The sequence below is a fragment of the Flavobacterium mesophilum genome, assembly GCF_039581405.1.
In the GTDB taxonomy this organism is placed as follows: domain Bacteria; phylum Bacteroidota; class Bacteroidia; order Flavobacteriales; family Flavobacteriaceae; genus Flavobacterium.
Genome location: NZ_JBCPXZ010000007.1, coordinates 230,685 through 288,355 on the forward strand (window position 1 = coordinate 230,685; position 57,671 = coordinate 288,355).

Annotated in this window: 55 protein-coding genes and 1 tRNA gene (2 of these 56 cut by a window edge); 16 read left to right on the forward strand and 40 right to left on the reverse strand. The window is 33.7% G+C overall.

Going from position 1 to position 57,671, the window contains the following annotated elements:
- On the reverse strand, positions 1-1,326 hold the 5' portion of the coding sequence (locus AAYQ19_RS20135; protein ID WP_343538812.1) for a M1 family metallopeptidase. The gene continues 735 nt to the left of window position 1, outside the view; the window shows 1,326 of its 2,061 coding nt (coding positions 1-1,326); its start codon is at positions 1,324-1,326; its stop codon lies off the left edge, out of view.
- Between the two features lie 95 nt (positions 1,327-1,421).
- Here AAYQ19_RS20135 and AAYQ19_RS20140 point away from each other — a divergent pair, with 95 nt between their 5' ends.
- On the forward strand, positions 1,422-2,165 hold the full coding sequence (locus AAYQ19_RS20140; protein WP_343538814.1) for a Dph6-related ATP pyrophosphatase: 744 nt from the start codon (positions 1,422-1,424) through the stop codon (positions 2,163-2,165).
- 11 nt (positions 2,166-2,176) lie between these two features.
- On the opposite strand, the gene AAYQ19_RS20145 is transcribed toward AAYQ19_RS20140, so the two are convergent.
- The 3 genes from AAYQ19_RS20145 to AAYQ19_RS20155 all read right to left on the reverse strand — a co-directional run bounded on the left by AAYQ19_RS20145 (position 2,177) and on the right by AAYQ19_RS20155 (position 3,756).
- Positions 2,177-2,698, reverse strand: coding sequence for a tetratricopeptide repeat protein (locus AAYQ19_RS20145; RefSeq protein WP_343538816.1), 522 nt, complete (start codon positions 2,696-2,698; stop codon positions 2,177-2,179).
- A 27-nt stretch (positions 2,699-2,725) separates the two neighbouring features.
- Entirely contained in the window at positions 2,726-3,268 is a 543-nt protein-coding gene (locus AAYQ19_RS20150; protein ID WP_343538818.1) for a DUF1697 domain-containing protein, read from the reverse strand.
- Between the two features lie 77 nt (positions 3,269-3,345).
- Positions 3,346-3,756: a hypothetical protein gene (locus AAYQ19_RS20155; protein WP_343538820.1), complete on the reverse strand. Its 411-nt coding sequence runs from the start codon at positions 3,754-3,756 to the stop codon at positions 3,346-3,348.
- Between the two features lie 233 nt (positions 3,757-3,989).
- On the opposite strand from AAYQ19_RS20155, the gene recG reads away from it, so the two are divergent.
- A complete protein-coding gene (gene recG / locus AAYQ19_RS20160) occupies positions 3,990-6,098 on the forward strand; it encodes an ATP-dependent DNA helicase RecG (RefSeq protein ID WP_343538822.1) in 2,109 nt (702 codons plus the stop codon).
- 126 nt (positions 6,099-6,224) lie between these two features.
- Here recG and AAYQ19_RS20165 read toward each other — a convergent pair whose 3' ends face one another.
- The 3 genes from AAYQ19_RS20165 to AAYQ19_RS20175 form a co-directional block, all read right to left on the reverse strand.
- Positions 6,225-6,818, reverse strand: coding sequence for a PAS domain-containing protein (locus AAYQ19_RS20165; RefSeq protein ID WP_343538824.1), 594 nt, complete (start codon positions 6,816-6,818; stop codon positions 6,225-6,227).
- 87 nt (positions 6,819-6,905) lie between these two features.
- A complete protein-coding gene (locus AAYQ19_RS20170) occupies positions 6,906-7,772 on the reverse strand; it encodes a hypothetical protein (RefSeq protein WP_343538826.1) in 867 nt (288 codons plus the stop codon).
- A gap of 24 nt (positions 7,773-7,796) precedes the next feature.
- The gene (locus tag AAYQ19_RS20175; RefSeq protein WP_343538827.1) at positions 7,797-8,393 is read right to left on the reverse strand and encodes a DUF6436 domain-containing protein; all 597 of its coding nucleotides are present in this window, start codon (positions 8,391-8,393) and stop codon (positions 7,797-7,799) included.
- A 529-nt stretch (positions 8,394-8,922) separates the two neighbouring features.
- On the opposite strand from AAYQ19_RS20175, the gene AAYQ19_RS20180 reads away from it, so the two are divergent.
- From AAYQ19_RS20180 to pheT, 6 genes are all read left to right on the forward strand, one after another.
- Positions 8,923-9,981 carry an efflux RND transporter periplasmic adaptor subunit gene (locus tag AAYQ19_RS20180; protein ID WP_343538828.1) on the forward strand — a complete coding sequence of 353 codons (1,059 nt, stop codon included), beginning with the start codon at positions 8,923-8,925 and terminating at the stop codon, positions 9,979-9,981.
- Positions 9,982-10,105: 124 nt separating this feature from the next.
- Complete coding sequence (locus AAYQ19_RS20185) at positions 10,106-13,204, forward strand: efflux RND transporter permease subunit (protein WP_343538830.1); 3,099 nt, start codon at positions 10,106-10,108, stop codon at positions 13,202-13,204.
- 67 nt (positions 13,205-13,271) lie between these two features.
- Positions 13,272-14,582, forward strand: a complete 1,311-nt coding sequence (locus AAYQ19_RS20190; RefSeq protein WP_343538832.1) for a TolC family protein — start codon at positions 13,272-13,274, stop codon at positions 14,580-14,582.
- Between the two features lie 30 nt (positions 14,583-14,612).
- Complete coding sequence (locus tag AAYQ19_RS20195) at positions 14,613-15,476, forward strand: bestrophin family protein (RefSeq protein ID WP_343538834.1); 864 nt, start codon at positions 14,613-14,615, stop codon at positions 15,474-15,476.
- 185 nt (positions 15,477-15,661) lie between these two features.
- Positions 15,662-16,654 carry a hypothetical protein gene (locus AAYQ19_RS20200; protein WP_343538835.1) on the forward strand — a complete coding sequence of 331 codons (993 nt, stop codon included), beginning with the start codon at positions 15,662-15,664 and terminating at the stop codon, positions 16,652-16,654.
- A gap of 176 nt (positions 16,655-16,830) precedes the next feature.
- Positions 16,831-19,251, forward strand: coding sequence for a phenylalanine--tRNA ligase subunit beta (gene pheT, locus AAYQ19_RS20205; RefSeq protein ID WP_343538836.1), 2,421 nt, complete (start codon positions 16,831-16,833; stop codon positions 19,249-19,251).
- A gap of 56 nt (positions 19,252-19,307) precedes the next feature.
- Here pheT and AAYQ19_RS20210 read toward each other — a convergent pair whose 3' ends face one another.
- Genes AAYQ19_RS20210 through AAYQ19_RS20240 form a run of 7 tightly spaced genes read right to left on the reverse strand, consistent with a single transcriptional unit; the run spans position 19,308 to position 25,347 of the window.
- Positions 19,308-20,549 (reverse strand): peptidoglycan-binding domain-containing protein, encoded by a 1,242-nt coding sequence (locus tag AAYQ19_RS20210; RefSeq protein WP_343538838.1) that lies wholly within the window; start codon positions 20,547-20,549, stop codon positions 19,308-19,310.
- Between the two features lie 6 nt (positions 20,550-20,555).
- The gene (locus AAYQ19_RS20215) at positions 20,556-22,229 is read right to left on the reverse strand and encodes a S8 family serine peptidase (RefSeq protein WP_343538840.1); all 1,674 of its coding nucleotides are present in this window, start codon (positions 22,227-22,229) and stop codon (positions 20,556-20,558) included.
- A gap of 11 nt (positions 22,230-22,240) precedes the next feature.
- Positions 22,241-22,702, reverse strand: a complete 462-nt coding sequence (locus tag AAYQ19_RS20220; RefSeq protein ID WP_343538842.1) for a hypothetical protein — start codon at positions 22,700-22,702, stop codon at positions 22,241-22,243.
- A 5-nt stretch (positions 22,703-22,707) separates the two neighbouring features.
- Complete coding sequence (locus AAYQ19_RS20225) at positions 22,708-23,280, reverse strand: hypothetical protein (RefSeq protein ID WP_343538844.1); 573 nt, start codon at positions 23,278-23,280, stop codon at positions 22,708-22,710.
- Between the two features lie 60 nt (positions 23,281-23,340).
- Positions 23,341-24,042 carry a hypothetical protein gene (locus tag AAYQ19_RS20230; protein WP_343538846.1) on the reverse strand — a complete coding sequence of 234 codons (702 nt, stop codon included), beginning with the start codon at positions 24,040-24,042 and terminating at the stop codon, positions 23,341-23,343.
- Between the two features lie 18 nt (positions 24,043-24,060).
- Positions 24,061-24,465, reverse strand: coding sequence for a hypothetical protein (locus AAYQ19_RS20235; protein WP_343538848.1), 405 nt, complete (start codon positions 24,463-24,465; stop codon positions 24,061-24,063).
- 18 nt (positions 24,466-24,483) lie between these two features.
- Positions 24,484-25,347: a hypothetical protein gene (locus AAYQ19_RS20240; RefSeq protein ID WP_343538850.1), complete on the reverse strand. Its 864-nt coding sequence runs from the start codon at positions 25,345-25,347 to the stop codon at positions 24,484-24,486.
- Between the two features lie 283 nt (positions 25,348-25,630).
- Here AAYQ19_RS20240 and AAYQ19_RS20245 point away from each other — a divergent pair, with 283 nt between their 5' ends.
- From AAYQ19_RS20245 to AAYQ19_RS20255, 3 genes are all read left to right on the forward strand, one after another.
- Entirely contained in the window at positions 25,631-26,068 is a 438-nt protein-coding gene (locus AAYQ19_RS20245; protein ID WP_343538852.1) for a hypothetical protein, read from the forward strand.
- Positions 26,069-26,819: 751 nt separating this feature from the next.
- Positions 26,820-27,485: a sensor histidine kinase gene (locus AAYQ19_RS20250; RefSeq protein ID WP_343538854.1), complete on the forward strand. Its 666-nt coding sequence runs from the start codon at positions 26,820-26,822 to the stop codon at positions 27,483-27,485.
- Positions 27,469-28,119: a response regulator transcription factor gene (locus AAYQ19_RS20255; RefSeq protein WP_343538856.1), complete on the forward strand. Its 651-nt coding sequence runs from the start codon at positions 27,469-27,471 to the stop codon at positions 28,117-28,119. The genes AAYQ19_RS20250 and AAYQ19_RS20255 overlap by 17 nt, the downstream gene beginning before the upstream one ends.
- A 1-nt stretch (position 28,120) precedes the next feature.
- Here AAYQ19_RS20255 and AAYQ19_RS20260 read toward each other — a convergent pair whose 3' ends face one another.
- Complete coding sequence (locus AAYQ19_RS20260; protein ID WP_343538858.1) at positions 28,121-28,633, reverse strand: adenine phosphoribosyltransferase; 513 nt, start codon at positions 28,631-28,633, stop codon at positions 28,121-28,123.
- Positions 28,634-28,746: 113 nt separating this feature from the next.
- On the opposite strand from AAYQ19_RS20260, the gene AAYQ19_RS20265 reads away from it, so the two are divergent.
- Positions 28,747-28,820 (forward strand) — tRNA-Arg (locus AAYQ19_RS20265).
- Here the strand turns inward: AAYQ19_RS20265 and AAYQ19_RS20270 are convergent.
- From AAYQ19_RS20270 to AAYQ19_RS20370, 21 genes are all read right to left on the reverse strand, one after another.
- Positions 28,786-30,336 (reverse strand): recombinase family protein, encoded by a 1,551-nt coding sequence (locus tag AAYQ19_RS20270; protein WP_343538860.1) that lies wholly within the window; start codon positions 30,334-30,336, stop codon positions 28,786-28,788. The two genes, AAYQ19_RS20265 and AAYQ19_RS20270, sit on opposite strands and share 35 nt — an antisense overlap.
- Positions 30,333-30,497: a hypothetical protein gene (locus tag AAYQ19_RS20275; RefSeq protein WP_167443804.1), complete on the reverse strand. Its 165-nt coding sequence runs from the start codon at positions 30,495-30,497 to the stop codon at positions 30,333-30,335. The genes AAYQ19_RS20270 and AAYQ19_RS20275 overlap by 4 nt, the downstream gene beginning before the upstream one ends.
- A gap of 59 nt (positions 30,498-30,556) precedes the next feature.
- Positions 30,557-30,841: a hypothetical protein gene (locus AAYQ19_RS20280; RefSeq protein WP_115887091.1), complete on the reverse strand. Its 285-nt coding sequence runs from the start codon at positions 30,839-30,841 to the stop codon at positions 30,557-30,559.
- A 10-nt stretch (positions 30,842-30,851) separates the two neighbouring features.
- Positions 30,852-31,895, reverse strand: a complete 1,044-nt coding sequence (locus tag AAYQ19_RS20285; RefSeq protein WP_343538868.1) for a hypothetical protein — start codon at positions 31,893-31,895, stop codon at positions 30,852-30,854.
- 28 nt (positions 31,896-31,923) lie between these two features.
- A complete protein-coding gene (locus AAYQ19_RS20290) occupies positions 31,924-32,727 on the reverse strand; it encodes a hypothetical protein (RefSeq protein ID WP_343538869.1) in 804 nt (267 codons plus the stop codon).
- A 28-nt stretch (positions 32,728-32,755) separates the two neighbouring features.
- Entirely contained in the window at positions 32,756-33,604 is an 849-nt protein-coding gene (gene traN, locus AAYQ19_RS20295; protein ID WP_343538870.1) for a conjugative transposon protein TraN, read from the reverse strand.
- Positions 33,605-33,619: 15 nt separating this feature from the next.
- Entirely contained in the window at positions 33,620-34,894 is a 1,275-nt protein-coding gene (traM, locus tag AAYQ19_RS20300; protein ID WP_343538871.1) for a conjugative transposon protein TraM, read from the reverse strand.
- 4 nt (positions 34,895-34,898) lie between these two features.
- Complete coding sequence (locus AAYQ19_RS20305) at positions 34,899-35,165, reverse strand: hypothetical protein (protein WP_343538872.1); 267 nt, start codon at positions 35,163-35,165, stop codon at positions 34,899-34,901.
- 6 nt (positions 35,166-35,171) lie between these two features.
- On the reverse strand, positions 35,172-35,780 hold the full coding sequence (gene traK / locus AAYQ19_RS20310) for a conjugative transposon protein TraK (RefSeq protein ID WP_289877145.1): 609 nt from the start codon (positions 35,778-35,780) through the stop codon (positions 35,172-35,174).
- A 31-nt stretch (positions 35,781-35,811) separates the two neighbouring features.
- Positions 35,812-37,011 carry a conjugative transposon protein TraJ gene (gene traJ / locus AAYQ19_RS20315; protein ID WP_445709703.1) on the reverse strand — a complete coding sequence of 400 codons (1,200 nt, stop codon included), beginning with the start codon at positions 37,009-37,011 and terminating at the stop codon, positions 35,812-35,814.
- 4 nt (positions 37,012-37,015) lie between these two features.
- On the reverse strand, positions 37,016-37,651 hold the full coding sequence (locus tag AAYQ19_RS20320) for a TerB family tellurite resistance protein (RefSeq protein WP_445709704.1): 636 nt from the start codon (positions 37,649-37,651) through the stop codon (positions 37,016-37,018).
- Between the two features lie 4 nt (positions 37,652-37,655).
- Positions 37,656-38,276, reverse strand: coding sequence for a hypothetical protein (locus AAYQ19_RS20325; RefSeq protein WP_343538874.1), 621 nt, complete (start codon positions 38,274-38,276; stop codon positions 37,656-37,658).
- A gap of 14 nt (positions 38,277-38,290) precedes the next feature.
- Positions 38,291-38,974 (reverse strand): conjugal transfer protein TraI, encoded by a 684-nt coding sequence (locus tag AAYQ19_RS20330; RefSeq protein WP_343538876.1) that lies wholly within the window; start codon positions 38,972-38,974, stop codon positions 38,291-38,293.
- Positions 38,975-38,986: 12 nt separating this feature from the next.
- Positions 38,987-41,455 carry a TraG family conjugative transposon ATPase gene (locus tag AAYQ19_RS20335; RefSeq protein ID WP_343538878.1) on the reverse strand — a complete coding sequence of 823 codons (2,469 nt, stop codon included), beginning with the start codon at positions 41,453-41,455 and terminating at the stop codon, positions 38,987-38,989.
- Positions 41,456-41,488: 33 nt separating this feature from the next.
- A complete protein-coding gene (locus AAYQ19_RS20340; protein WP_343538879.1) occupies positions 41,489-41,803 on the reverse strand; it encodes a DUF4133 domain-containing protein in 315 nt (104 codons plus the stop codon).
- A 12-nt stretch (positions 41,804-41,815) separates the two neighbouring features.
- On the reverse strand, positions 41,816-42,154 hold the full coding sequence (locus tag AAYQ19_RS20345; protein ID WP_343538880.1) for a DUF4134 domain-containing protein: 339 nt from the start codon (positions 42,152-42,154) through the stop codon (positions 41,816-41,818).
- Between the two features lie 130 nt (positions 42,155-42,284).
- The gene (locus AAYQ19_RS20350; protein ID WP_343538881.1) at positions 42,285-42,758 is read right to left on the reverse strand and encodes a hypothetical protein; all 474 of its coding nucleotides are present in this window, start codon (positions 42,756-42,758) and stop codon (positions 42,285-42,287) included.
- Between the two features lie 236 nt (positions 42,759-42,994).
- On the reverse strand, positions 42,995-43,189 hold the full coding sequence (locus AAYQ19_RS20355; RefSeq protein WP_343538883.1) for a YqaE/Pmp3 family membrane protein: 195 nt from the start codon (positions 43,187-43,189) through the stop codon (positions 42,995-42,997).
- A 100-nt stretch (positions 43,190-43,289) separates the two neighbouring features.
- Positions 43,290-44,495, reverse strand: a complete 1,206-nt coding sequence (locus tag AAYQ19_RS20360; protein WP_343538884.1) for a hypothetical protein — start codon at positions 44,493-44,495, stop codon at positions 43,290-43,292.
- A gap of 35 nt (positions 44,496-44,530) precedes the next feature.
- Positions 44,531-45,418, reverse strand: a complete 888-nt coding sequence (locus tag AAYQ19_RS20365) for a helix-turn-helix domain-containing protein (protein WP_343538885.1) — start codon at positions 45,416-45,418, stop codon at positions 44,531-44,533.
- A 302-nt stretch (positions 45,419-45,720) separates the two neighbouring features.
- A complete protein-coding gene (locus AAYQ19_RS20370) occupies positions 45,721-46,413 on the reverse strand; it encodes a hypothetical protein (protein WP_343538887.1) in 693 nt (230 codons plus the stop codon).
- A 335-nt stretch (positions 46,414-46,748) separates the two neighbouring features.
- On the opposite strand from AAYQ19_RS20370, the gene AAYQ19_RS20375 reads away from it, so the two are divergent.
- Complete coding sequence (locus AAYQ19_RS20375; protein WP_343538888.1) at positions 46,749-48,431, forward strand: AraC family transcriptional regulator; 1,683 nt, start codon at positions 46,749-46,751, stop codon at positions 48,429-48,431.
- Between the two features lie 76 nt (positions 48,432-48,507).
- Complete coding sequence (locus AAYQ19_RS20380) at positions 48,508-48,684, forward strand: BF3379 family histone-like protein (protein WP_131424719.1); 177 nt, start codon at positions 48,508-48,510, stop codon at positions 48,682-48,684.
- A 67-nt stretch (positions 48,685-48,751) separates the two neighbouring features.
- Here AAYQ19_RS20380 and AAYQ19_RS20385 read toward each other — a convergent pair whose 3' ends face one another.
- Genes AAYQ19_RS20385 through AAYQ19_RS20400 form a run of 4 tightly spaced genes read right to left on the reverse strand, consistent with a single transcriptional unit; the run spans position 48,752 to position 52,380 of the window.
- Positions 48,752-49,801 (reverse strand): ComEC/Rec2 family competence protein, encoded by a 1,050-nt coding sequence (locus tag AAYQ19_RS20385; protein WP_343538891.1) that lies wholly within the window; start codon positions 49,799-49,801, stop codon positions 48,752-48,754.
- Between the two features lie 46 nt (positions 49,802-49,847).
- Positions 49,848-50,357 (reverse strand): SLATT domain-containing protein, encoded by a 510-nt coding sequence (locus tag AAYQ19_RS20390; protein WP_343538892.1) that lies wholly within the window; start codon positions 50,355-50,357, stop codon positions 49,848-49,850.
- On the reverse strand, positions 50,354-51,256 hold the full coding sequence (locus AAYQ19_RS20395) for a hypothetical protein (protein WP_343538893.1): 903 nt from the start codon (positions 51,254-51,256) through the stop codon (positions 50,354-50,356). Before AAYQ19_RS20395 ends, AAYQ19_RS20390 begins: the two co-directional genes overlap by 4 nt.
- 47 nt (positions 51,257-51,303) lie before the next feature.
- On the reverse strand, positions 51,304-52,380 hold the full coding sequence (locus AAYQ19_RS20400; RefSeq protein WP_343538894.1) for an AbiTii domain-containing protein: 1,077 nt from the start codon (positions 52,378-52,380) through the stop codon (positions 51,304-51,306).
- A 988-nt stretch (positions 52,381-53,368) separates the two neighbouring features.
- On the opposite strand from AAYQ19_RS20400, the gene AAYQ19_RS20405 reads away from it, so the two are divergent.
- Positions 53,369-56,389 (forward strand): SusC/RagA family TonB-linked outer membrane protein, encoded by a 3,021-nt coding sequence (locus AAYQ19_RS20405; RefSeq protein ID WP_343538895.1) that lies wholly within the window; start codon positions 53,369-53,371, stop codon positions 56,387-56,389.
- A 16-nt stretch (positions 56,390-56,405) separates the two neighbouring features.
- Positions 56,406-57,671: the 5' portion of a RagB/SusD family nutrient uptake outer membrane protein gene (locus tag AAYQ19_RS20410; protein WP_343538896.1), read on the forward strand. It continues 162 nt past the right edge of the window; the window shows 1,266 of its 1,428 coding nt (coding positions 1-1,266); its start codon is at positions 56,406-56,408; its stop codon lies off the right edge, out of view.

Sequence of the window (57,671 nt, forward strand, 5' to 3'; positions counted from 1 at the left end):
TTTACTCAATAAAGCATTTGCCGTTGGCGTATCAAAAACAGTTGATTCCAGCCATGTTTTTTGGAACTTCTCCAAATCAAAATTGGACACTTTTCTAATTTCGTCGAAGAAATTTTCTGTATTTACAGTTTGGTATGCATATTTTTTCAAATAACTTTTTATGGCTTTTTTAAATGCTTTATCTCCAATAGATTCATGCAAAACAAAAAGTGCCCACGCTCCTTTTTCATAAAAAGTAAGTGAACTCGCTTTTGGGCTTAAAACCGGAATTGTATCAGTTCTCGAAGCAAATTTTATTTGTTGAGCAGTATCATAAAGCTTAGAATAAAAATAATCATTGCCAAAAAAGTCACGTTCAGCCAAAGCGGCATAATAAGTAGCAAAACCTTCTTGGAGCCAATGATGCTTGCTGCTTTCGGCAGTAATCAAATTCCCAAACCAATGATGAGCCAATTCGTGCGCATCAACATTAGTGTAATTTCGATCAATAAAACCAATTGAATCAACCACATAACGCGTTGCAAAAAGTGTTGAAGTGGTGTTTTCCATTCCGGCATACAGAAAATCTCGCACCGGAATTTCTCTGTAAATTTCCCAAGGATATTTTACGCCAATTTCTTTCTCCAAAAAATCAAAAATACGTTTTGAATAGCGATACGTCGGTTCAAAACGCGATGCGTCTTTACCTTCCAAATAATATTCAAGCGGTATATTGGATTTAGACTTCGACTCTTTTTTGTCGTATTTCCCAATCGCAAGCATTAAAACATACGAACTCATTGGTTTTTCCATTTCGTATTGCCAATGAAATGACGTTCCTGTTTGTTTTTTTTCTTTTAAAATTCCATTTGAAATAACTTGATAATCTTTGTCATAAGTTATTCCTAAATTGAAAACCACTTTTTCGTTCACATCATCAAAACTCGGGAACCAGTTGCTTGTATATCTGCCTTGCCCTTGTGTCCAGATTTGAACGTCTTTATTTTCAATATCAACAAAATACAAAGCTTGTTTTGGTTTTGCAGTATATTCAAAAGTGAGATGATTTTGCCCTTTCTGAAAATTTCCAATAAGTTGTAGTTGTTTCCCTGAATTAACAAAAACAGCATTTTTATTGTCGATTTGAACCTTTGAAAACTCCATGTTTTTTGCATCGATTTTAATGGTATCCAATGTTTTTAGAACTTCGAATTGATAATCTATAACGCCAACAATTGTTTTTTCTTTAGCATTTAAAGTTAATTGCCCTGAAACCGATTTAAAATCAACATATTGGGTTTGTTGCGCAAAAGCAAAGGAAGTTATGAGGAGAAAAATATATTTCATTTAGAATTTGAATTTAAGGCGAAATCCCAAAGTTACAAACCTTTCGTAAACAAATAGAATGAAATTTGTAAGTTTACCATTTAAAATTCCAAATCGTGTCAACACCCCAAAAAGCCTTATTTAATTGGAGCAGCGGAAAAGATTCTGCCCTTTCTTTATATAAAATTCTACAAAATCCTGATTTTAAAATCGAATATTTATTGACGAGCGTGAATCAGCAATTTCAGCGAATTTCAATGCATGGCGTTCGTGTGGAATTGTTAGAAGCGCAGGCAAAAAGCATTGGAATTCCATTAAAAATTATGGAAATCCCAGAAATGCCAACGATGGAAGTTTATGAAAATGTGATGTTTGAAACCTTGACAGAATTAAAAAACGAAGGTATTTCACATTCTGTTTTTGGCGATATATTTTTGGAAGATTTAAGAAAATACCGTGAAGATCAATTGGCAAAAATGAATTTTGAAGGTGTTTTTCCAATTTGGAAGATTTCATCACACGAATTGATTCAGGAATTTATTTCACTTGGCTTTAAAACAATCGTAGTTTGTGTGAACGAAAAATATCTAGACAAAAGTTTCGTTGGCCGAATTATAGATCAGGATTTCATTAATGATTTGCCTGAAAATGTTGATGTGTGCGGCGAAAACGGCGAATTTCACACTTTTGCTTTTGACGGCCCAATTTTTTCTGAACCAATAAACTTTGAAATTGGAGAAACTGTTTATCGCAAATACGAAGCACCAAAAAATCAAAATTCCTCAAACACAGCTTGCGACACAAACGACAAAACTGCTTTTGATTACGGATTTTGGTATTGTGATTTGATTCCGAAATAATGGATTTGCTACTAATCGCAGATCCCCTCCTTAAAATAATCATCAGCTTCAGATTCTCCTAAATCTGAAGCTATTTTTAAATCGGTACATCCACCAGCATAATCCTGTAATTTAGTATACCTCACAAGCGCTCGATTTAGATAAGCGTAACCAAATTTTTCATCCAGCTGGATAGCTTTGTTGAAATCTAAAATTGATTTAGCAACATCATTAATTTCATAATAACCGCGACCACGATATGCGTATGGTTCTGGGTTTACAGGATTTATACTAATTGCAGTCGAATAATCTAATATCGCTTGCTTATATTTTTTCAAATCCATGTACGCACTTCCTCTTGAGATGTAAGCGGTTTGATAATTTTTATTTAGCTGTAGTGCTTTATTATAATCTTCTATAGCACCCGTTAAGTTTTTCCCTCTCTGTTTAAAATATCCTGAATAATAGTAATATTTCTCAACTAATATAGTTGGTCTTTTCCATATTGAAAAACCTATTAGCGATGCTACAATTAAAACAAAAATGAATAGCAATTTTATTGTTTTCTTTTGCATCATTTTTTACTCTTCAGAGTACATTTTTAAAAGATTTGTAACCGTATTCCAGTTTCGAATTGTTGCTACAACATTCAGTTTTTTCTCAATGTATTTTTGATCGAAACGCGTTTTTCCTGCGCCTATATCGTATTTAATAAAAATTCTGTTTTCATCAATACTTGCTTCATCGGGTTTGAATTGACTAATTTTAAGTTCGTTTATACTTTCTTTTTTCAAATTCGTTGAAATGAAAGCAACGTATAATTTTTTTGTATCAATATCTTTTTCTTTGAAATATGGATTATTTGCGAAACAAGATTCCAAATGCTCTTTTGTAATCACTACAACTGGAACTTCATGACCAAAAACTTTAAAAATTTCTTGCTTGATCATAAAACCAACTTTTGCTGCATCTTCTTCACTGTCAACAAAAACATTTCCAGATTGCAAATAGGTTCTAATATTTTGAAATCCAATATTTTCTAACATCGTTTTCAAGGCTTCCATTTTCATCATATTATGGCCGGAAACATTTATGCCGCGTAAAAGTGCTAAGTGCGTTTTCATATTCAGAGTTTAATTAAAAAAGAAAAGTATTCAATATTAAACTGAATACTTTTTAATTATAAACAAACTTACGTTTTTTATTTCGCTTTTGTAAATATTCCGTAACGGTCACACATTCCTGCTTGATCTACTAAATTACCTGAGTCATTTAATGTAAAAGCCTCTTCTAAAGTACCACTAATACAAGTTGATATCCAGTCATTTTTACTAGGATAAGTTAAAAGAAAATATGTTTCTGTATCATTTTTTATGATTTCAAATGTACCCGAAAAGGATACGTTATTATTTGGTATCGTCTTAACAAAGGTTTTATCCTCATTAAAAACATAATACGGCTCTAAAGACCCAATACTATTTGCAGCTGGATTTGCTACTCGAACCCATTTTCCGTAATATCCTGAATTAGTTACAGCATTGCTTTCAGAATTGTCATTAGAGCATGAAACCAGCGAAATAAGCAATATTAATAAAAGTCCAATTTTCTTCATGTTTGATTCGTTTTTATGGTTACTTATAAATAAGATTTTGTTTTAATTAAATAGTTGCGTCTCAACTATTCAACTTAATGATAACTTAATATTCAAAGATTTGAAAATTTTAATTCATTTTCAGATTTCCCAATTAAAATCTATCTTCGCTGTTGAATTAAATTCCAATCCAAAAATCCAAAAATCCAATTTTCCTGTCTAAAATCTAAATTCTTTAAATCTTAAATTAATACATGTCTAACAATCTTCTTGAAACCCCTATTGAATACCTAAAAGGCGTTGGCCCGAGTCGTGGCCAGTTGCTTCGCAAGGAATTGGGCATTCACAAATATGGGGATTTAGTCAATTTTTTTCCGAATCGGTATATTGACAGAACACGTTATTACAAGATTAACGAGCTACAGAATACTGGAACTGAAGTTCAGATTATTGGAAAAATCATCAATATCAAAACGGTTGAGTTTGCAAAAAACAAAAAACGTTTGGTTGCCACTTTCGTGGATGATACGGGGCAAATTGAACTAAATTGGTTTCAAGGACATAAATGGATTCGGGAGAGTTTAAAACTGAATGAGGCTTTAGTAATTTTTGGAAAATGCTCATTATACGGAAGCCAATTCAGCATGGCGCATCCAGAAATTGAGCTTTTAAGTGAACACGAAAAAAGTCTTCGCTCTGCAATGCAACCTGTTTATCCTTCTACAGAAACTCTCGCAAACCGAGGAATTTCAAACAGAACGATCAATAAACTAATGGAACAATTGTTTATTGAAACGCAGGCTCTATTTACGGAAACTTTCCCTCCATATTTGATTGAAGAATTAAAATTGATCCCAAAAAGAGCTGCTTTATTCAATATTCATTTTCCAAAAAGCACTGAAATTTTGGCGAAAGCCCAATTCCGATTAAAATTTGAAGAATTGTTTTTTATTCAGCTTCAATTAATCACCAAAAATTTAATTAGAAAGCATAAAATAAAAGGGCATCCATTTACAAAAGTTGGCGAATTGTTTAATGAATTTTATCAAAATCACTTGCCTTTTGATTTGACTGGCGCTCAAAAAAGAGTGTTGAAAGAAATCCGTACAGACATGGGAAGCAACGCTCAAATGAATCGTTTGCTTCAAGGTGATGTGGGTTCTGGAAAAACCATAGTTGCTTTTATGAGCATGCTTTTGGCAATTGACAACGGCTTTCAGGCTTGTTTAATGGCGCCAACTGAGATTTTGGCCAATCAACATTTTATTGGATTATCTGAATTTGCCAATACTTTAAATATCAATATTCGAATATTAACGGGTTCCACTAAGACTTCTGAACGAAAAATTATTCATGAAGAGCTTGAAAACGGAAGCTTGCAAATTATAATTGGAACGCACGCCTTATTAGAAGATAAAGTAAAATTTCAAAATTTAGGTTTATCGATTATTGATGAACAACATCGTTTTGGTGTGGAACAACGTTCAAAATTGTGGAAGAAAAATGATATTCCGCCACATGTTTTGGTGATGACGGCAACGCCAATTCCGAGAACTTTGGCAATGAGTTTATACGGAGATTTGGATATTTCTGTAATTGATGAATTACCTCCCGGAAGAAAACCTATTCAGACCGTACATCGATACGACACCAACCGATTAAAAGTCTGGAAATTCCTTCGCGATGAAATTGCCAAAGGAAGACAAATTTATATTGTTTATCCGTTGATTCAAGAGTCTGAAAAAATGGATTATAAGGATTTAATGGATGGTTACGACAGCATTTCTAGAGATTTCCCTTTACCACAATATTCGATTTCGATTCTGCACGGGAAAATGAAACCAGCAGATAAAGATGCCGAAATGAAACGCTTTTCTGAAGGAAAAACCAATATCATGGTCGCTACAACAGTTATTGAGGTTGGTGTAAATGTACCAAATGCCAGCGTTATGATTATTGAAAGTGCAGAACGTTTTGGTCTTTCACAGCTTCATCAATTACGAGGGCGTGTGGGTCGTGGAGCCGAACAGAGTTATTGTATTTTAATGACCGGCCATAAGTTGAGTTCTGACAGCAAAATCAGAATGGAGACAATGGTTGGCACAAATGACGGTTTCGAAATTGCCGAAGTAGATCTTAAACTTCGCGGTCCTGGCGATATGATGGGAACACAGCAAAGTGGCGTTCTAAATTTACAAATCGCAGATATTGTAAAAGATCGAGAGATTTTATCATTGGCTAGAAATTATGCCATGAAAATCTTAAAAGAAGATAGCCCACTTCAAAAACCAGAACATGCGGTTTTAAAAGCTGTTTTTATTGAATTGACTAAAAAGAAAAATATTTGGAATTATATTAGTTAAGAGGCAAAGACACAAAGGTACAAAGGGACAAAGGTTTTAACCTGAAACTTGAAACCTTAAACTTGAAACTTAAAAAAACCTGACAGATTTTAAAAACCTATCAGGTCCAAACAACAAGCTTATAAGCTATTTTTGCAACTTCTTTTTCTTTTCAAAAAGCCCACCGAATAAGCTTTTATTTTTTTTATCTTTTCCTGTTGCAACAAGATCATCAATGTATTCCATATATGTTTTTTTACGTTCTTGTAAAAAAGCCACTAAATATTCTTCTGAAGCTAATACACCGCTAGTTTCTTCAATATGCAGCAGTTTTTGATACAAAGGCTCAATAAATTTGTCAATAATATCTTCGCGGACCGATTTTTTTGTTCCAAAATAGCCTACTATATCTCCATTGAAATCGGCTATAATTTTAAAATCGGTGATTACCCAATAATACCTGCCTTTTTTTGACTTGTTTTTAATAATGGCGTGAATGTTTTTGCTCGATTTTATACTGTCCCACAAAAACTTGAAAATTACTTTGGGCATATCTGGATGCCGAATAATATTATGCGGCTGGCCAAGTAACTCAACTTCATCGTAACCTGATACTTCTATAAAATCATCATTGGCATACAAAATAGTTCCTTTTGTGTCTGTTTTACTGAGCAATACTTTACTCTTGTTCCAATCAACTTCTCGATGGGATGGATTTGGGCGGGGGATTCTCGTATCCATAAATTCTGCAGTTAAAATTAATATGTGTGTTTAAGTTTTGTGCATGTACTATCAAATTCGATTAAAGTGAAGTTTTAATCCATTTAATTATTGATTTGAGTTTGTTTTGCCAGTGATAGCTTTGAAATGAATATCATTTACTAGATCATCGATTTTTTTGGCACTTTCTTTCATCATTTCAAGATAATTTAAAAGTTGGTCGTTATCTGTATGGCCTTTTGAAACATCAATCAGCTTTAAAACAGAGCTTACCGGCATTTTTAAATCTAAAGTTGTTTTATGGATAAAGTCATTGTATTCTTTGGTTGCAGATATTGAATTGAATTTTGCAGAAGCTAACTTGATGTTTTCCAATTCGTACTCATCAGAAATTTTAGTGATATGATTTTGGCTGTGCGTTTTAAAATAATAGGCCCAATAACCATTCATAAAAAACACAGCATTTGCCAATACAATATGAATCAAGAAAGTTTCAAAATCAAAACTTACTTGGGAGAAATAAATCTGCAATCCATTTGCATCGTTGTAAACATAATTTTGAAGATACGCCAAGGTTCCGTGATGAAAGATTACCAAAAGCGCAAGTGGAATTTGAAGTTTCCAATTCTGATAAATAATTAAAATCGTACTGGCCACAAATACCGTAAAATGCATTTCAAACAAGCCATGCAATTGATAAATATATTGCGCCATAAAAATGGCCAGAACTACTGAAAGTACATATTGGTAAAATTTAGAATTTCTAACAAATAATTTGGCCGAATAATAAGCAAGTAAATTCAGTGTTCCTACCCCTGCTCCAATTTCCCAAGTATCAAATTTAAAAGACAATGCGATTCCGAGAAGAAAATAAACAGCGAGAACATAATTAATAATTACATCCGATTTTTCTGTCATTGTAGACATAAAACTGTGCAGATAGTCCTGCTCATTCAAACTAGCTTTCCTTTTCATAAATAGTAAATTTAGGGGTTAGATTTATTTAGTGCATTTTGGTAATGAACATCCGTAGGCCCTCATAGCCAAAGCATCAAATGATGGGGCATTTGTCTTTTTCAATAACATTTCTATTGCCTGTTGAGCATAATTAGTTTCTGCATCCGTACAATATCTCGTTTTGTTATAATTTCCCCTAAAATAAAGTTTTTGCGAGCTATCAATAAGTGCGGCTTGTGGTGTCGAGAAAACCCCGCAATTTTTAGCTATTGATTGGTCAAAGTAAACCGGAATTTTGGCACTAAATTTTCGCTGAATTTCTTCTATTGTGACGCTTTTTTCATTGTTTATGACTACAATTTTAAAATTGACGCGATCACCATATTTTCTTATCAATTCACTCACATGAGGAATATTAAAACGAGAACAAGGACATTCAGGGTTAAAAAAATGAATAAATACGGGTTTTTGATCTATTGTACAGCATTTTAAATCAATCTTGCTTCCCATTGCAACAGGATGATAATCCTTAGGAATTGGTGTTGGCAAACTGTACTGAAATTCATTGTTCCAAAACAATACCGTAATAGCTGCAAGAAGTAAAGAGAACCATAAGCCAAGGAGTAATTTTTTCATCATAAACAAATAGATTTTGATTTAAAAACATAAACACTTGTTAATTTTAAAATTTGACACAACAAAAAATCAAACTATAAAATAAATTAAAAAACTTACATTTATCTGTAACATCACAGAAAAACGGCATAATACGAACTAAAATGCTGTTATTTTGTTTAACCTTATCAAGTTTACAAATAAAATAGATAAAGCACAAAATATTTGAGTTAAAATACGGTCTAAAAAAAACAAAGTAGGTTTTTTCTTAGTTTAAAAACACGTATTTTTACGTTTTTTATAACCAAAAACCTACTTTAAAATTTTCGTTTTTACAGAATTTTACTAGCCTTGCACCATTTTCAGCAAAATCAAGTTTTTTTTCTTTCTAGATTAAACCATTGTAAAGAAAAACAGTCTAAATATATTGGCAATGCAAAAACTTGTACATACAAATGTTAAATAAAGGCTAAGCTCTTTCGTTTTCGTATCAAAAAGTTAAATTTGTTAGCTACAAAAACAAAAACCCAAAAAAACATATCACTTTAATTTTATGAAAGTAAAAAACCTAATTTATGCCTTGATAATTATTGTTTTAGGTGGATTTATTACCTACAGAGTAATATCCAACAAAAGCAAAAATGATGAATCAAAAAAATCTGGCGACAAAGACAAACCAACAACTGTTACTGGAATTGTTGTAAAAACAGCCACTTTTGATAATAATTTATCATTATCAGGGTCAATTGAAGCTAATGAGCAAATAGAAATCAGAAGCGAAGTTTCTGGAATCGTTGAAGGAATTTATTTCAACGAAGGAAGTTACGTAAGCAAAGGTCAAGTACTTTTTAAAGTGAATGATATTGAATTAAGAGCACAATTGCGTCAAGCGCAAACTAGAGAAGGTTTGGCAGCTGAAAATGAAAGAAGAGCTAAATTATTGCTTCAAAAAGAAGCTATTAGCCAAGAAGAGTTTGATGTAGCAAACGCCGATTATGCTTCTGCAAAAGCACAAACACAATTAATAAAAGCACAAATTTCAAAAACCTCTGTAAAAGCACCTTTTTCAGGAAAAATTGGTCTGCGTTCTATTTCCCCAGGAACTTACATCACTCCTACTATTTTAGTTGCTAAATTAGTCAATATGGGCAAAGTGAAAATTACTTTCTCAATTCCTGAAAAATACGCTACACAGGTTAACAACGGTTCAAATATTGATTTTACAGTTTCTGGATCGGACAAAACTTATAAAGCGAAAATTTATGCAATAGAACCTGAAGTTGCCGTGGCAACAAGAACTTTACAAATCAGAGCTATTGCTGACAATACTGACGGAAAACTTTTCCCTGGGACTTTTGCAGATGTAAAACTGCCACTAAACATTATTAAAGATGCAATTGTAGTTCCATCTGAAGCGATTGTTCCTGTTCAAAGCGGAAAAAAAGTATATATCTCTGATATGGGCAAAGCCAAAGAAGTTATGGTTGAAGCAACAACTCGTACTGATGCTTCTATTTTAATTTTATCTGGATTAAAAGCTGGTGACACACTTGTTACAAGCGGTGTTATGTCGCTTAAAAATGAGGCTCCAATAAAAGTTAAAATAAAATAGTTTTAAAGTCAAAAGTCTTAAAGTCTAAAGCTAAAAGGCTTGAAAACTGGTTTAAAGATAGCAGTTGGATTTAACAATAAATCTGGAAATCTGAAATCTAAAATCAACAATCTAAAATCATAATATGAGTTTATCAACCACAAGTATAAGAAGACCCGTTTTAACGATTGTACTGAATCTTTTGATTATTTTATTCGGTTTCATTGGTTATACATTTTTGGGTGTTCGAGAATTCCCTTCAATTGACCCGGCGCAGGTTTCTATTAGAACCAATTATACCGGAGCCAATTCAGACATTATTGAATCGCAAATTACAGAACCGCTTGAAAAAGCAGTAAATGCTATCGACGGAATTAGAAATATTACTTCTTCGAGTAATCAAGGAAGCAGTAATATTACCATCGAGTTTAATCTTGATAAAGATTTAGAAGAAGCTGCAAATGATGTTCGTGATAAAGTTTCACAAGCGATCAGAAGTTTGCCTCAAGATATTGATGCACCGCCAGTGGTATCAAAAGCCGATGCAGATAGTGATGCCATTATTTCGATGACAGTACAAAGTGATACCAGAAATTCACTTGAATTGAGTGATTATGCCGAAAACGTAATTTCACAACGTCTAGAAACCATTCCTGGGGTAAGTGGCGTGCAAATTTGGGGACAAAAACGTTACGCAATGCGTTTATGGATCGATCCTGCAAAACTTGCGGCTTATGGATGTACAGTTGCAGAAGTTCGTAGTGCTTTGAATGCACAAAACGTTGAGCTTCCATCAGGAAAATTAACAGGTAACAATACAGAGCTTACGGTAAAAACTATCGGAAACTTATCAAAACCGGAAGAATTCAACAACATTATCATCCGCACGGACGGAGATAAAATTGTTCGTTTCAGTGATATTGGAGGTGCTGAACTTGGTCCAGAAAATATTGAAACCAAATTGAGCCAATCTGGTTTGCCAATGATTGGTTTGGCAATCGTACCAATGCCTGGAGCCAATTATTTAGATATTTCAGCTGAATTTTATAAAAAATATGAAGCTTTAAAAAAGGATCTTCCTAAAGATATCAAACTGAATATTGCTCTTGACAATACTGTTTTCGTAAAAAAATCAGTACTGGAAGTTGCTGAAACTTTAGGAATCTCTATTATTCTGGTAATCATCATTATTTATTTATTCTTTAGAGACTGGGCAATTGCTTTCAGGCCTTTAATTGATATTCCAGTTTCCTTGATTGCTACGTTTTTTATTATGTGGCTTTTTGGATTCTCAATTAACGTATTGACTTTATTAGCAATCGTATTAGCAACAGGTTTAGTTGTAGATGATGGTATTGTAGTTACCGAAAATATCTTCAAAAAAGTGGAAGAAGGAATGTCACCAATTGAAGCGGCAATCAAAGGTTCAAATGAAATTTTTTATGCCGTAATTTCAATTTCTGTTACACTTGCAGCGGTATTCTTGCCGGTAATTTTCTTAGAAGGCTTCGTTGGCCGACTTTTTAGGGAATTTGGTGTTGTAATTGGTGCTGCGGTATTGATTTCTGCTTTTGTATCGTTAACGCTTACGCCAATGTTGAATGCTTATTTAATGAAAGGCGGCGAACAGAAAAAATCAAAATTCTATATTAAAACAGAACCATTTTTTGAGAAAATGAACAGCAGTTATGCTGAATCACTTTCAAAATTTATGGATAAAAAATGGATCAGTTTCCCAATTCTTATTGCATGTTTTGGATTGATTTATTTGTTCTTTACAATTCTTCCAAAAGAAACTGCTCCGCTTGATGACAGAAGCTCTGTGACCATGCGTATGACAACTCCTGAAGGTTCATCTTATGAATACACAGATCGTTTTATGCAAGAAATCTCAAGATTGGTAGATGATTCAATTCCGGAGAAAAAAGTGAGTTTGGTGATTACGGCGCCAGGTTTTGGAGCTTCGGCAACAAATACTGGTTTTATCCGACTTTCATTGAAAGAACCAGACGAAAGAAAAGTATCTCAAAAAGAGATTGCTGATAAATTGACAAAATGGACTAAAAAATATCCTGAAGCAAAAACTGCTGTTATCCAACAGCCAACAATTGCGGTAAACAGACGTGGAGGTTTGCCAATTCAGTATATTATTCAAGCGCCAAACTTTGAAAAACTTAGAGAAAAAATTCCATTGTTTATGGAAGAAGTCGGAAAAAGCGATGTTTTCTCGACAACAGATGTGAACTTGAAATTCAACAAACCAGAAATCAACGTAAGCATCAATCGTGAAAAAGCTGAGAGTTTGGGAATTTCGATTTTAGATATTGCACAAACGTTGCAACTTTCTTTAAGTGGACAACGTTTTGGTTATTTCATCAAAAACGGAAAACAATATCAGGTAATTGGTCAATTTGATCAAAAAGATCGTTCAAAACCATTGGATTTGACTTCAATGTTTGTTAAAAACAACAAAGGGGAATTAATTCAAATGGACAACGTTGTAAATGTTGAAGAACAAAGTAATCCGCCACAACTTTACCATAACAACCGTTATATGTCGGCTACAGTTTCTGCAGGTTTAGCACCAGGAAAAAGTATGGGCGACGGAATTGACGAAATGAACCGAATCAAAGCGAAAGTTTTAGATGAAACGTTTACAACTGATTTAAGTGGAGAATCGAGAGATTTCGTTGAAAGTAGCTCGAATACTTCATTCGCTTTCGGTTTGGCTTTGCTTTTGATTTTCTTGATTTTAGCAGCTCAATTTGAAAGTTTCATTGATCCGTTCATTATTATCTTAACAGTACCAATGGCAGTTGCGGGAGCGTTATTCTCATTATGGTTATTCAATCAGACATGGAATATATTTAGCCAAATTGGAACCGTAATGCTTATTGGATTAGTAACGAAAAACGGTATTTTGATTGTCGAATTTGCCAATCAGCTCCGAGAACAAGGCAAACCAAAATTGGAAGCCATTTTAGAAGCTTCAGAAGCACGTCTTCGTCCAATTTTAATGACCAGTTTAGCCATTGCATTAGGTGCATTGCCAATCGCAATGTCACTTGGAGCAGCTTCGACAAGTAGAATCGGGATGGGAGTTGTAATTGTTGGAGGAACTATTTTCTCTCTTGCTTTGACACTTTTTGTAATTCCAGCCATTTATTTAATGTGGTCTAAAGCTAGAAAGCATTATCCAGAGTTCGATCATATTGACGAATACGAAAAAGAAAGTATAAAATAGTAGCCAAAAAAAATCATGAGTTTTGCTCCTTGCAAGACTCATGATTTTCTGGTAAAAGAAAATAAATATGAACATCAAAAATTTATACAGCACTTTATTAATTCTCTTTTTGTGCATTGCTAAAACAAGCGCACAAGGAGTTTTGACTATTGAAGATGCTACAAAAATCGCTTTAGAAAACAATTTCGAAATTAGAATTGCCAAGAACAATTCAAAAATAAGCGAAACCAACGTTACAATTGGAAATGCTGGAATGTTGCCGACAGCAACGGCTTCTGTAACAGACAACAACAGCGTTACCAATTCATCTCAAACACGTCAAGACGGAACTACAACTTCTTTGAACAATGCAAAAAACAACAGTTTAACTTATGGAGTTGGACTTAACTGGACTGTTTTTGACGGAATGAAAATGTTTGCACGATTAGATCAATTAAAAGAACTTCAAAATTTGGGAGATTCTGAATTGAGAAGAACCGTTTTAATCAAAATTGTTCAAGTAAACTCAGCTTATTATGATTTAGTGCAGCAACAGCACCAATTGGCAGCTTTAGATACTACAATCGTAATTTCGAAGCAAAGATTGACATTGGCACAAAATCGTTTCAGCATTGGAAAAGCTTCAAAATTGGAAGTTTTAAATGCTCAAGTTGATTTAAATTCAGATCAAGTGGCTTTGTTAAGACAGAAAGAAACTTATGCAAATGCTAAAATTTTACTGAACCAATATTTGGCACGTGACCCAAAAATTGATTTTACAGTAACAGATTTGGTGACGGTTGACAACAATATGAATTATGCCCAATTATCAGATTTAGCGCATAAGCAAAACCCAGCTGTAGAAGCTCAAATCATCAACAAAAGAATTGCCGAATTGCAACTTAAGCAGGTAAAAGCAGATCGTTATCCTGTGGTAAATTTAACTACTGGTTACAATTTTTCTGAGAATCAATCCAGTTTAGGTTTTACAAGTGCCTCTTCTTCTAAAGGTTTGAATTATGGTTTTAATGCAAGACTAAATCTATTTGATGGTTTGAATCAGCATCGAAATGAAAAAGTAGCTAAAATTGAAATCGAAAACACGCAAATTGCTATTGAACAGCAAAATATGATTTTGGACACACAATTAAGTACTGCTTTTCAAACGTATCTAACCAACCTAGAATTAATTGATTTAGAAGAAGATAATGTTACAATTGCTAAGCAAAATTTAGATATTACTTTAGATAAATTCAGAATCGGAACTATTACGACACTTGATTTTAGAACAGCGCAATTAAACTATGTAAATGCAAAAGTGCGTTACAGCAACGCTCAATATCAAGCAAAATTATCTGAAATTGCTTTAAGGGAATTAGCAGGAAATATTAATTTTTAAAGTAAATTTGATTAAAAATTTACTTTTTAAATGAAATCATACAACACTAAGGAGTGGTTTACTTTTATATTTCGCTTCGTAAAATCTGATACTTCACTGCAATTAGTACCAGTAATGATTGTTATTGGCATTTATTCGGCAATTGTTGGTTACGTCGAAATTATTTATTTCGGGATTGATGAAAATCATTATTTGACCAACATTCCGATTATGCATGGAATTTTAGGTTTTGTGATTTCTCTTTTGCTAGTCTTTAGAACCAATACAGCTTATGACCGCTGGTGGGAAGCCCGAAAACTTTGGGGCGCTCTCGTAAACAACAGTCGTAACTTTGCTATAAAACTTTCGGCCATTTTAAAAGATGAAAATGACCGAAAGTTTTTTAGAAAATTTATACCTGCTTACGCCTCTATTTTACACAAACATCTAAACAATTCAGAAACTGCACAGCAACTTTTTGATGATGTAGAATTAGAGCTTGATCTTCATAAACACAAGCCGAATCAGGTGAAACAAATGATGTATCATAAAATAAGTGCGCTATATGATTCAAAAAAAATAACAGGAGATCATCTTATTATTTTAAATGCCGAGTTAGTCGCATTTACAGATATTTGTGGTGCCTGCGAACGAATCAAAAACACTCCTATACCCTATTCTTATAGTGCTTTTATCAAAAAATTCATCTTTATTTATATTATGACTTTGCCTTTTGGCTATTCGTTAAGTTTGGGATATTATACCGCTCCTGTTGTAGTTTTCGTTTTTTATGTTTTAGCAAGTTTAGAGTTAATTGCGGAAGAAATTGAAGATCCTTTTGGTGATGATGAAAACGATCTCCCAATAAAAAAAATATCTGAAAACATAAAACGACACGTTGAGGAACTGATTTGATAGGCATTACCATAAATCCGCACTTAAATCCCTACAAAAAATCCGTTTAACTATTAAAGCATTTCATTGAACGACAATTCTTTGAAATGTTAAAAAATTGCCATAAACTTTGTATTAGCAATTTAAACCGCCTCTTTTTGAGTTGCATCTAATTTTTTCTTATTACTAATTTAAATTTTGTTATTATGAAAAAAATTATTTTACTCATGGTTTTTGCTTTTCTAATTTTCAATTGCACTACTGAACCAGTAAGCGATGACATGCAAACCAAAACCAAACAAGAGGATAGTTCTTCGCTTACTGCAAAAGGAACTTATTCTGAATGTGATCCTGTTTCAATTAACATTATGGCCGGGCAATTTACCAACTCCGGAACAATCTTAGTTGAAAATGATGCCACAAATCTTTATGTGACATACAAAGCACTGCCAAATTGGTATTTTAGTGAAATGCATTTATATGTTGGCCCTTACGCCAATGTACCTATGACAAATGGAAATCCAATTCCGGGACAGTTTCCGTACAAAAAAACCTTTAATCCTTTAGTTCAAACGTATACTTTTACAATTCCACTTTCATCAATAGTTTTAGACTCGAATAAATGCTTATACATCGCAGCTCATTCCATTATGAAAAACATTGTAAACGGAACAACAGTACGAACTGAGACTGGATGGGCAGGCGATATTAAATTCCCAGGCAAAAACTGGGCAACGTATTTTAATTATTGCTTGCGTACTTGTAATCAACCACCACCACCTGTAACTACTTGCGACACCGCTTATATGTTTGGAAACAACACATTTATCGATTTGGGTATTTCTGATAAATGGGGATGGGTTCAAGAATTTAATCCAGTTCAAAATGGAACTTATACAGCCAATTTATATGCAGGCGCAGGACAAAACGATATTACAAAAGGATATTTGGCAGGAACAGTTACCATTGTCGTACTAGACGGAAACGTTACCGTTACAATTAACGCAACACATCCGGGAACTGTTTTAACAGAGACACATGTCTATATCTCAAATTACCCGCCGACTACTGCAGCACCAGGGCAATATGGCAATGGACACGATTTAAACAACACCACAACTGACAGTTACCAATTACATCATAATGGAGATGGAAGCATGTGGATAATTGTACATGCTGGCGTATGTACCACTGAATAATTTAAACTTAAAAAAGAGAGAATTAATTCTCTCTTTTTTTTGTCAATTTTATAAATCCCAGCTCCTGAATTATTTTTAATTTTGAAATAATTCCTGATTAAAAAACAAAAAAATGTTTCCAACTCAGCCGAGCAATCCTTATATTTACACCCTCATACAAGAATAACAAAGCTAACATGAAAATATCTTACAACTGGTTAAAACAATTTATTAAAACTGACTGGACTTCAGAACAAACTTCAGAATTACTTACTGATTTAGGTTTAGAAGTAGAAGTTGTAGAAAAATACCAATCTATAAAAGGTGGTTTGGAAGGTGTTGTTGTAGGACACGTACTAACGTGCGAAAAACATCCTGATGCAGATCGATTAAAAGTAACGACCGTAAATATTGGTCAAGAAGCGCCTGTACAAATTGTTTGTGGTGCTTCAAATGTTGCGGCAGGACAAAAAGTACCTGTTGCTACTATTGGAACCGTTTTATATGATAAAGAAGGCGCTGAATTCACTATAAAAAAAGGAAAAATTCGCGGACAAGAAAGCCACGGAATGATTTGTGCCGAAGACGAACTAGGATTAGGAACAGGTCATGACGGAATTATGGTTTTGGATGAAGCACTAGTTCCTGGTACTCCAGCTGCTGAAGTTTTCAAAATTACCAATGACGAAGTTTTTGAAATTGGATTAACTCCAAACCGAGCTGATGCCATGAGCCACTTTGGTACGGCTCGTGATTTAAGAGCAGGGATGTTGCAACGTGGTGTAAACGTAGAATTGATTACACCATCTGTAAGCAATTTTAGAGTTGACATGCGTACACTAAAAATTGATGTTAATGTTGAGGATTCACATTTAGCACCAAGATACTGTGGAGTAACAATTTCTGGAATTACGGTTCAAGAATCTCCAAGCTGGCTTCAAGATCGCTTAAAAGCTATTGGATTGACTCCAAAAAATAATATTGTTGACGTTACTAATTATGTTTTACATGAATTAGGACAACCACTTCATGCTTTTGACGCTGCAAAGATCAATGGAAAAGTCATTGTAAAAACATTGCCTGAAGGAACAAAATTTGTGACTCTTGACGATGTTGAAAGAACATTGCACAAGGAAGATTTGATGATTTGTGATGAAAAGGGACCTTTATGCATTGCAGGTGTTTTTGGCGGAAAAAAATCAGGTGTTACAGACGGAACAACGACAATCTTTTTAGAAAGTGCTTATTTTGATGCTGTAAGCATTCGTAAAACAGCAAAAAGACACCAATTAAATACTGATGCTTCTTTTAGATTTGAAAGAGGAATCGACCCTACAATTACAGAATATGCTTTAAAACGTGCAGCGCTTTTGATTCAGGAAGTTGCAGGTGGAAAAATAACTTCTGATGTTGTGGAAGTTTATCCTAAAAAAGTAGAAGATTTCTCTGTTTTATTGAATTTCAGCCATGTTTACAAAATCATTGGACAGGAAATTCCGAAAGATACAATCAAAAAAATATTAGTTTCTTTAGACATTAAGGTAAACAGTGTTTCTGATTCTGGTTTGGGATTAACAATTCCTGCTTACCGTGTTGATGTTCAACGTGAAATTGATGTTATTGAAGAAATCTTGCGTGTTTACGGTTACAACAACATTAATTTTTCTAAAAAATTCAATGCAACTGTTGCCAATTCTCCAAGAACAGAAGATTACAAAGTTCAAAATGTAATTGCCTCTCAATTGAATTCACAAGGTTTCCATGAAATGATGGCAAATTCATTGACAACGGCTGCATACGCAAAACTTTCGACCTCATTAAAAGAAGAACACAACGTAACGATGTTGAATCCTTTAAGCAATGATTTGTCGACAATGCGTCAATCATTATTGTTTTCTGGATTGGAAGCGATTTCATATAATATCAATAGAAAAAATTCGGATCTAAAATTATTCGAATTCGGGAAGTCATATCATAAATATTTGACTGGTTACGAAGAGCATAAACACTTGACTTTATTGATTTCTGGAAACAGAAACAAAGAAAGCTGGACAAATCCGCAAAAAACAACTGATTTCTTTTTATTGAAAGGATACGTAAAAGCAGTTTTGGCTCGTTTAGGAATTGACAAAATTTCGAATGCACCAGTTCAATCTGATATATTTTCAGAAGGAACAGCAATTTGCTACAACAACGATACTTTGGTAGAAATGGGAGTAGTTAAAAAATCGATATTAAAGCATTTCGGAATCAAACAAGATGTTTATTATGCTGATTTCAATTGGGATTTAATTTTGAAAATTATTACTGGAAAAATTAAATACACAGAAATCCCTAAATATCCAGAAGTACGTAGAGATTTAGCTTTATTGATTGACCAAAGTACAACGTACGAAAGTATTTTCAACTTGGCCAAACAAACTGAAAAATCACTTTTAAAAGATATCAACTTGTTTGATGTTTATGAAGGAAACAAACTTCCAGAAGGCAAAAAATCGTATGCATTGAGTTTTACCATTCAGGACAATACAAAAACGCTTACTGATGCTCAAATTGACAAAATCATGTCAAAACTACAGCAGACGTTTGAAACTGAACTTGGTGCAAGTTTAAGATAAAAGAATCTTTTATTTCTATATAAAAAACCCGACCTTAATAAGTCGGGTTTTCTGTTTTAAAAAGTAACTCTTGTAGAAAGTCTCCTTGCTCCTGTTGAGTTTGGATGAATTTCATCTCTCCAGTACTCTGAAGAATTTAAAAGACCTCTATAATCAATTATCCTGCTTTGGAAACGAAAACCATAGTAGCTAAAATGACTCTTAATTTGATACAATAGTGCATAAAACTTATCCAACAAACGAATAATGATGTAAGATCTCAAAATTTCATCAGCGATTCCTAAACGATCAAAAACTGGTTTTATCCATGGCCCTAAAGGCAAATCGACTCCAACTATAGAAGGTCTCACTCCTAGTTTGAACAACGGATAATCATAGGTATGCATGTAAAAAATGGTATTTGGCGTACAATAGGAATTTATGATACTTCCAAAACCCAAATAATTGTGCATGATTGTGCTGAAAATGGCACTTAAATTTGTCGAGTTAAAAAGTGTGGTATCAAAAGTATTGGTATTCAAGTATGCTTTATACAAAATACATTTTTGATATAATGCATCACCAGATAAAGTTCTTAGTTCATTTAACTTTGCCTGATCTGTAAAAAAGGCAGAATTAAAAGACGTAACTCCCGAATTCACAATTCTGCCAAGTTGTGGAAAAACATCATTTCCTCCACCGCTAAAATAGATTCTGTCAATTCTGTAACCGCTTACATATTGCACAAAATGAGTTCGATCAGCATACATTTGCGATGTTGTTTCTCCAAATTTCGCCAAATGCAAGCAATTCAAATTTAATCGCTGATTTCGGTCAGTAATTGTATCGTACAAATCCAAAACTCTCGGAACGGGATAATCAAGCCATGAATCGCCTTCAAAAATGACATTTAAAGTATTTGCATTTCCTGCATTTCTTCTAAAAATAAAAGAGTTGGTCAAAAATGGCTGATGCAGGGATTCATCTTCACCTTCTGCAATTGAACTCGAAACACTAGTTAGCTGTCTTAAAGCATTATGAGTAACATCATCTGGATGAATGTTTCCAGTAACCTGAATATTATTATTGGATTGAAAATTTAAAATAGAGATAATTGTACTATCTGTAGTACTATTTGCTATACCTCCATTTTGCTGCACTGGATATCCTAATGCTATTAAATAATTTTGAATTTGCAAAACATCATTTGCATTATTCACTGCATTTAATCCAACACTATTACTTAATTTACCTGGTGAGTTTAAAACAGGGGCTGCTGTTTGATTAGCAACAGCAGTATTCAAAACTATATTTTCCATAACTTTTTATATTAATTTATTTGGATTGATATAACCATGTCCCGCTCTAAAAACCTCCAAATTGTTTTCTTTAAATACAATTGGATCACAAGCTGAAAAAAGCTTTTTTCGTATTCCAATAATATCAAGATCCGGTTCTTTTTCCAAAATTCTCATTACTAAGGATGCAACATAAGGAGAAGCCATACTACTGCCACTTTTTGATGCCAGTTTATTGCTTGCTCTGTTTTCTCTGGTAGAAGACGAACATGAAGATTTTATTTTAAAACCAGGAGCAACAAGTTCCGGTTTCATGCGCCCATCTGCCGTGGGCCCAGAACTGCTAAAAGACAAAATAGGGCGTGCATCATCATTTTGATTATAAGCCCCAACTACGATGCTGTATTTAGAATTGCAAATCGAATTTGTGGTATGCGTTTTATTCGCGACAGCGGGTAAAAAAATAGATTGCCCTGCATCATCTCGTTCAATATAGCAGTGATAACGGCCGTTGACAACTTTTCTGCCTACAATTTCTACAGTCCAGAATTTAGAGTCCAACTTTCCATTAACCAATATATTAATTTGGTTTTTACCCGTATTCGGCTCCTTGCATCTATGAAGACAAATACCAACTTCATCATCATTTTTTACAATAAGTTCATCCTTAAAAGGCGTTGAAGAAAGAAGTACTTTTTGATCATCATCATAAATGTTGACGCTTAAAACATCATCTCCATGATACCAAATTTCCATTTCATTTGGCGTCCGGTCATTTTTTTTGAACATCCACGGAATTTTCACTTTTTGATTGGGCTTAATATCTCCGTAAGTATGTGCATTTGCCTGATGATAATTGCCTACGCTTTGTACAATTGCAGTTCCTTTTCGGGTTGTCACAAAATAATCGATAATTTGTTCCAACAAGCTCAACCCCATTTTAGAATCGCCTTGAGCACCTAAACTCATATTGATTGTCAGCGGTCTCGTGCCAGCCCAATGCCTGATAAAATGTAGCCCATCACAACCTAAAACAGTATTCCCTAAGCACAAATCGGATCCGTTGACTAAATTTTTCCCCATGTCAACGGCAATAATCTTAACATTTGGCGCAAAGCTTTTTTTTGCCACTGCTCCATTTCCGCAAGCAATTCCTAGTACATGCGTACCATGTGTGCCATTACCAAACAAATCAGACTTTCCAGGATGATATCCTATTTTTTTAAACGGAAACTCATCCTGTAGCGCTTCGTTAATTTGTGCTTCTGTTATGATTCTGCCATACCCATAGCGATTACCATCATAACGATCCGATTGTATCCAAATTTTTTCAAAACGCGTTTTTCCATTAGTGATAAAATCGGGATGTGTAAAATCAAATCCAAAATCAATTATGCCGAAAACAACATTAGAAACCGTCTCGTCTGGTACTTCATTTACTTTGTCTAAGATTTCGGTTTCAGGAGCTTTTTCAGTCAAATCACCAGCAGGAATGACACCTGCCGGTTTTAGACTTATTACTTTATTACTATTGTAAATCGATTTTAAATACCGCCGTTTTGTGCGCATGCTAACAATTGTTCCAAACTCTGAAATAATGGTACAATTAGCCGGATACTCTTTTTCCTTTTGCAAACGCATCAATAAGGACAATTCCTCATCTGGATTACCATACAATATAATTTTTAGTCTAGGATCCATATGCATTTGCTTTAAGGGTGTAAACGAATTTGACTCAATTTAAAATCAATATCATATAATTCTGAATTGAGATAATTGAAATACAACATCTCTTCCGCTAAAGAAGAGAAAACTACATCTAACTCGTTTCCCTTCAATACAAAATCATTAATTTCACTGATATATTGACTGTTTTTAAGATCAATTTTTTCAAGCCCTTTAATGAAATCCTGATCTTTCTGATCCAGTTTAGAAAAGTTCGCATCTTCCAAAATTTTCGTAAGCAGACTCACTGTTTTATCAATCGAAAACAACTTTTTAGGAATTAACTCTTTGAACAGCTGTTTCTTTTGTTCTTCAGCTTTTTTCGAAAATTTCAAATTGCTCGCAAACATACTCGGTCGCATCAAATTGATTTTATTCAAAATTTGACTTGTCATTTTTTCAATTTTATCCAAATTGACAGTTTCTGGGTTTCCATCTGCTGTTTTCATCTCAATTAGGATTTAGATTGTGATTTTGGACCAGAAATAACTTTGGCAGCAGTAGTTGCTTCAGACGTTTTAATGTTTTTTGATATTTCGTCCAGTCTTTTTCCGATTTGATCAATTGACTCCTTCAAGAGTTTTTTTTCATTTTCGAAAGAAGCCAGTCCAGAACTCAATTTTTCCAATTCTGCTTTAGTAACTATCTGAGATGATAAAGTTGTGATTTGTGTTACAAGCTCATTTTTCACTGTCGCTATTTCACTTCTTACCTCTTCCATAGTCAACGTTTGCGTTGATTGAGTCCCTCCCGAATTTGGTACACCTCCTGCTTGCGGAGTCGTTCCTGATGCAGGTAATCCTGGAGTTTGAGTAACTGGAGTTGCAGTCGTATGAGCACCTTTCAAACTTTCGCTTACTGATTTTGCCTTATTATCAATAAATAAATAACTTAAAACCGGATTGTCAAACATAATTCCAGTTGCCAGCCCGACCGTTTTTATTTCATGATCATCTGCAATATTGTATTGTTTCGCTTTGTTATCAGCCAAAACAAAACTAAACATCATATTAAAAAATGGATTCATCTTTTTAAATTTTAAAGGTTAATAAAAAGGGCAATTGTTGAGCAACTGCCCTATCTCCATTTATTTATTCATCATCATTACCATAGCAATTGGCAGTAAGTTGTTATTGCTGTTAGAATTGTTTTTATCTGTAGCCAATAACACCAATGGCAACATCATATTCATGTTGTCTGATTTACCAGAACCAGAATCTCCCATTGTAGTCATCATTGGCAATAATAACGACAGTGTCTGGTCAACATAAATTGGGTTTGTGCCTTCTTTTGCAGTAATTTTTGTATCAGTTCCTGAACCTGTAACTTGCAGATTTTCGGTAACTAATTTTGGTTGATTCAGTAATGATCCCATCATGCTCATCATTTGCATGTTTTTCAAAACCTTAGTCTGGTTTTCGCCTTTTCTGGCATCAATTTTTGCAAATTCTGTATGCTTTTGATCTAAAGCAACCAAAGCTTTATTTGTAGCCAATGAAGTTTTTTTCAATTCATTTACTTGATTTGAAATGGCATCCAATGATTTTTTCAATTCGCTTTTTGTCGCATAATCATTTGCTCTACCGCTCAAAGATTGGCCGAAATTAGATTTTTGCTTCACTGCTGAACTTACATTTGGTCTAATGCTACGAGTTGATGGTCTACGGCGTCTTGCAGCTTCATCAAAGCTTTCTCCGTAGCTCTCTAATAAATCTTCACTTAAAAGATCTTCTCCTAAAAGATCCTCATTTAATAAATCTTCGTCTAAATAACTTTCAAAATAATTCATAATTATAAGTATTAATGGTTAATTTTTATTGAAATAATGTTTGTTATATTTCTGGATGGCAGGCTGAATATATTTATTGAAAAGAATAAAATCCGGAATGCTATTGCCTGGTTTTCCAGTTCCAAAACATTCAGGGCAATCATTATTTTCCCCAAAACATTCGGTACAAGCGCCAATTGCTTTTGCTAAATCATCATTTTGATTCAACTCAAATTCCAACTGAAATTTTAGTCCCTCAATAATGGTAAAAAGTTTATGGTTGATTTTTTTGAGTTTTTTGATTCTTTCCTCAAGTTCTAAATCAATTTTTGGAGTTTCCTTTTCTTCCTCGGGCTCATTTTTTCCCATCATTGGCTGCATCAGCTCAAAATATTTAGCCATTTCAGGATTGTGTTCTTTCAAATATTCTAAATAAGCATCCATTTGTATAACTTTTAGGTTTTATAAACTAGCAATAGTGTTTTCAAGTCTATTGATTCGGTTAGGGGTATTTGTGCCCACAAACTGGCCGTATTGATCGATGTAATAATCCTCGGTTGGAATTAATCCTCCGTTATAATATTCGTATAAAATATTCTCTGTCAAATAGTTTACACTTTCGATCAATTCTGCAAATGAGTGGCTTTCGATAGGCGAATTTGGGCTAGCAGTCCCAAGACTTTGTTGTGCCTGACCTGCCTGAAATTGTGGGTTATTAATAACACCTCCTAACTGATTGTACAATCCTTGAACTCTGGCAATATCCTGTGCCGCCTGTGGACGCAATTGTACCGGATTATCCTGCACATATTGCTGAATTGCAGGAAGTGCGGCTCTACCAGCATCTGCAATATAGCGAGTGGTATTGCTCACAGCTTGTCTAAATGGTGAAGGCGCAGCTGGACGGCGTTGGTAGTTATTATTTGCCGGTCTGTAAGGTTGTTGTGGCGCTGGTCTGCGTGGTGCTTGACGACTATTGTCTAATGCAGCACTTGCAGATCCTGCCAAGTTACTTACCAAACCACCCACAGCTCCACCAATCTGTGGGGCCCCAAAATAAGTACCGATGGCAGTTCCTGCAATTGGAGCCACGGCCGAAACACCACGTAAAACTCCAGATCCTATACTGCTGGCTACATTTCCTAGGCTAGACCAAAATCCTTCGGCTTCACTTTCAGACATTTGGTCTACTCTTGACAATAGGACGTTTTCTAATTCGCTTTCGCTTAAATTTGAATATTCTGGTCCTAACACATATCGTACAGCTTCAAAATAATTGTCTTCGCTGAATGATTCTCCTTGAAAAACTTCATGATATAAACTCATAATTTTTAGTATTACAATTTACTCTTACTCTATTAACAGGCTTTTCAGATTTCGCCTATCCATTTTGTGCACAAAAGGAACGATGTAAAATTGATTTTTTATAATTTCCTACAAAACAGTCATTTAACCCAAAATTTTAAATAAATTTACCCTTACAAAAAAGGGGATATTTCCCCTTGCCCGTTGTAAGGCTTTAAAATAATTTTGCCCGTACTATTTGATTAAATCATTAGTTAATAACCAATTAAACCATCAAAACTATTAAAGACTTAATTCTATCATTATGGAAAGAGAAACTGGAAGACCGACTCAATTGATTACTAGAAAATTCGCAAAAGAATTGCATGCAAATTTTATGAAATACCGAGCCAGCATTATTGCCAAATACATTAAAAAGGAAGATGCGAATGCCGTTTGGTTTTCTGTTGAAGAACTTGAAAATTACATTCATTACATCAAAACCAAAGGAGAAAAGACAGGATATGATGTAAATGGAATTCGTATTTATTTTGGAGTATATCCAGAACAGAAAAAATATGAAGAAAAAGCAGGCTTGATGACCGTTTTTTTACAAGCTACAGGAAAGAAAATCAGAAAAGTGGCTAAAGAAGGAGAATTGCATACTCTTTCATTAATGATGGAAACAGGAGAAAGCGACATTTCTGGTATTGAACCAATGAATTATGGCAGTATCGGAAGACCACCTGCATTAGAATATTAAAAAATATGTTTGAATTTTTACGATTTTACACTTTCTATTTAGCTTTATGCTCTGGAATTATTGGATTGCTTTCCATGCACAAACTTCCAAGCAATAGGGCTAAATTTTTAGTAGTTCTAATTTGGTTTTCAGCTGTGATTGAAAAGGTTGGCTATTATTTCACAGAATGGACTGGATTATTGAATTACTACGTTTTCAATTTTTATATGCTCGTTAGTTTTTCTGCCTATATATTACTTCTGCGAAGTTTATTATTAAAAGTAAATCATCGATTAATAGCGCTACTTTGTTTTTTGCTGTTTATCATTTCTTACTTTTTGAATATTTTATATTTTAAAGAAGATACAAATCATTCTTATACTTATAGTTTCGCTATTGGCGTTTTAATAATTATGATATTGGCCTGTTTATATTTGGTTGAAATTTTTAATTCGGACAAAATATTAAATTTTAAAAAATCAGTATTCTTTTGGTACATATTAGGAATATTGGTTTTTCATGTACCCTTTCTGCCCTTTATGCTTGCACTAAATTGGTTCTTGATCAAACACGATGAATCCATTTTTAGTCTGGTAGTTTTTTTATTGAATCTTTTAGCACACAGCTGTTATATTATTGGATTTTTATGGAGCGAAAAGAAATACAATTATTAGTCATTTCATTAGGTATTGTTTTTTTAACTTTGCTTGTCATCCTATTGGTTCTTTTCTTTTATTTTTTGAAGAAGAAAAACAATTATTTGGTTGAAAAGATGGAATCTGAGCTCTACTTTCAATCCGAATTAATCAAAACCCGAATCGAAATAAAGGATCAGACATTAAGTGAAATCAGCAAAGAGCTTCATGATAATATTGGCCAGATTATTTCTGTAGCGATAATGCAGCTCAATATGTATCATGCAAGCGGCAAACCGCTCAAAGAGCAAGAGCTAAACGATCTTAAAGAAATATTGACCAAATCATTAGATGAAATCAGAATTTTATCCCGCATTATCAATAAAGATAATTTACTGCAGATCAATTTTATCCAAGCCATACAACTTGATTTAGAGCGAATAAAAAAATTAAAGAAGATTGATTACAAATTCAATCTAACCGGAGAAGCCCCAATAATCAGCCAAGAACACGACTTATTTATCTACCGCATATTCCAGGAAGCCCTCCACAACAGTTTAAAACATTCTCGAAGCGATTTATTTGAAGTAAATAGCACGACCACAGATGCCTCTTTTCGTCTAGAAATAAAGGATTTCGGAATTGGTTATGACAGTACTCAAATAAACTCTGGATTGGGTTTAAACAACATGAAGTTAAGAGCCAAATTAATTGGTGCGCAATTAAGTATGGAATCATCTCCGTCTGGAACAACCGTAATCTTAGAATATCCCTTAACCCAAACCAATGAAACCGAACACTAACAAAAAAATTATTATAGTCGATGATCATCAGCTTTTTTCACAATCATTAGAACTTTTAATCAACAGTTTTAAAGATTTTGAAGTCATTAACCGATTTGAAAACGGAAAAGTTTTTCTTTCGTTTTTGAATGATCATCCAGACACAGAAGTCGATTTGATTTTATTAGATGTCAATATGCCTGTTTTAGACGGTGTAAGCACAATGAAATGGCTCAAAGAGAACAAACCCGATTTAAAAGTCATTGCACTCTCAGTAAACGATGACGAAGAAGTCATTATAAAAATGATTACCAATGGCGCCAAAGGTTATTTGCTAAAAGATACCTCACCCGAAATTTTCAAAGATGCTATAACATCTGTGATAGAAAAAGGGTTTTATTTCACCGAACTCGTTTCTGGAATGCTAGTTAAAAAGGCAAACGACGATTCGAAAAAAATAAATTTAAAAGAGAAAGAAATTGTTTTTATAAAGCACGCTTGCACTGAAAAAACGTATAAAGAAATTGCATCCGAAATGTGTTTAAGCCCAAAGACCATTGATGGTTACCGAGAATGTTTATTTGACAAACTCGAGATCAAAACTCGTATTGGGCTTGTATTGTATGCTGTAAAAAACAAAATTGTCTTGGTGTGAATCAATAGGTAAGCGCTGCAAAAATTGGGTGATCTTTAATTTTTTCCCTGCCATTCAAAAAGGATAATTCCATCAGGAAATTACATTGTACAATTTCGCCACCTAGTTTTTCTACCAGTTCACAAACGGCTTTTGCGGTTCCTCCTGTTGCTAAAACATCGTCATGGACCAATACTCGATCTCCTTTCTTTATGGCGTCTGTATGCATTTCTAGACTATCAAAACCATATTCCAATTCGTACGATGCCGAAATCGTTTCAAATGGAAGCTTTTTAGGTTTTCTTACTGGAATAAAACCTGCATTTAATTCTTGTGCCAATAAAATTCCAAAGAAAAATCCCCGACTTTCTGCTCCTACCACTTTGTCAATTTTTTGTTCTTTTAGAGAATCAACTAAAATTTTGAGGCAATTTGTACGCGCTTCAGGGTTATTTAGCAAAGGCGTGATATCTTTAAATAAAATTCCTTCTTTAGGAAAGTCCTGAATATCACGTATATAATTTTCCATGTTCATTTTTTTTTATTTTTATCTAATTTTTCTCTTGTTTATCTCACATTTATGTCTATCTTTGCACCCGCAATAAGCAATCAACAAAGCTACGAAAATTAGCTGATTGTAGCAAAAATGGCCTCGTGGCGCAACTGAATAGCGCATCTGATTACGGCTCAGAAGGTTACTGGTTTGAATCCAGTCGAGGTCACTTCTCGGGACAAAAGATAAAAATCATCTTTTGTCCCGTTTTTTTTTGCTTTTAACTGTTTGTTAATGAGATAAATAGACTCCACTATTTTGTTCACTCTAGCGGTTTGTACTTTATTTTCGTGAATTGTGAAATTTTCGGGGTAAACTAAACCAATTAGGCTTCTTGCATCGGACAAATCCCTTTTCAAATATGAATCACTAAGTTTGATAAGGTTGTCAACCCCCTTTATCAGTAGCTCTTCAATACTATGCTTATCTTTAGTAACTGTTGATAGCTCACGTTCAAGGTTTGCAATTCGTGCACCATAGTCATCTTTCATCAGCTTATAATCATCAGCTTCAATTTTTGATGTAAGAAGAAGATCTCTTGCATTGCTTAATCTGAGCTCATAATCTTTTATCTGTTCGACAAGTCTTCTTTTCTGTTCGCCGGCATTATTTGCGAGATCACGATGTGTTTCATATAAAATCGAGCTGTATAATTTCTTAACTTCAACTATTGGTTGATACTTATTGAGATCTTCAATAAAAAGTTCATTAGCGATTTCAGAGTTAATTCTAAACTTACATCGCGCTTCACAGTGGTAATAATGATAGTATTTATGTCTTCCTTTACATTTACTTCCTTGAAGCTTCTTTTGGCACTTTGGACAGATAAAAAAACCTCTTAATGGGAAATCGATGACAGTTTTAATTTTGGGTCTGTAAAGACGTGATTTTCCATCTAGGATATCCTGCACATTATAAAAAAGTCCTTCGGTAATAAGTGCCTCATGCTGTCCTGTGACAAATCTACTTTCTTCATCTTTATACTTTGGTATAAATATTTTACCGCAATAAACAGGATTCCTAATCAAGCCCCACATGTTATTTTTAGTTCTTTTAAATCCTCTCCTGCATGCCATATGATATATTTGCTCTGTATTAAATATTCCTTTAGCAAGTTCTTCAAATATCCAGCGCATAACTGAGGCGGCAGGTTCTACTAGTGCAATATATTTACTTCCATCTTCTTTAGATTTATTTGCATATCCAAATGGCGCAATCCCCATATATCTTCCTTCTTTTTTTGCTCTTCTCATACCATGAAAGGTATTTAAAGCTCTTCGATCGTTTTCAACTTCAGGAGCCGCTAAGTAAAAAGCCAGCATCATTTTATTTTCTGGAATTGCCAAATCAAGAGGCTGCTCAATCGCTTGAGGCTCTACACCTAACTTTCTCAATAAACTTATCATCTGATACGCATCTCCTGCATTTCTGCTGAAACGATCCCATTTAGTAAACAAGACCAGATCAGTTGTGTTTTTTTGCTTTTTTAAATTAAGCAAAAGTTTATTCCATTGTGGTCTGTTGAACGTCTTAGCGGAATGATCCTCATAAATAACGTTACGCACTTCAATATAATTTATTGAGCAATATTTTCTTAAAACTTCTTCCTGATTTCTTTGGGAATAACCTTTCTCTGCTTGTTCGTCCGTGCTTACACGTATGTATAAATCTGCTATTATACTCATGATTCCAAAAATTTAGATACGGCTACATGAGCCATTTTTCGTAAAAATAGCAAAATTTCAGTTGCTTCTTCGATTGTAACATTCATACCCTCAGAGTTTAACATATTCATAGCTTTCTCTGGAGTTATTTTTCCTCTTGTGTTTTCCTCTTCATCTTCCATCTCTAAAATATTTTATATCAAAAAAGCCCTTAAAAGGGCTTTAGTTTTTTATTAATACATTACTCAAAAAAATAAATCTTACTCCCTTGTGTTTTCTTAAACGACCGCTCGTACTTTATATATCCATAACTACTCAATTCCTGAATACATTTATGATAAGTGTAAGCTGAAGAAATTTTTGCCAAAGGAGTTATTTCATGTCTATAGACCTGTATAGGATTCACGAAACCTTTTTCAACTCTATACTTTAGCAGTGCGGCGTAAATTGCAATATGAGTGGAACTAATTCGAAAATCATTTTCAATTGCAGAAAAGAAGTCCAGTAAGCTTTTAAGATTTTCCATAGTCTTTATTTTATATTTTTCTGCATTTACTTTTGACTTTGATATCTTGACATTTTAAACTTGATTGTAATTTTAAAGAGACGTCCCTTTTAACTCTAAACAAACTTTCAATTGTCACCTTCCTTAGGTTTTCATTGTAGATATTCAGACACTTATTTTGAGGATTAGCTTCGATATAGACCTTACATTCCTTTCCTTCTTTAGTTAAAGTCACTGCTTCTCTTCTGCCTTCTTTAAGAGAATCTAGTAAAGAATTGATTTCCGATTGACCCAAAGTCTTCAGACATAATTCAGATACACTTTTTTCAATGTTGAAGCCATATGATTCATGAAATTCTTTTAATTGATAATTATTATCAACTCCTTTTTGATTAAAGTCTAATTGTTTCCAAGTCCCTGCTGTTAAAACTGCTCTACCTGACAGTAATTCGTAAGCCTGCTCTGAATTAAAAGCTTTTACCTCGTCAACATTAAAATAGTATTGCCTATTCTCGTTATTACCATTCTGATGATGGAGATTAGAGTTAAAACCTTTAAAATCATAATGTCCCTGCTCATTTTTCATAAAATGAAGAGAATGATTCATCTGGTCGTGCTCATTAAGATAATAAGATATTGGAACAGTAAATTTATCCTGCCCCAGCCTCATATACCTATCAACTTTATTGTATGCATTTTTAAAGCCAGCACGTTCCAGATTATCTGTAAGCAACTGATTGCTTTTTAGCTCCTCTCTGCTTTCTTTTTGAGCATTGATTTTTTCTACAACAAATTTGCTCATTAGTTTATAGAAATACTGCCGAAACCTGTCCGGATAAATTTTCGTAATTAAAGTGTTTCGTTCGTTTCTTATAATCTGCAATGCAGTACGTTCATCTAATTGATTTGTATTCTTGTACTTCAATAAAATACTTTCATAGAACCTTAGTTTCTCTTTTAATAGAGAATTTTCTAACGATGAACTTGATTTAAAAAGTTTCTTCAGTCGGTCTTCTTTTGAATTCCACCCAGCAATCTCTGACTCCAGTCTATTTGTATGAACCTCATTATTCATAATTTTAAACTTTAGAGGTTAAGAATTTCTATACAGATTTACCTGCCTTTCTTTTATGGGCAGCAGTTTTCTTTTCCCTCTGATCAGGTTCATCATCAATATCCTGCTTCTGGGATTGTTCTTTCGAAGCTGACTTTTCTTTCGATTCCGACTGCTTTTGATCCTTGCTCTCGCGATGATTAATCCTTTCTAAATTATCGTCGTAAACATTTACAGTTTTAAATTGTGGATTTGCCTCTACATACTGTTTGCTTTCTACTCCACTAACAACAAAAGTTACAGACTGAAGATTACCTTTTTTAAGTGAATTTAAAAGATCTTCTTTATATTTAGGTGTTTCAAGTTCCTTTATAGAATGTTTTGCTAAACTTGCTTCCAAATCGTACCCATAATTTTGATGGTAATGATTTATTTTAAAGTTTCCATTGCTTTCGGATTCCTTAAAGTCAATTTTTAACCAGGAATTATACACTTCACCTTCCTTCGTTTTAAGATCTTTATTTACAGAACGACCTTCCATTAAATTATAAGCTTCTTTAAGGGTAATATTACTGCTGTTGCTATTAATATAAAAAGTCTGTTCTAATCCTTCTTTTGATTCTACTTTTTTAAGATTCACATGATAAGAATTAAAAAAGTACAGATCACTTTGGTCGGATTTTTTAAAATTCAGTTCGGCAGTCATTGCATCTTTTCCATAAACACCTTCTTTTATAATCTTAAACTCTGTCTCTCCTTTTAGCATCTTTTCTTTCAGATCCTGATCGAACGTTTCTCCAAATCCAGTATATTTCAACTGATCTTTTAGGAATTCTAAATTTTTCTGATTCATGATAAATTATTTTAAAGTTATTATTCTTTTAAAAGCTGTTAAGAATATCAAGATCAATTAGATCATTATTCTTGATGTCTATTTCTAATTGTCTGCCACCATTCTTTTCAATAAGTTGAATCGTGAGATATTTTTTCTCAGGGATAGTAAACTTTGATAAAGCACATACTAAATTCACTTCAGATTTATCTGGAATAAGCATGGAGTCGGAAGTTGAAAAAAGCGGAAGCATTTCTATTTCCTGTGAAGCAGTACGTTTAGATTTTCTCTGATCTCGAATAAAAAAACGAAGCTGGTCTATATCGTAATTTATCTTTGAAATATTACCTAAAACAAGTCTGAAGTAAAGAACATCCTGATGAATAAATATGCCGTTCACACTAAGATTAATATCAAACCTTGAACTCTTTAAACCGCTTATTTTTTTCTTTTTCAACAAAGCAAGCTTAGAATACTGTTCAATTTTCTTTTGATTTTCATTATCGAGCGAAAACAAAATATCATTATTTACAATTGCACTATTGTCAGCCTTAATGTTTAAATCCGGACATAACTCATCATAATTCAGAACAAAAACATATAACCTGCTGTCGGCTGTAACTACAGTAATATTGGTCTGCTTAAAATTCTGCTTTGCCGCTTTCAGCAGTAAAATATTTTCTACTCCTTTCGCCTTTTGCATTAAAATATCCGGACTTCCCTTATCTATGCTTTTTATCGCATAAGGAAACACTATGCTTGTTGTTTTAGAATAAGCAATCTGCACATTTTTAAACTGATCCTGATTGAAATCAACAGCTCTATTTATCAATTGTGAATAGCCAGACAGTACACTTAAAAGCAGGAAGACCAAATTCATCCAATTATTATTTTTCATTTTTTTAAGATTTAATTATTTCAAATTCTTTTGTTTTTCATCGTAGAGTAAAACTTGATATCCAGCCTTTACCACAACTTTTATAAGTTTAACCTTTTTGCTCATAAGGCTTTTAGCTGCCTCAATTCCCAACTCTGCAGCCTGCGCGCCCCAAGAGTCGGTAACTCCATTTAATCCTAAAGTTTGAAGAGAGCGGTCTGCAGAAGTTTTAGCTACGTCCCTGCTTATTGCTCCCGGAATATAGATTCCGTCAATTCCATCCAAGTCATAAACAGAGAGTTCAACAGGAAAAATTGAATTTCGATACTGGATATTATTAATTTTAACCTCCAGCCTTTCTCCTTTCAAAGATGCAATGCCATACAAAAAAGTGTTCTTAGGAATAAGTATGCCTTGGAGAAATACGTCAGTTTTTAATCTTAATTTTATAATTGACCCGTTTACAATAGTTTGTGTCTCGTGTATTATTGCTTCTATTGAATTCTGCTGCTGTTCCGAATTTAAGTTTTCCTCAACTGAATAAAATGAGTTAGATTTTAAGAGATCTGGAGGTGCTGTATTTTGCTGTAGAGAAGTAGTATTATCTGCTTCTTTTTTAGGGCTGACAGTGAAAACTTTTCCTTTGTTTATTTCAGAAGCTTTCTTTAACTTTTCCTGTACACGTGATGGATGCTGAATATCCAGAATGTTTTCAAGCATACCGCCGAGTTGTTTTAGTTCTGGATCAGGTTCTTGCGAAGTGCCCATTTGTGACATCATCTGCACTAAGTTTTTTATTGCATCTGATTCACCTTTTGATGACCCGTAGTTTTCAAACTCCCTCATATCCTGACCATAATTATCAGGTACAGCAGGTTGGTTGATTACTTTTTGAAGTGCTTTAAGTTTTTGATAAACTTTCTGTTCGTTTGCATCTTGATAAGAGGATGTATTAAATTCACTATGTGCTCTTACTAAATTATTATCCGTAAAATCATCTATTGATCCTTCTACTATTTTTTGATTCGAGTAATTAGGGTCTTTTTTTATTTGTTCCAGCAATTTGATCGAATCTACTGCCGCCTGGTCGTAGTAACTCATTTTATCGAGTGATGAATCTTCTTTAAATTTAGGAATGGGAAGATTAAAGTTAAATCCTTTTTTGATTTCTCTTTTAGCCGTTTCTGCTTCCATTCTTCCACCACCTAAAATGTAGAATAATATGGTTATAAAAGGAAGTGTTATAAGAGGCAGAACTAAAAGCATTTTTCTTCTTTTAGATTCTTTGAGTGATATTATTTTTTGCACCATGACATTACTTTTTAAAATTGATTGTTTTAATTTTTGAAATAGCTGCCGGGTTTTTATTTATTTCAGAATTTTTCTTTGAGAACGCCGCGTAAATGTTATAGAGAAAATACCCTCCCTCCAAAACAGTAAACAGAACCAGCAGATAAGTGATGGCTCTTTTAGAAAGTCTGCCCGTTAAAGATTCCATTTTTTGCACCCACTTATCTTGTGCAGATAAGTAATGCTTATTGTAAATAAATGGCTCTTCTCGCTTTTTAATTAATGGTTTCATAGCTGTCTATTTTCTATTTTCAACAGTTAAATCTTTGTTTTCGATGGTATTCCATCGTTCGATTAAAAAACCATGTGGATTGTTGTCGCTCCTAGATACATTACGAAGGCTTCCTTGGGTTATAAGGCTTCTTTTCAAAATACTGGTAGTTCTTATTATGCTTTGTTTGGCGTAGCATTGAAAGCGGTACGGGTATTCTTTGATATCTATAGTTATACTGTCAATCTGGATTGTCTGGCTTATATTTCCTGAAATGATTCCAGAGTAGAAACCATTCTCTTTTAGATCATCATAAATTCTCTTTGCACTGTCATCAGCCAGATAAAGAGCTTTTGTAACATTGGTTTTAATTACTTTATCATCAGGATCAAGGGTAAAGAAAAATTTATGAAATGTTTTTACATGATCTCTTGCTTCCACAGGTACATTATCCCTTCGATCTGATGCATATGCTTCCATAGCTTTCCCATTGGCAAGAATATAAACCTTGTCCTGCATCAGAGCTACAGACTCAAAGCTTTTATAAAGTGTGTAACAGCAGATAATAATACAACCTGCAATTACCAGCATTGTAAATCCTCTAACATATCGGAATGCAGTATCTATATTTTTCATTTTAGTAAACATCTTTTATCTTTTTAGGTTACTATGAATTTCCTTTTAGCTTATCGTTCATGTAATTTCCTTTCTCTTTGAAATACGGAGTATTACCAGCCGATGAAGACATGCTTTGTGACATTTGACCTGCAGCATTTCCCATAGAGTCCATTACCATACCAGCGCCTTGCGAGGTTTTTGTAATAACTGAATTAGTAGTACTGCTAAGCATACCAGTAACTTTCTGCCCTAAGGCTCCGCCCCCACCTGCATGAACGATGTAATTAGCTACTGATGGGACAGTAAAATAGCCGATGATCCCAATAATCATAAAAATTAGATATGACATATCAGTCCTGCTGAAGAAAGTATCTCCCGTTGACTCCACCTGTGATAAATCCAGTTTCAGCATAAGTTCCTGTATTTTACCGATGATGCTTCCAAAAATATTTGCAACTGGCAGCCATAAATAAATATTGATATATCTTGCCAGCCAAACGGTGAGAGTATGCTGAAATCCATCAAAGACCGCTATGCCAAATACAAGGGGGCCAAGTATGGAGAGTACTACCAATTGAAAAGTCCTAAGTGTGTCAATACACAGAGCGGCAGCTTCAAACAATACTCTCAGTACTTCACTCATCCATTCTTTTACAGAATTTCTGAAATTATAAGAGGCCTTTTCCATGGCAAACTTTACGTCGTTTCCTATACCTGCAAGCATGCTCTCATCGGAAGGATCCTCATCATGAGTATATTTATACCATTTGTCTCGATCTCCTGTTCCTGTGGAACCAACATACATTTTCCATGGATCGGTTTCTTTTATAGCCTTTTCTTTTTCCTTTAAAAGAACTGCAACAGCATTATTAGATCCTGTCACCATCGCTGCAGTGGCTGTAACAGTTGGTTTCATTACCCCATTAATAAGTGCCAGTACAGATGGAAAAATCATAATACAGAATCCAATAACAAAAGGCCTGAAAAGTGGATAGAAGTCAATAGGTTCTGCATTTGCAATATGACGCCAGACTCGGGAAGCTATATACCAAATTGTCCCAAAACCAGCTATCCCCTGCCCTACAGCCAAAAGATTACTGCACAAGGGCATCATCTCATCATAAAGCTGATCTAAAACCGAGTGCATACTCTGCATATTATCGCCGAGTCCCTGTGCACTTGCAGCAAAAGGTACTATCATTGCACCAGTTAATAAAAGCACTGTTTTAAAAGATTTATATATGTTCATCGTTTTAATTTTTTAAATCAAGAAGTTCTTTGGAAGCATATACATCTTTCTTTTCCTTTGCTCTCTGCAATACCAATATGCTTGATGATTTATTAAAGTCTCTCAAAAACAAAAGTTTATCCTGCATCTCCATATAAATATTATCAATTGCTTGAAGCCTTTCATCGTCAGACATTCTTAGCTTATCAGCTGTAATTACCATAGTGAGTTCATCAAGGTTTCTTAAACTCTGGTTCAAAAGGTTTCCATAAACTTTCTCAAAATAGTTGATCTCCTGCTGGCTGAAACTTTCACTTTTTAAAAACCTGTTCAATCCTTTTTTGCTTTCTTTTACCAACAGTATTTGATAGTTTACAATATCTCCTATTCTTTTGTAATTCTTGACCGTTGGGCTTACCTGCATAAGGGCATCTAAGAATGTTTTATGAAGATTAAAGTTGCCTTCGGACATATCTTTAACTGTTTTGTAACCTCCCGAAAGCAGTTCATAACCCTTTTTCATATCGCTGAGAATCTTTTTGAACTGCGAGAGTTTTTCAATGTTTAAGATCAGCTGCTGGATTTCTGCCGACTGTCCATTGATGCTGCTTGGGATAAATCCAAAAGAAACCAGAAATACTAAAATCAATATCCTTTTCATGGCGTTAATTTTTAAGTCCGTAAATACTTTGTGTGGATTCAGCACTTCTATTTTCATTAGATTTTGACAATGACAATAACTTTGCTTCATTACTAAAAGACAAACAGAAATCGTAATTACTAACCATCGTTTTGTATAGCTCATCTATACGCTCTATCCTTTGGTCATCTTTAAGTTCCAGTTCTGAATCAGTAGTAAGAACCAGAAGCTGATCTAAAGTTTCATTGCAGCTTTCTAGTAGTCTTTCAAAAGAACGCTCAATATAATCGAGCTCATTTCCCTGAAATAAATCATCAGTCTTGAGTTTGATATAAGTGCTTTTATACATTTTCATTATCTTAAACTGCAATGAGATAATCTCTGCTGTTTTATAATAGTTCTTTATTTTGGGATTAATTTTCAAAAGTGAAGCGAAATAATCACCATGAAAATTGACTTCTCCTCTCTTTACATCACCAATGAAATTCAGACCTTTGGAAACAGCTGAATATCCTTTTTTAGCATAATCCATGTAAACCTGAAGTGCAGCAATCTGCAACAGCAGCTCCTTTCTCTGCTTGGCCTGTGCGTGAATTCCTTGATTTAAAACAACCCCAGCAAAGAGTAATACAATTACTTTTTTCATAATATTTTCCTTTATTACGGAATTCCGTAAAATTGTTTAACCTGATTTACTTCTGTTTCAGTTTTTGCTCTTTGAAGACTTAGCATTACATTCTGCTGATTGAAAAGTGTCAAATCATCATAATTGGAATCGATTTGATCAGCAGCTTTATTAATAATCTCCAATCTTTTTAAATCACTCATCTGCGTTGAGAAAGAATCCAGAATTAAAAAGATCTGGTCAATATTTTTGACACTCTCCTCTAGAATCCCTGAATAAACGCGTTCCATATACTGAATTTCGCTTTCTTTAAAGTGAGAATCCTGCTTGAACAGATTCCAGGCTCTTTCATATTCCTCAACTAGTTTTGTCTGCTTCTTTGTAATATCCTTTATCCTCTGATAGTAAGTTATAATAGATTTTACTTTTGCCAGTTCTTCATAATAACCCTGATATAAATCTTTCTGCTTTTTGGTCCAATCAGAAATTTCATCCAACTTTAATTTAGACAATACATTTTCGACTTTTTTCTGGGCATTCTGAAGCCAGATTGTCTTATTTTGCAGTTTTTGAATTCTGAGGTCAATTGCTTTAATAACTTTCTTGGTAACTGCTTTAACGATCTCCAGTATTGGCAACGCCACTGTATTATTTGCAGATCTTGCAGGATTGCCGATAAGCAGCAGACATATCATGCAGGTAATTAATTTTGCTTTCATTTTCTCTTTCATTTAAATTCCATCTCTTATATCTTGCGCCATTGCAGCTATACCTTTTTTTATATCACCTTCAAACTTTTTAGCATAGGCGTTCATTTTTACCTTCTCGCTTTCCTCAGTCGTGTAAGCCAGATATTCCTCCAAAGAAACTTCTGTCCTATAGACCTTCGAAAGCCTTCCACCCAGGGAAATAAATACTTCTTTATACTTTTTATCAGGATCATTCGCTTTATTAACTGAAAGTACAAGAGCTTTTTCCTTATCTGTAAGCCCCAGAAGTTCCTGTATCTGATCGAACTTGTTTTGATATTTGCTCTGATCAAGCAGAATCTTACAATCGCTGTTATTGATAATAGCCTGTTTTACTACTGGTGAAGAAATAATATCTTCTACCTCCTGTGTGACTACAATAGCTTCCCCAAAGAACTTCCTAACAGTTTTAAATAAGTACTTAATATATTCGGACATTCCTTCTTTAGCAATGGCTTTCCATGCTTCCTCGATCAAAATCATCTTGCGGACACCTTTTAGTTTGCGCATTTTACTTATGAAAACTTCCATTATAATGATCGTCACTACAGGAAATAAAATTGGATGATCTTTGATATTGTCCAGTTCGAATACAATAAAACGCTCTTTCAAAAGTTCCAGATTCTCAGTGGCATTAAGCAGATAGTCAAACTCACCGCCTTTATAATATGGGCGGAGTACATAGAGAAAATTGTTTACATCAAAATCCTTTTCTTTGACTCTATCATCTCCCAGTATCTTTACAAAATCATTTCTCAAAAATTCATAAAAGGTATCAAAACAGGGAAAAATACTAGAGTCATTATCCAGCTTTTCATAATATAGCTGTAGCGCATTGGAAAGCGCCACATACTCACTTCGATTAAAGGTTTCATCATCTTTTTTCCACAGAGCCAAAAGCAGCGTTTTAATACTTTCCTTCTTCTCAGTATCCAAATTATCACCTTCAGAAATATAGAAAGGATTAAAACGGATCGGATTCTTTTCATCATAAGTAAAATAATAGCCGCCGACCATATCACAGAGTCCCTTATAACTGTGTCCAACATCTACAAGAACTATATGTGTACCCTGCTCGTAATAACTTCTTACCATGTGGTTAGTGAAAAAAGATTTACCGCTTCCTGAAGGTCCAAGTATAAACTTATTCCTATTAGTACAAATTCCCATTTTTACAGGCTCATCGCTAATGTCTACATGAACAGGCTTTCCTGTTAATCGGTCTCCAAGCCTTATACCTGTTGGACTTAAAGAAGACTTGTAACCAGTTTCCATGTTTAGAAAGCAAACTGCCTGCTCTGTGAAAGTATCAAAAGTATCATTCATAGGAAAATCTGCTTCATTCCCCGGAATTCCTGCCCAATAAATCTGTGGAGCTCCAACAGTTTCCTGTTTGGCTGCTGAATCCATCTGAGCAAGTGCTGATGATACTTTGTTTTTGATATCTTTCAATTCTTCTTTATCACTACTCCATGCCAGCACATTAAAATGGGCTTTAACGGGAAGTCTTTGCTGAGACACGGCTTCATTCAGGAAATCATTAGTTGCATCTCTGGCAATCATATTCTCCCTGCTGTAAGCCGACAGTGATTGAAGCCTTAATCTCTTGCTCTCCAGCTTTTGGATAGTTTTCTGTGCATCTTCAATAAAAATATACTGATTGTAAATATGGTTGCATGACAAAAGCTGCCCTAAAGTTGATGCAAATCCGACACTGAATTTGGTTTTATCAGTTGAATAGCGGTCAAAATTGATTCTGGATCCACAAAGACCAGGAAGGTCAGCAGCATCACCAAGGGTAAATAGCTGGCAGTGCTTATCTCCTACTGCGAGACCTTCATCAAACTTAATATCCTTAAAAACAAATGAATCTTCGTCCTCAGATAAGAAACAGTACTGTTCAACGAGGCCAATTTTTCTGCTTTCACTTTTCAGTGAATTGTCTTTCAAGCGAGTAAGTTTAATAAAACCGTTGTCTTCCAGTATTCTCTTAAACTGTCCGGTGCAGTCAATAAAATCCTGCAAAAGCTGTTTATTTAGAGTTTCCTCAGGTACCATTTTATTTCTTATAAGACTAGAAAATAAAGAACTTGAATTCTTCCTTCCATGCGGTTTTTTTGTCAGCATAATATAACAGGTATGCTCCAGAAAAGGCCGTTCATTAAAAAATCTTTCACTGCTTCTTGTCAAAAAACTGCTGTCATCACTTGTAAAATCTGCTTTATATCTCTTTTCTAAAAACCAATCCTGTTTGTGAAATACACAGAACTTTGGCAATATCTTGAGTGCCTTAATCCATGACTGATGAAAAGCCTCATATTCCTGATCCGACAAGGTAAAAATCTCGGGTAATTCTACTCTAAATGCTACGGTAACATCGCCATGCTTTGACAAAATACAATCATGCTCGACTGCCATAATCGGCAGTAAATCCTCCATCCTCTTCTCCATTTCCTCTTCATTTTTACTATTAACGTTCTATAGCTATATCTTTAAAAAAATACCTCTACTATAAACTTTAATACATTTTGGAATCTGCTTCTTCGCTAGTGCCTTCATCATGCCGAATTCTCCATACTTATTACTCATTTTGTATATTTTAAAAACTAAAATAGCACCAGCAGTCCCAATGAGTCCAACACATAATAATGAAGGCAGCCCAATGATATAAAGAATTGCAAAAATGATCATAAGAGAAACAACACCTCCTCCCAAATACCAGATATACTGAGCTTTTAAGCCTTTAAATTCTATACTTTGATTAATTCCTTTATTGATCTGGTAGACACTATTACTCATAAGGCCTTGCGTTTATACCCCGAAGAAGGATTTAATTACTGTAGCCACAACAACTAGAAAGACACAACTTCCAAACCATGCCGCTGCAACTTTGCCGGTATCGGGATCACCGGCATTCCATTTCTGATAAACCTTAACTGCCCCTATTAAGCCCAGTATTGCGCCTACAGCATACATTAACTCTGTTCCGGCATCAAAATAGCTTCTAACTTTTTGATTCGCTTCATTAATCCCGGCTACACCATCTTGGGCATAAATTTTTGTTTGATATACTAACAACAACGCAAGTATGCAGTAAGACAAAACTTTTTCCTCATCTAATTCCTTTAATTTCCATCCGCATTTTTTCATAACCATCATTTTTAAAGTTTTCAATACACTTATTTAAAAAGCAGAGGAATATCACTGTTGCAACTCTTTCTCCTTGTCACATAAAGCCATACCGCACCAGAGAGAACAGGGATTATTCCTCCGCTGAATTTTAAAAAACACTTCCTTCCCACAAACTGTCTGCCTCGCTTAAAGTCAAAAGCAGGTTTGGATATTTTGAAGATTCAGATACCATCAGCTTATTGATGTTTTCTCGCAGTGAAGAAATCTTCACATAAGGATATTCATCGAGAACCATTCTTAGATAGTTTTGAAAGTGTTCTTTTGAAAATTCCTTTTCATTACTCTCTTTTACTGCTTGAAGTATTCGGACAGAAAGTTCTTCGGCATCTTCCAAAGTATCGAATGATTCTGAAAAAGCCGAAGATAAAGATCTATGCTCTCCAGGGTCTTGTACTTTACTTTTCGTAATATCTCTAAATGAAGTAAACTTGAGTTTCTTTTCTCCTGAAAAGAGCTTTAAAAGATCTTTGTAATAAAACTTTAATAGTATTATAAAATACCAGATCAAGACCACCAAACCTAAAACAGTTAAGTAACTGCTCCATGAAATATTTGTAAACATAGCATCATCATTTATTATTCAACATTCATCTCCTTCTATGCAAATCATTATCAAATTGTTTGACATGATTTATTTTATGCCAAAGGAACAACTACAATACTGCCTCTACAAGTACAACTTTTGTTGTACCTTTTTGTACCCTCAGTTAACACAGGTAACCACGCAAAAAAAGCAGAGAGAAAATGATAGATTTTTATCATTTCCTCTCTGCTTTGAATTAAGTAAGTATGTATTAGCTACTTTCTCATAGCTTTAATTAATTTATTATTACGCCTGTCAGCTCTAGAGTTTTGAAGCGATAAAACCGCCCATATAGCAGCTGGCACCCATCCTATTAAAGTAATTTGCAGAATCAAACAAATTATGGCTGTAAAGATCTTTCCTCTTAACAGAAAAGAAATACATGGAAAAAATATAGCAATTAGAGTCATGATTAATCTAGTTTAATTATATGTCGTAAATGATAATATTTGTTACTTAGTACTAATTCAAAATCTACTTCTAAAGGCCCGAGCAGATTGTAATTTACCTTCAATATGAATTTATTTTCTTTATAATTTTTTCCAGAGTCTGGACTGCGATAAATTTATCACGGTCTTCTGCATTGTACGATTTGCTTCTGACTGACTGGTAAGACAGTTCTCTTTTAAAAGGTGTTGATAAATATGGAACTATCATCTTAAAAAAATGATTCATTGATCTCGCTTTCACTATCCTCGATTCATCTGCTGCTCTGAGTATCAATGCAATTTGATCAGCAGACAGATCGCACTCAATTTTAGGTTCTGAAACAGTTAAAGAATTTATACTGTCGTCCGCTTCATTATTAGTTTGGAATGCTAATTCGAGATTCCTTTCTAGATAATTGATTTCCTGTTTAAACCAGCTTTCCAAAACACATTTAATATTACTGCGGCTTGGATCGAAGGATATTCTTTCATCTGAATGGATCCTGCCAAATTCTTTTTGATAATAAAGCAGTCTATTTATCCGCAAAGCTATTGATTCCTCCTCTTCTACCTCTTTGCTTATTTGCTCAATTATATGCTCAATTATATGCTCAATATAGTCCGTACTGTTAAAATTCCTGCCAATAAGAACTTTGTCTATATTCGAAAAGAAGCTTGCCTGTTCATTTTCGTCAATATTTTTAATACTTTTTAATAATTCCTTTTGATAAAGAAGCTGACGGTAGGTAATTTTTTTACCAGAAAATGATTTGAGAAAACGAAGCCCATTTTCAAGAACAATTCTTATGATATTATTTTCGAGACCATTGAACACTTTATCTGAAAGTATTTTAAATTTCGATTCAAGTTCATTTCTTGAGAGCATAAGATATGTAATAGGTACTCTTTCATCGAGGCTTAAATATTCTGAAAATCGATTTTCGACAAGTAGAAGCAACTCTTCCAATTTGTCCTGCAACAAATCCAGAATATCAGTTAATTCAGGTTTTCCTAAAGAATTTCTATTTTGATATTCAATAACAGTATCTATAAAGGAAACAAGATTTGAATGATATTTTCTAACCAGAAGCCGTACCTCCCTTTTCCTGCGAAGAAGAAAGATTTCTTTTTTCAAAGAAATTTGGATAATCTTAGATTCTTTTTCAATATGTTCAGATATAATTTTAAAATCTTGTGGCAACAGACTTTCAAGTATCGTATTATTAGGATTCAATGTCTGAGATATAAGTGAGTCAAACCATTCTAGAGTATATATTTTATTCATCATAGTTTGTTTAATTTAAGAAATTAATACAACGAAAACTAACGATGTTTAAATCTCTCGATAGAATTCGAACGATACATTGTAGGTGAAAACGCAGTATGCTTTTTGAAAAAGATGCTGAAACTTGAAATACTACTGAACTCCAATTCTTCTGCTATTTTGCCTATGTTAGATTGGGTATCTTCCAAAAGATTCTTGGCTTCAATTATAATAGCTTCAACTATCAAATCTTTTGCAGTTTTACCTGTCAGCTGTTTAACTATTTTATTCAGGTGTCCCGGAGTAACAAATAAAGCACCAGCATAAAAATTTACGTAATGCTGTTTTTTGCAATGAATAGACAAAATGGTAAGAAACTGTATTATTAAGCTTTCTTTTCTTGAAAAATTTAATGCTGAGTCCAATGTGTATTTTGAATAGATAAGTTTTAATTCGTAAAGAAATAGATTAAAACTGATACGTTGCAATTCATAATCAATGCCTTTACTATTAGAATCCCTACTTACAAAATAAATAAGTTTATAAACTAGTGAGAGCACCAAAAACTCCCTTTCTTCCAATGCAATTTTAATTGGCGTATTACGTATAAAGAAATAAAAAGATTCAACAAGCTCCTTTTTCAGGCAATTTTTCAAAGCAAAATCAGAAGAAAATGAAATAATGAATAACTGAAGCTTCTCATGCACTTCTAATATTTTACAATCCGAATTCTGAGGTAGTACAAGTAAATCCCAAGGAGTTAAATCTTCTATAGTCTGCTGTATCTGAACTTTAAACGTTCCTGTTTTTATTAGCAATATAGATAGATTTTCCGTTGTAAAAGATTCATTCAAAGAAGTACTGACAATATACTTTTTAATTATATGCACATCCAGACCTTCTACCTGAGACTCATTTAGGTTTATATTTACCAGATCTTTGATCATTTCTTTTTTTGTTTACTAGATTGTATTGACAAAAACAACAATTAGCTCTTATTTTCAAACGAGTTTTCAATTAGTATTAATGATAAAAAATACAGATTTAAAAGGCACGTCAGAAACAGTAAATAAGCCAGCTTTCGCGGATCAATAATTTTCCTTCCACCCTGAATCAGATAACCAACTATTTCATCATAACCAAAAAGGGTTATGATGAAATAAAGGCTAACAAGATTAAAAATGATCAACAGTACATAAAGAATAATTCGTGGTTTCATAGCAGAACAAATTTAATCAGAAAGACATTTTTAAAATATATTGCGCAGTAAAGCTATTATTGAAACAATTGAACTTTCATTAGTAGAAAAAAACTTCTTTGCAGGTTTATTCCCTGCCGATAAATCCCAATCTTTATCTTTTCTTTCTGATTCTGAATAGAGAGAGTATCTGGAAATAGAAGTAATAGTTAAGATTGTCTCAGTTTCATCATTATCAAAATGATCATCATCAATGACGGTTTCTTCAAAATCAACTATATAAGCGTAAGAAATAGCAAAATCAACTTGCCTATGGTTAATCAACCCCTGCAGAAAAATAATAAGAGTACTTTTGGCATTAGTAGAAAGTGCACTATTCTGTACTATATTGATCATACTACTATCTGGATCAGACATAATAGCTTCAACAATGGAATCATTAAATGTAATTCCCCCTTTTTGGGTAATACTTCTTTTTGCTATCTGACACGATAAAAATTTTACTTGATTAGTAATTTCTCCAATTGAATTGGGAACTGAATTTAATGCCTGATAATCATGCAGAGCGTTATAGTACAAAAGTCCCTTTTTGTCAAATGGGTTTAATTTGTTCTCGGGAGTTATTGTACTGCTTTTTGATTTCTCAGGTGAGATATCATTTAACTTTGTTTGATTAGAATCTGAATCATCAGAACAAGATGTCAAAAGACACAATAAGAAATAAGTGATTAATAAATTTTTCATGATAAGATTGTTTGAACATTGAATGAGAATTTCTTCTCAGTTCATTTCATCCGGATAAGCAGAACTTTAATTCAGCACGATGCTGAACATTTTGCTTTTGAATTCATGGCAAATCTATTCGCTTGAAAAATCTCTTGCAACCTTATATCTATGGGTTTTCCGAAAATAAAGTATGGATTTTCGGAAAATCCACACTACAGTAAATCAGAATTAAAACACTACAATCCAATAGTTTATATTATATTTGAGTTAAGATATTGTAAGAATATTGTTATCTTAGCATTTCTTCCTACGGTACTTTTGCTAAAGTATGACTCCCCAAAACTTCTTTTTCTATGAAACCAAATTCCTTACTACTGTCTCTCCTGTTTATTTCTCAATTTGTATTATCCCAAAAAAACAGTCTTACATTCCCAGACACTTTAAAAACTAAGGGTTACAAATACTTAGATGAAAAAATTGAAGAATTTGAAACAGACAGTTCAAAAGCTCGAGTCTATCTATACGTGTATCTTCAAAAAGCAAAGCAAGAAAAAAACTGGAATGAGATTGTAAATGGCTATCAAAACTTAATGCATGCTGCCCCAGAAAAGTATCGGTCAAGATATGCAGACAGTATAGTCTTGGCCGCAAAAAAGACTGGAGACAATGCCATCATTGGATCTTCATACTTGACCAAAGGAATTGTTTACTACAGTTTAAAACGCCATAATCAAGCTTTAGATAATTATATAATTGCCAATAATTACATCTCACGAACAGATAACGAGTATTTAACCTACAAATTAAAATACCATATTGCTCTTGTCAAATATTATCTTGGTTACTACGACGAAGCAATCTCCCTTCTCACGCAGTGTGTTTCTCACTTTAAAAAAAATGCTTCACAACCTTATCTAAATTCTTTGCACTCATTGGGACTCTGCTATAATCGCCAAGGAAATTATGGACATGTTACTGAAATAAATACTTTAGGTTTACAGGAATGTAAAAATCTGGGAATTCAAAAATTGGAGGTATACTTTATTCATTCGGAAGGCATAAATGAATACTACAAGAAAGATTATGCATCATCTATTAAAAAAATCCAATCCTCAATAGAGGATTTAAAACATAAAAAAGATTTTGGAAATGAATCTGTAGGATATTTTTACATAGGAAAAGATTATTGGGCACTTGGAAAATTCGAAATGGCAATTCCCTATTTCAAAAAAGTTGACTACCTCTTTAATACGAAAGGATATATTCGTCCCGATTTAAGAGAAATGTACGAACTGCTAATCAACTATTATAAAACAAAAGATAATCCAAAACTGCAGTTATATTATATAGATCAGCTCCTTAAGGCGGACCGTGCCCTTAATGAAACTTTTAAATATTTAGTTGGAAAAATAAACAAGGAATACCAGACTCAGGAATTACTACTGGAAAAAGAAAAAATCCAACGACTGCTTGATAAGAAGAGTAGTAATTATTCAGTTTTGATAGGATTTACTATTCTTCTATTTTTAAGTTTTCTATTTCTGACATTTCGTTATTATCGAAATAGAAAATTATACAAAAAAAATTATGATGAACTGATGCAGAAAAACAATATAACCGATCAGACTTCTAAGCCGCGTCAAAGAAACGAAAAACCAGCAATCTTGGATATAAATCCAGAAACTGTCGCACTCATACTTAAGCAGCTCGAAAAATTTGAAAAAGAAAATAAGTTCCTTGAAAAAGACATGAATCTTTCCAAACTTTCGTCCGCTTTTAATTCAAACCCAAGATATTTGTCAAATATAATTCGCCATTATCGTGACAAAGTTTTTACCGAATACATCAATGACCTAAGGATAGATTATGTAATTGAATTACTGCAAATTGATAAGAAAGCAAGGATGTTTACAAATAAGGCTCTAGCAGAGGAAGCTGGTTTTAGCAGCACACAGCTTTTTGTAAACGTTTTTAAAACTAAAACAGGTATGCCTACTGCATTTTTTATTGAGCAGATTAAAAAAGAAAATCTCTAATAATACTATTGATACGTCATTCTAATTGTGGTTTAAAATTTTACATTTGCGCTGTAATTAAAAAATAACAACGACTATGAAAGATCTTATAGCAAAAATAAATGCTGAAATCGAAACGTTCAAAACTGAATCTGAATCATTATCAGAGAAAGGTGTTAAAGCTGCTGGGGCAAGAGCTCGTAAATCTTCATTAGAAATTGAAAAACTTTTGAAAGAGTTTAGAAAAGTTTCTATAGAGGAATCAAAGAAATAGAGTTTATAAATCAAAGGCCCTTTCGCCTATACTGAAAGGGCTTTTGATATATTAGCGAATTATAAATTTATATCTCCATATGTAGGTCACCGTTATTTTTTGTTGACCTCACCCTTATAGCATTTCTCTCAAGGCATGCAATAACATTATTATCTTGATGCCTATCTCCAGAATTGTCGGCATATTTTGGTTGCATAATATCTATTATTTCGGTTGAAATGTTATTATCACTGCCATGATGCGGTATTTTTAGCCAATAAAGATTACTTAATTCATTTTTCCAATCTGGAATGTTTTTAAAAGAATTAATTCCCGCGTCCCCCGTGAATAAAAATTTATCATCATTTTTTTTTATGGAAATTATGATGCTTGCTTTATTTGTTGGTGTCAATTTAGCAGTTGATTCCGTTTTAAGGCTTTGACAAGGATCACTTAAATAAGTAGCTAGCTCCATAAATCTATGGGAATTTATAATACCTTCACTTCTGTAATCAATTGTTTCCTGAATGACCAACTGTTCTAAAGATAAATCCTTTGGAAATAGACTATCATAATATTCTTTAGTTGGTCCTAAAACTTTTATTTCTGGCCATCCCTCGTATGAGTCTCCATGATATACCTGCCTAATTTTGTGAGGAGGTATTTTACCAAGAAAAGTATCAAGTTGCTTTAATGATTCAATAATAAAGCTCGATTTTGTCATAATTGCATCTTCCTTTATATGTGAATTTGTTAACATCAGATTACTTTCAAACAAGAACTGTTCACGAGACTTTAAATGTTTTAGTTCTTCTCGTGAATCGTAAATTGTTAAAGCTTTATGATTTAGCTCTGGTGAACAATGAACCCATATCTCTCGAATATTAGTAATATAATCATCAATCAATGGAATTAATCCACCAATATGATCACTATCATAGTGCGTGGCTACAACAATATCCGGTGCATCTTTACCTTTTTCACGTAACAATTTTACAAGTTCAGGTTTTACCTTAGTTTCATAATGCCCGCTTTTACCCCCATCAATAACAATAATTAGATTTTGATTTTCTTTATCTAGTGATACAATTATTGCATCTCCATCGCCAACATCTAATAATTTAATAGTTCCTACCATTCTACATATTTTAAGATTTATTAAAAAAATAACAGTAATTAATCAATTACTTCCTATCTGGTATAAAATCTAATTCTTTTGGATATTTCTTAAAAGAATTTACTTTGTCTTTTGCCTTTTTAAAATAACATTCATTGACATATAACGTATCTAAAGCATCCCATTTACCTTTGATTACTGTTTTTTTTGTTTCTAGTTCTGGATGTTCTTCATCTTTAGCTAATAAATACACAGATTCTATCTCATGCCTAATCTTTTCGTATTGTAATCCTAACTTTCTATGTGTCTCAGATTTTTCACTTGGTTTTATGAAAGCTTGGTAAGCAGATAGAATTGCTACGATAAAAGCTATTAAAGGTAGAATCCACTCTTTAACCCAAGGATAACTAATAAATGGGAATCTATAAGTGAACGCAACAGTAGTTGTTAAAACAAATGATGAAATTCCGACCCATTTTTCCAATTTTGCATAGAAAAGGGATTGATAACAATGTGCATATTCAAGCTGATGAATTTTTCTCATCCAATCCAATAAAAGAAGTTCTGATCTATTCATAATTGTTTTTCAATTTTATCAAGTAAATAAATTGGTGAGATATTCATTTTCCTATTTATTTCTGACTCTTCAATATCTTTTGGACCAATTACAAATGACTCCCCTAAGCCATCTTTTCCCGTGAAGGAGAAAAATGTTGCAGAAGCATTTGGAGAATTTAAATGTCCTGATTGATGTAATCTACTTGGTTTAATCTCATAATAACCACCATCGAAGTGAACCTCTTCACTTATTTTAGTCAGTTTTGCGTTAATATTTTTATTGACAGCCTTGGAAGAATGCTGATTTACTTCATTTAATGATTTATTATACTGAACTTCAAAAAAAGAATGAGTTGAATTTTTAGAATTTGAGTCATAGTGATATCTATCATTTTTAACTTTTCCCGCTATAATCCAACTTTTCGCAAAAAAAGTATGTGAATGAATTGAAAAATCCAAGCACTTTTGCAAATCCATATATTCATCAAGTGAATCATCCCAAATATGTAGTCTAATAAAATCAAAACTTTCAAGAGATGCCTCTTTTTTGAATAGCGGAATTGATAAAAATCCTTGTGAACCTATTGAAGATATTGTAAGCTCTGATGGAATTACACGAATAGACTTTGATATTAACTTCCATACTTCTATTACATCAAGTATATTGTCAGTTTCTCTGCAGAAAATAATTTCATTTACTCCAACCAACCTGTAAACAAAAGAACTAATATACTTATCCGAAAGATCATCCGCTATATTAATTAATTCGCCTATATCCTTTTTATTTTCATCGACAAATAATAATGAGTTTATATCTTCTACAGAAGAAATTTTTCCTAAATAGTCAATCGAGTAAGATTTAACAATTGGACCATAAAAATCTATAAGAGTATCTTTATCTATATATTGGCTTTGCATCTATGTTTTTTTTAAAATAGTTTTATGTAAAAATTAGTATAGTTATACTATAATCTAAATGGTTTGATTTCTCTTGTTTTAACTTCTGGAATATTTTCTTCAACATCACTAAATTGAATTACGTTTCTGCTCAAAATTTTACTGAATAATAAGTTAAAATCATTGTCATCTTGGTCTTTTTTTAGATCAAGTATCTCTCTTCCTATAATTCCTGTCGGCACAATTTTTTCAAATTCTTCATCTCCAAATGACACAAATATGAACTTATTAATTTTTGTCTTAAGTTCTTCTAAAATTATTTGAAATTCCGTGCCAACCCCGCCTTCAAAAACATCAGCTTTCTTTTTATACTTTGCTGATAAAACCACTATAACTTTATCTGCCTGATTAATGCCTGTTACCATCATTTTATTAAGATTAGTAGCTGTTTCATTTTGAGTCGCCGCTCTATCCATAGTAGCATCAAAACCTTTTTTCCTTAAAAAGTCGACAAATGAAATAATCTTATCATTGTAATTATTATCTTCCCAAGCATAAGTAACAAAAACTTTAATTTTTTTGTCACCTTCAACTTCAATTTTCTTCACTAACTCTGTATTTTCCTTCGATCGTTTATTAATATTCTGTAATCCTTTAATTAATTCTTCCCTAACTTTAATTGGAATATGTTGCAGTCCTGTTTTTGAAAATCGATGAGCAGCCGATATAACAGTAACTCCTGGATTATTGTATTGAACAATCTGATTTAGAGATTCAACCAAAGGTTCTGGTAAAGGTCTATTTACATTACTACTTGATAAGTGATTTAAATTTTCTTCAACAAAGCCAATACCGTCATAAACTTGAACTACTGTCACATCTAAACCAATTTCTTCAGATAATTTACCGATGTTTATAGGAATATTTTTTTCAAGCCTACCATAAGGATTCTGAATATCAGCAATGATCTCGCCTTTAATTTTTCTATAATTCGGTAGCTCCCTAGATTTATATCCGTTTAGTTCGTTTTCAATATAATTAACTAAATCCTTATCTCCTGAGGTTTCGACTAGTTCTAAAGCTTCAAGTAACAGGAGACTCACTTTCCCTTCGTTATTTAATAATTTTCTGAGTAATTCTTTCATTCAAATTTTTATATTATAATTATTAATCCTACCCCAATGTAAATGGATCAATCATTCCAGTATTATTCTAAAATAGACTTACATCATTAAAAATTTGTTACTTTTAAAAATAAATTCTTGTAAGCATCTAAATTTTGGTGCAAAGTAGTTAATAAGATTATTATAAACTCAAGTATAATTACTCGATTTAATTTGTATAGAAATAAAAAAAGATGCCTTAAGCATCTCCTCTAATTAATATTCTATAAGTTTAAAAAATTCTGAAAGCTTAATATTTTTAGCCTCACAAATTTTATTCAAGGTATTAACTGGAATATTGTAGTTTGATTTTTCATGGTGCAGTGCAGTATTTTTTATTTTTCTGACAATGCTTTCTTCAATCCCATGATCTAATCCAAAGGCACGTTGAGACTTATAAGTTTCAATCCAGTTCTTATAAATATACTTACATATTATTTTACTTGTGTCGCCCATTATAACAAAGAAAAGCTAATACAAAAAAAATAATGCGTACGAAAATGCGCATTTTAAAATATTTTGTTATATTTGTAATGAAATACATATTTTTGCGATACTTCATAAAAAAATATTTGAAGCATTCGCTTTGAATCTTGCTTAGAAAAACTGGACACTTTTTTAGCGCGCAAGACGATAAGTGCAAATGCCTACGCTTAAAAGTGCGTGGGCTCACTTATTTGTGCGCAGGTAGTCCAGTAAATCCTTCTAAACAATAAGTCGAGTTCCACGTCACTTTATTTAGCGACAATTCTTCTTAAAATTCATAGCACCTCTTCTTTGTTTAATTTGACATTCGCTTTTTAAGTCAAACATTTTAATCAATATAGCCACTGAATTAAATAATACTTAAATGCTGATGTATTAAGCAATTTTGCTTCATACAAAAAAATAGCTCTCTATCTCGTCGCCAAACTAACATAGAGAGCTTTTAGCTAATCAAATCCATATTTAACTAACCAATCCCAATATTATGAATTATTTTTCATTTTACAAGGATGGGAAAGCGCTTTATTGCCTGTTTTTATTTGGCATTACTGTCTCTTTCTCATCTCTCTATGCTAGCAACTCGGCTAGTATCAGTTCAATCCATAATCAGCAGCAACAGATTAAAGGCGTCGTCTCGGACGGCTCAAGTCCTTTGCCTGGCGTTTCAATAACGATTAAGAACAGATCTGGATCAGCTGCTATTAGCGATTACAATGGCCAGTATTCTATTTCTGCTGCAGCTAGAGATACCCTTTTTGTTTCTTATATCGGTTTTAAGACTGCAATCATTCCAATTAATGGCAGGAACAAAATTGATATTGTTTTGAAATATGACACTACCACTCTGCAGGAAGTAAAGGTAAATGCAGGCTACTATTCGGTCAAGGAAGGAGAACGCACCGGAAATATTGCTCGAATTACTGCGAAGGATATAGAAAATCAACCAGTGACAAACGTCCTGGCCGTTATGCAGGGTCGAATGCCCGGTGTTGTAATTACGCAGACAACGGGCATCCCCGGCGGAGGTTTTGACATAAAAATCCGTGGACAAAACAGTCTGCGTGCAGGTGCAAACAATCCTCTGTACATTATTGACGGTGTGCCTTATGCCTCAGATCCGATCGGATCGGGTTCAGCATCTGTAGTTCTTCCTACCCAGCCAAATCCATTAAACAGTATCAATCCTGACCAGATCGAGAGCATAGAAGTGCTTAAAGATGCAGATGCTACTGCTATTTATGGATCACGCGCGGCTAATGGAGTTGTTCTGATTACCACTAAAAAAGGAAAATCAGGTGCAACCAAATTCTCAGCTAAGCTAAGTACTGGGGCAGCCACTGTAACGCGATTTATGAACCTTATGAATACTGATCAATATCTGTCCATGCGAAGAGAGGCTTTTGCAAATGACGGAATAAACCCTATTCCCTCCTACGCATATGATGTTAATGGCACTTGGGATCAAAACCGCTACACTGACTGGCAAAAGGAGCTGCTTGGAGGAACTGCAGACATTATAGACATGAACGCGTCAGTTTCAGGAGGTTCAGCGCAGACTCAATTTCTTTTTAGCGGGAATTTTAATAAACAGGGAACTGTGCTACCGGGAGATTTCAGATATAAAAAAGGAAATTTTCATTTGAATGTGAATCACGAATCCGAAAATAAAAAATTTAAAATTAATTTAAATGCAGGTTATACTGCTCAAGACAACAATCAGCCTCGGATTGATCTAATGAGAGAAACCTTTAGTGTAGCTCCCAATGCCCCTGCTTTGTATAACGCTGACGGAACGCTAAATTGGGAAAACAATACCTTTAATAATCCTCTTAGGAACTTAACTGGAAAATACAAAGCGCTTACCAATGACTTAATTGCAAACGCACTTATTTCGTACGAGATCGCGGACAATCTAATTTTGCAATCCAATTTTGGTTTTATAAGTTTAAACAATAATGAGAACACAACTAATCCTTCCACGCGATACAACCCTGCTTATGGTCTCGGACCTGAGTTTTCATCCCTTATTGCAGGTGATCTAAAGCGCAAGTCGTGGATTATTGAGCCTCAGCTAAATTGGAGTAAATCATATGGTCCGCACACTTTAAACATATTAGCAGGAGGCACTTTTCAATCTCAAAAAACTAATCAGCTTGTACAATACGCTTCTGGATTTGCCAGCAATAGTCTGATCTCAAATATAGGCTCTGCAACATCTGTATCAACTCTCCTTAGTGATGAAACGGTCTATAAATATCAGGCATTCTATACCCGCTTAAACTATAATTTTAGAGAAAAGTATATCTTGAATTTAACTGGAAGAAGGGACGGATCAAGCAGATTCGGTCCTGACAGGCAGTTTGCAAATTTTGGTGCCGTTGGAGCCGCATGGATCTTTTCTAAAGAGAATCTATTTAAGGATAACTCTTTCGTAAGTTTCGGTAAACTTCGTGCAAGCTATGGTACGACTGGAAGCGACCAGATTGGAGATTATCAGTACATCGATTCTTACACAGCAGGTATAAAATACGGAGGTATAACTGGTCTACAGCCAAGCCGACTATTTAACCCTTACTTCAGCTGGGAAACCAATAAAAAGTTAGAAGCCGCAATTGAAGCAGGATTATTTGGTGATCGCATATTTTTAACCGCCAGTTTCTATGATAACAGATCTTCAAATCAGCTTACTGGGATTCCTATGCCGGGCACTACAGGCTTCTCTTCAATACAGTCCAATCTTAATGCGGTGGTTCAAAATAAAGGAACAGAATTTACACTCCGCACAGTTAACATACAGAACAGCAACTGGAGCTGGACAAGTAATTTAAATTTGACTTTTGCCAAAACAAAATTGCTGGAATTTCCAAATTTAGAAAATTCCACTTACGCCAATACTTTGGTAATCGGCCAGCCGCTAAATATTAAAAAGGTTTATCACTACACGGGAGTGGATACACAGACTGGGGTTTATAAATTTGAAGATGTAAATAATGATGGCATCATTACACCTTTGGAAGATAAAAAAACAATAACGGATCTGACACCCAACTATTATGGAGGACTACAGAATACTTTAAAATATAAGAACTGGCAGCTTGACTTTCTCTTCCAATTTGTAAAGCAGAAAAATTATAACGCATCTTCTTATTTCGTGATGCCAGGATCTCAAGGCAATCAGCTTGCTTCATCGGTTAATAGCTGGAAACAGCCTGGCGATACAGCTCCATATCAGATTTATAGTACTGGGAATAACAGCACAGCATATAGTGCTTATTACAATTATTTTGACAGTGACGGAGCTATTAGTGATGCATCGTACATCAGGTTAAAAAATATCTCGCTTTCCTATGATATTCCTCTGAAAGATTTCAAATGCAAGGTATTTTTTGAAGGACAAAATCTGCTGACTTTTACAAATTTTGATGGTGCAGATCCAGAATTTACTGCCTTGGGCTATCTGCCTCCTCTGAAAGTATTTACTGCGGGATTGCAATTTAATTTTTAATCTAATAAATAACGATATGAAATCTCTTGATAACTTATCCGTGAAGCTGATAGCTTTGACGGATTTAAAACAGCACTTTAAATTTTATTTTTCAAATCTTGTTTTTCTGGTCATTCTATCTGGTTGCGATAGTTTTGTAGAAGTAGATCTTCCAAATTCACAGCTAACTTCCAAAAGTGTTTTTGAAGACAGGACAACTGCCAATGCGGCTATGACACAAGTTTATGCAAAGATGCGAGACAATGGGCTTTTTAGCGGTAATACATCTGGACTTTCTCATTTACTTGGGAATTATGCCGATGAACTTAAATTTTACGGAAATCCACAGGATGGAACCGCAGCTTTTTATAACAATATTGTCTTACAGTCTAATTCTGCAGTTAAATTTTTATGGAATGAAAGTTACAATCAGATTTACGGGGCTAATGCTGTGATTGAAGGTGTAAACTCTTCTGAAACGCTTGCACAGACAGATCGCGATCACCTAAAAGGTGAAGCATTGTTTACCAGAGCATTTATCCACCTTTATCTTACAAATCTTTTTGGAGACATACCTTATATTAAAACAACTGACTACAAAAAGAATGCTGTTGCTGTAAAAGAAACCCAAAATACAGTTTATAGACACTGCATTGAAGATTTAGTGTTAGCACAGACTCTTCTTCCGTCAGCATATAAAAGCTCAGACAGGACAAGACCGAATAAATTTGCTGCACATTTTCTTCTTGCAAAAGTCTATCTATATACGCAGCAGTGGGCAGAATCTTCAAATGAAGCTTCCGCTGTAATAAATAATACTGCTTTATATGTTTTTGAGAATGATCCAAGCAAAGTCTTCTTAAAGGAAAGCAAATCCACAATTTGGCAGTTTGCTCCTTCCTTAAACGGTTCAAATACACTTGAAGCTCAAACCTTTGTTTTTACTATCGGACCTCCGCCTTTATCGGCATTAAGTTTAGATTTTATCAATTCTTTCCAACCAGCTGACAAGAGAAAACAGTTCTGGATTTCGTCCGTTTCTGATGGCAATGCGACTTGGTTTTATCCTTCAAAATATAAAAGTAAAAGCACCACAGTTTCTACTGAATATTCAATTCTGCTTCGTTTGAATGAAGTTTACCTTATACGTTCTGAAGCAAGAGCTTATGAAGGAGATTTAATAGGAAGCAAGGAAGACTTAAATCGCATTAGAAATGCGGCCGGACTTTTAAATACTGAAGCGGTGTCGCAGAATGAAATATTGCAGACCGTTTTAAAAGAAAGACAGTTGGAATTATTCACT

Bases quoted from the DNA above. Each gene is read 5' to 3' on its own strand.
- AAYQ19_RS20150 (WP_343538818.1), bottom strand. From the start codon at position 3,268: ATGAAAACGCACTTAGCACTTTTACGCGGCATAAATGTTTCCGGCCAT.
- AAYQ19_RS20155 (WP_343538820.1), bottom strand. From the start codon at position 3,756: ATGAAGAAAATTGGACTTTTATTAATATTGCTTATTTCGCTGGTTTCA.
- recG (WP_343538822.1), top strand. From the start codon at position 3,990: ATGTCTAACAATCTTCTTGAAACCCCTATTGAATACCTAAAAGGCGTT.
- AAYQ19_RS20165 (WP_343538824.1), bottom strand. From the start codon at position 6,818: ATGGATACGAGAATCCCCCGCCCAAATCCATCCCATCGAGAAGTTGAT.
- AAYQ19_RS20170 (WP_343538826.1), bottom strand. From the start codon at position 7,772: ATGAAAAGGAAAGCTAGTTTGAATGAGCAGGACTATCTGCACAGTTTT.
- AAYQ19_RS20175 (WP_343538827.1), bottom strand. From the start codon at position 8,393: ATGATGAAAAAATTACTCCTTGGCTTATGGTTCTCTTTACTTCTTGCA.
- AAYQ19_RS20180 (WP_343538828.1), top strand. From the start codon at position 8,923: ATGAAAGTAAAAAACCTAATTTATGCCTTGATAATTATTGTTTTAGGT.
- AAYQ19_RS20185 (WP_343538830.1), top strand. From the start codon at position 10,106: ATGAGTTTATCAACCACAAGTATAAGAAGACCCGTTTTAACGATTGTA.
- AAYQ19_RS20190 (WP_343538832.1), top strand. From the start codon at position 13,272: ATGAACATCAAAAATTTATACAGCACTTTATTAATTCTCTTTTTGTGC.
- AAYQ19_RS20195 (WP_343538834.1), top strand. From the start codon at position 14,613: ATGAAATCATACAACACTAAGGAGTGGTTTACTTTTATATTTCGCTTC.
- AAYQ19_RS20200 (WP_343538835.1), top strand. From the start codon at position 15,662: ATGAAAAAAATTATTTTACTCATGGTTTTTGCTTTTCTAATTTTCAAT.
- pheT (WP_343538836.1), top strand. From the start codon at position 16,831: ATGAAAATATCTTACAACTGGTTAAAACAATTTATTAAAACTGACTGG.
- AAYQ19_RS20210 (WP_343538838.1), bottom strand. From the start codon at position 20,549: ATGGAAAATATAGTTTTGAATACTGCTGTTGCTAATCAAACAGCAGCC.
- AAYQ19_RS20215 (WP_343538840.1), bottom strand. From the start codon at position 22,229: ATGGATCCTAGACTAAAAATTATATTGTATGGTAATCCAGATGAGGAA.
- AAYQ19_RS20220 (WP_343538842.1), bottom strand. From the start codon at position 22,702: ATGAAAACAGCAGATGGAAACCCAGAAACTGTCAATTTGGATAAAATT.
- AAYQ19_RS20225 (WP_343538844.1), bottom strand. From the start codon at position 23,280: ATGAATCCATTTTTTAATATGATGTTTAGTTTTGTTTTGGCTGATAAC.
- AAYQ19_RS20230 (WP_343538846.1), bottom strand. From the start codon at position 24,042: ATGAATTATTTTGAAAGTTATTTAGACGAAGATTTATTAAATGAGGAT.
- AAYQ19_RS20235 (WP_343538848.1), bottom strand. From the start codon at position 24,465: ATGGATGCTTATTTAGAATATTTGAAAGAACACAATCCTGAAATGGCT.
- AAYQ19_RS20240 (WP_343538850.1), bottom strand. From the start codon at position 25,347: ATGAGTTTATATCATGAAGTTTTTCAAGGAGAATCATTCAGCGAAGAC.
- AAYQ19_RS20245 (WP_343538852.1), top strand. From the start codon at position 25,631: ATGGAAAGAGAAACTGGAAGACCGACTCAATTGATTACTAGAAAATTC.
- AAYQ19_RS20250 (WP_343538854.1), top strand. From the start codon at position 26,820: ATGGAATCTGAGCTCTACTTTCAATCCGAATTAATCAAAACCCGAATC.
- AAYQ19_RS20255 (WP_343538856.1), top strand. From the start codon at position 27,469: ATGAAACCGAACACTAACAAAAAAATTATTATAGTCGATGATCATCAG.
- AAYQ19_RS20260 (WP_343538858.1), bottom strand. From the start codon at position 28,633: ATGAACATGGAAAATTATATACGTGATATTCAGGACTTTCCTAAAGAA.
- AAYQ19_RS20270 (WP_343538860.1), bottom strand. From the start codon at position 30,336: ATGAGTATAATAGCAGATTTATACATACGTGTAAGCACGGACGAACAA.
- AAYQ19_RS20275 (WP_167443804.1), bottom strand. From the start codon at position 30,497: ATGGAAGATGAAGAGGAAAACACAAGAGGAAAAATAACTCCAGAGAAA.
- AAYQ19_RS20280 (WP_115887091.1), bottom strand. From the start codon at position 30,841: ATGGAAAATCTTAAAAGCTTACTGGACTTCTTTTCTGCAATTGAAAAT.
- AAYQ19_RS20285 (WP_343538868.1), bottom strand. From the start codon at position 31,895: ATGAATAATGAGGTTCATACAAATAGACTGGAGTCAGAGATTGCTGGG.
- AAYQ19_RS20290 (WP_343538869.1), bottom strand. From the start codon at position 32,727: ATGAATCAGAAAAATTTAGAATTCCTAAAAGATCAGTTGAAATATACT.
- traN (WP_343538870.1), bottom strand. From the start codon at position 33,604: ATGAAAAATAATAATTGGATGAATTTGGTCTTCCTGCTTTTAAGTGTA.
- traM (WP_343538871.1), bottom strand. From the start codon at position 34,894: ATGGTGCAAAAAATAATATCACTCAAAGAATCTAAAAGAAGAAAAATG.
- AAYQ19_RS20305 (WP_343538872.1), bottom strand. From the start codon at position 35,165: ATGAAACCATTAATTAAAAAGCGAGAAGAGCCATTTATTTACAATAAG.
- traK (WP_289877145.1), bottom strand. From the start codon at position 35,780: ATGAAAAATATAGATACTGCATTCCGATATGTTAGAGGATTTACAATG.
- traJ (WP_445709703.1), bottom strand. From the start codon at position 37,011: ATGAACATATATAAATCTTTTAAAACAGTGCTTTTATTAACTGGTGCA.
- AAYQ19_RS20320 (WP_445709704.1), bottom strand. From the start codon at position 37,651: ATGAAAAGGATATTGATTTTAGTATTTCTGGTTTCTTTTGGATTTATC.
- AAYQ19_RS20325 (WP_343538874.1), bottom strand. From the start codon at position 38,276: ATGAAAAAAGTAATTGTATTACTCTTTGCTGGGGTTGTTTTAAATCAA.
- AAYQ19_RS20330 (WP_343538876.1), bottom strand. From the start codon at position 38,974: ATGAAAGCAAAATTAATTACCTGCATGATATGTCTGCTGCTTATCGGC.
- AAYQ19_RS20335 (WP_343538878.1), bottom strand. From the start codon at position 41,455: ATGGAGAAGAGGATGGAGGATTTACTGCCGATTATGGCAGTCGAGCAT.
- AAYQ19_RS20340 (WP_343538879.1), bottom strand. From the start codon at position 41,803: ATGAGTAATAGTGTCTACCAGATCAATAAAGGAATTAATCAAAGTATA.
- AAYQ19_RS20345 (WP_343538880.1), bottom strand. From the start codon at position 42,154: ATGAAAAAATGCGGATGGAAATTAAAGGAATTAGATGAGGAAAAAGTT.
- AAYQ19_RS20350 (WP_343538881.1), bottom strand. From the start codon at position 42,758: ATGTTTACAAATATTTCATGGAGCAGTTACTTAACTGTTTTAGGTTTG.
- AAYQ19_RS20355 (WP_343538883.1), bottom strand. From the start codon at position 43,189: ATGACTCTAATTGCTATATTTTTTCCATGTATTTCTTTTCTGTTAAGA.
- AAYQ19_RS20360 (WP_343538884.1), bottom strand. From the start codon at position 44,495: ATGATGAATAAAATATATACTCTAGAATGGTTTGACTCACTTATATCT.
- AAYQ19_RS20365 (WP_343538885.1), bottom strand. From the start codon at position 45,418: ATGATCAAAGATCTGGTAAATATAAACCTAAATGAGTCTCAGGTAGAA.
- AAYQ19_RS20370 (WP_343538887.1), bottom strand. From the start codon at position 46,413: ATGAAAAATTTATTAATCACTTATTTCTTATTGTGTCTTTTGACATCT.
- AAYQ19_RS20375 (WP_343538888.1), top strand. From the start codon at position 46,749: ATGAAACCAAATTCCTTACTACTGTCTCTCCTGTTTATTTCTCAATTT.
- AAYQ19_RS20380 (WP_131424719.1), top strand. From the start codon at position 48,508: ATGAAAGATCTTATAGCAAAAATAAATGCTGAAATCGAAACGTTCAAA.
- AAYQ19_RS20385 (WP_343538891.1), bottom strand. From the start codon at position 49,801: ATGGTAGGAACTATTAAATTATTAGATGTTGGCGATGGAGATGCAATA.
- AAYQ19_RS20390 (WP_343538892.1), bottom strand. From the start codon at position 50,357: ATGAATAGATCAGAACTTCTTTTATTGGATTGGATGAGAAAAATTCAT.
- AAYQ19_RS20395 (WP_343538893.1), bottom strand. From the start codon at position 51,256: ATGCAAAGCCAATATATAGATAAAGATACTCTTATAGATTTTTATGGT.
- AAYQ19_RS20400 (WP_343538894.1), bottom strand. From the start codon at position 52,380: ATGAAAGAATTACTCAGAAAATTATTAAATAACGAAGGGAAAGTGAGT.
- AAYQ19_RS20405 (WP_343538895.1), top strand. From the start codon at position 53,369: ATGAATTATTTTTCATTTTACAAGGATGGGAAAGCGCTTTATTGCCTG.